The sequence below is a fragment of the Bacillus cereus group sp. N6 genome (genome assembly GCF_016483705.1).
Classification (GTDB): Bacteria; Bacillota; Bacilli; order Bacillales; family Bacillaceae_G; genus Bacillus_A; species Bacillus_A wiedmannii.
Genome location: NZ_JAEHBI010000046.1, coordinates 1 through 42,679 on the forward strand (window position 1 = coordinate 1; position 42,679 = coordinate 42,679).

Here is a 42,679-nt window from a genome sequence, read left to right on the forward strand (position 1 = left end):
TATTTTTTTTCATGTTTTCAAATCGGAAACATGTATTTGGCCTGCTTTTTTGTCTGAAAAAGCTGAGTAGTTACAAATTTTATTTTGACGAAAATGTCAGATGAAGGGAGAGCATATAACGACGTGTTAAAAGAAGCCCAACAACTTGGATTTGCAGAAGCAGATCCAACATCAGATGTGGAAGGTTTAGATGCAGCGAGAAAAATGACGATTTTGGCGACCCTTGGTTTTTCTACAAATGTAGAGCTTGGAGATGTGAAGGTAAAAGGGATTACTTCTATTACAGAAGAAGATATTGAATACAGTAAGAGTTTAGGATACACGATTAAATTAATCGGTCTTGCGAAGCGAGATGGTGAAAAATTAGAGGTGACAGTTGAACCGACACTACTTCCAAATACACATCCTCTGGCGGCCGTACAAAACGAATATAACGCTGTATATGTGTATGGTGAAGCGGTCGGAGAAACGATGTTTTATGGGCCAGGTGCAGGAAGTTTACCGACAGCAACAGCTGTTGTTTCAGATTTAGTAGCTGTAATGCAAAATATTCGATTAGGTGTAAACGGAAATAGTGCGGTATCCCCGCAGTATAAAAAAGTATTAAAAGAGCCAGACGAAATTGTTGTGAAGAAATTTTTAAGACTTCATGTAAAAGATGAAATTGGTGTATTTGCAAAAATTACTTCATTATTCTCTGAGCGTGGCGTTAGCTTTGAAAAGATTATTCAAATGCCGCTTGAAGAGAAAGGGAAGGCTGAAATTGTAATTGTGACGCATCGTGCGTCTCTTGCTGATTATGATTATATTCTACATACGTTGCAAGGGTATGAAGAAATAGATTGTTTGAAAGCAAACTATCGAATTGAAGGGGATGCTAAGTAGTATCTCTTCTTATAAAACAGAAAGAGCCTGTTAAGCAGCTTGCTTAATAGGCTCTTTTCTATTTAAAATCTTCGTACCAATTTGAATAAATGCTTGGATAATCCAGCCTGTTGTAAAGGATAAGATGATTGTTCCAAAATAGATAGGTCCATCTAATAGGAAGCTTAATGTTAAAAATAAAAACGCTAACGAAATTTCTGTTCTTCTAAATGTCCATTTCTTTTTCTCAGCAACCGTTAAAACGAAAGCTTCTTGAGGTGCTGCGCAAAGGTTTGTAGAGACGTAAAGACCAATCCCAGCTCCAACGAATAGATTTCCGCAAATAAGTGTTATATATTTTGGAAGAGAACGGATAGCGTCCATAATAGTTGGAATGGAACCAATCCAATCAACAAAAAGGGAAATAAGAACCATCGTTACAATTGTACCAATTGTTATTTGTTTTTTATTCCAAAAGAGTACGATAAGAGTAAATGCAAAGTTAATCATGAAAATCCAAAAACCGATACTTATCCCGAAATTTTGATATAGTGCAATAAAGAAGGAATCATAAGGGCTAAGTCCAAAGGAAGTAATTGTCGTCATCATATTAATACCGATGGCGAGAGTGAGTAGACCGCCAATGAAAAATATATATTCTAATTTGAATCGAAGCATAGTTGTATATCCTTTCAAAATGTATTTGCTAGGAAAGGATATATTGTGGAAAGCTTACCAGGTCAAGGGAGAATTTTTGCAGGGAAGGGGAAAATGAGATGACGAATATAAGGAAGATTGCTGAGCTTGCTGGGGTATCTGTTTCAACTGTTTCACGTGTACTAAATAATCATCCATATGTGAATGAACAGAAACGAAAAGAAATTTTAGCAATTATAGAAGAATTAAATTATACGCAAAATGTGAATGCAATTCATTTAGTGAAAGGAAAAACGAATGTAATTGGCGTTTTATTACCGCACGTAAATGATCAATATTATAGCGCTATTATCGAGGGAATATCAAAGGAAACAGCAAAGAATAATTATAATATGATGCTTTGTCAGACGAATTATAGTGAGGAAAGGGAATTAGAAATTTTAAATATGTTAAAAATGAAAAAACTTGATGGGGTTATTATATGTTCGCGGGCGAATAGTAAGGAAAAGCTTGAAGAATATACGAAATTCGGCCCTATTGTTATGTGCGAAGAAATCGACTCGAATTTCATTTCGAGTGTGCATATTGATTACTATAAAGTGTTTTCGCGCGGAATGAAAAGCTTAATAGATGCGGGCCATACAAGTATTGGGTATTGCATTGGAAGAAGTAATAGCATTAATAGTCAGAGAAGAAAACAAGCATATGAAGATTCGCTTCAACAGATTGCTGTAACACCGATAGAGGCTTGGAAGTTTAAAGGCTGTTTTACAGTGGAAGATGGGCGTAATGTGATTAGGGAATGGACACGTATGTCAGTAAAACCAACAGCGTTTCTTGTATCTTGCAACCATATTGCCGCGGGGATGGTAACGGAAGCGAAAAAACAAGGCATTCGTATTCCGGAAGATATTACGATTATCGGTTGTGATGATCAAGATGTGGCAGATATTTTAGGCATTACGACGATTTCGTATTGTAGTAAAAATGTTGGTGTGAAGGCATTTGAATTATTATATGAAAAGATTAATGATGAGCAAATCGATATAAGGCACGTAGAGTTATTGCCAGAATTAGTACATAGGGAAACAACATAATAGATAAGGTTTGAAAATCGCTTTTCAAAATTGCGTTTGGTATAATTATGGACAATCTATGAGGGCTAAAAGGGGTTTTGATATGAGATCAAAAGTAGTAAAAGTAATTCTACTCATTACAATTGCATCTTTCTGTTTATTTGCATATGGCTTTGTTTCAGGTGTAAATGATGTATTAAATCCGAAAGCTTCAAATTTAATTAAAAAGACCGATGTAGTGGCAAAAGAGAAAAAGAAAACGGGAACGTTACAAATCGTTAGTTTAGGTGATTCATTAACACGCGGTGTTGGTGATAAAGAAGGAATTGGCTATGTTGGACGGATGAAAGAAGATTTACAAAAAGATTATAAGCAAAAGGTTGCATTAACAAACTTAGCTGTTAGTGGTGCAAAAATGCCCGACCTATTAAAACAAATTGAGAGTAGTGGCGCTCAATATTCAATTAAGCAAGCAGATGTAATCGTTTTAACAATTGGAGGAAATGATTTATTTCCAGGGTGGGAATCGCTTGAAAAGATAGATTTAGAAACATATCGTCCTGATACAGCGACGTTCCAAAATGAAGCGAAGAAAATAATAGAAGAAATTCGTAAGTTAAATACAGATAGCCCTATTTTTTGGCTTGGTTTATACAATCCTTTTGAAGATGTAGAAGATTTAAAAGGTTCTTCAAACATCGTTGTAGACTGGAATGCATCTTTAGAAAAATTAGCGATAAATAATAAAAATGTGTATATTACACCGACATTTGATTTATTCCAAAACCGTGGGAAAGATTTATTATACTCCGACCATTTCCATCCGAATGAAATAGGATATACATATATGGCGGACCGATTAGTTCAAAATGTTGCGAGTAAATTAAAACTAGAACAAGGAGGGGTAAAATGACGACGATACTTTCCGTACGTGACGTGAAGAAGGTAATTGGAAAGAAGACAATTGTAGAGAATATTTCCTTCGATGTAAAACAAGGGGAAGTGTTCGGCTTCCTAGGGCCGAATGGTGCCGGAAAAACAACTACAATTCGAATGTTAGTTGGATTGATTAAAGAAACAGAAGGCACGATTTCTATCGGCGGTTATTCTATTAAGGAAAATTTCAGAGAAGCGATGCGTCAAATTGGGAGTATCGTTGAAAACCCAGAACTGTATACCTATTTAACGGGATGGGAAAATTTAAAACAATTTGCCCGTATGTTAGGTGGTATATCAGATGAACGTATTATTGAAATTGCTCAAATGGTTCATTTAGATGAAAGAATTCACGATAAGGTAAAAACATACTCACTCGGTATGAAACAGCGTCTTGGTATTGCGCAAGCGCTTCTTGGAAATCCAAAATTGCTCATATTAGATGAGCCAACAAATGGTTTAGACCCAGCTGGGATTAGAGAACTTAGGGAATTTATACATAAGCTTGTGAAAGAAGAAAATATGAGTGTGTTTATTTCAAGTCATTTGCTAAGTGAAGTGCAAATGATATGTGATCGCGTTGCTATTATTCATAAAGGAAAGATGATAACAGTTGCCAAGGTTGAAGAGTTAATTAAAACAGCAAGTGATCGTGTAGAATGGATTGTTACACCGATTTCTAAGGCGAAAAATATGCTAGAAGATGCTGAGGAAGTAAGAGAAGTGAGTATAGAAGGTGATCGATTACTATGCCGCATGAATATCGCATCTATAAGTAATTGGAATAAACATTTTGTAGAAAACGGGATAGATGTACATAGCGTTAAGGAGCTTGTATTTACGCTAGAAGATTTATTTATTGAACTCACAAGGGGTGAGCAGCATGCGTGAATTTGCGAATCTAGTCTTAAATGAATCGGAAAAAATTTATCGTAAGAAACGTATTTTTGTTGTCATGCTTATTTTAGCAATCTTGATCCCACTTTTCGTGTATGCGCAGTATCGTGAAGTAGAAACGACACAAAAAAGGCTCGGTACGACGGATTGGAAAGTTTCATTACAACAACAAATTGTTGATTCTCAAAACCGCTTGAACAATTCTAGACTACCAGAAGAATGGCGTGATTGGCTAAAGGTAAGAGTGGAGCAGCAACAATATTATTTAGATCATGATATTAACCCGATGGCACCGGGCGCACCCACTTTTGTAAGGGCGTTTATTGAGCAAGGAATTACATTGTTTATTCCGCTTCTCGTAATGATTGTCGCTATCGATATTGTTTCAGGAGAGCGAAGTGATGGAACGATGAAGATGCTACTTACACGGCCGATTCGGCGCTGGAAAATACTTCTTAGTAAGTACGTGACGATGTTATTTTTCATTTCACTCATACTGCTTCTTGTCGGTTTGTTTGCTTACATATTATCTGGGCTTGTATTTGGATACTCGGGATGGAATTTGCCTGTTTTAACTGGGTTTGTTATTGATAAGGAAACGTTAAATACGAATTTTGTACACCTTATTCCGCAGTGGCAATACGTCTTGATGGCGTATGGGTTAGCTTGGTTTGTTGCTATCGTTGTCGGAACTATATCATTTATGGTTTCTGTTTTAATTCGAAATACACCAGCCGGTATGGGCGTTATGTTAGCCGCATTAATCGCAGGTGGCATTTTAAGCTCGTTTGCAACATCTTGGGAGGGTGCGAAATATATTTTTAGTGTGAATTTATCATTAACAGACTATCTATCAGGAAAATTACCTGCATTACAAGGCTTATCGATGGGGTTCTCTTTAATGAATTTAACGGTTTGGGCAGTTATATCCCTTATTATTTCGTTTGTAGTATTTACAAAACAGGATATGGTGAATTAATTGGACGGGAAGTGAAAGCATGAAAAATGTTTTAAAAAATGATTGGGAGCCATTATTGGTACCAGAATTTGAGAAAGAATATTATCGTAAGCTGGCTGATTTTTTGAAAGAAGAGTACAGTACACATGTTGTTTATCCAAGGATAGAAGATATTTTTAGCGCTCTAGAGTATACAAGTTATGAAAATACAAAGGTCGTTATTTTAGGGCAAGATCCATATCATGGACCGGATCAAGCACATGGTTTAAGCTTTTCAGTACAGCCCGGCATTAAAACGCCACCGTCATTGCTAAATATGTATAAAGAACTTCGAGATGAATATGGTTATGAAATCCCGAATAACGGTTATTTAGTAAAGTGGGCAGAGCAAGGGGTTTTATTATTAAATACGGTATTAACAGTTCGACAAGGTGAAGCAAATTCTCATAAGGGAAAAGGTTGGGAGTATTTCACAGATCGTGTAATTGAGCTATTAAATGAACGTGAAAAACCGGTTATTTTCATATTGTGGGGACGTCATGCACAGGCGAAGAAAAAGTTAATTACGAATACGAAGCATCATATTATCGAGTCTGTACATCCGAGCCCATTATCGGCAAGACGTGGTTTCTTTGGTAGTAAGCCATACTCTAAAGTAAATACGATTTTAGCTAATATGGGCGAGAGAGAAATTGATTGGGAAATTCCAAATTTGTAAATAAAAAAGGTAGTTAACAGTCGTTAACTACCTTTTTGCTATTATTGTTGTTCGTTCTTTAATTTTGCATCTAGTACAAAAGTACCGAATGGGATAACTGATGAAACAAATGCCCCAAGTGCCCATGCAATTGATTTGCGGTGTACGATTGTTACTTGAATTACCGCAAAGATAAATAGAATAAATAAAACACCATGAGCCATACCTGTAATTTTAACGGCTGTTGCAAATCCTGCAAAATATTTTAATGGCATTGCTACAAATAATAGTAATAGGAAAGAAATCCCCTCAATTAAGCCGATTGCTCTTAATCGTCCGATTGGTGTAGATAACATGAAGTAGCCTCCTTTAATGTATGCTTGTATATAGTAAATTTGTATTCTTTTTCAAAATAAAATAGTCTGTTTTGTTCCATTATATACAAAAAGAAAGTTTACACTACGAGAATAGTGCAAAGTTCAAAAAATAGTCACAAAAGCATGAGAATTTAAATAAAAACCTATTTGAAGTGTTTGACTTCAAATAGGTTTTATGAGTGAAAATATTAAACAAGTGCTTCTCTTTTTAGTACGAACTTCTCTACAACTTTTGCAACGCCATCGTTCATATTTGTATCTGTTACATAGTTTGCAATTTCTTTAATATCATCTGGTGCATTGCCCATTGCAACACCAAGACCGGCGAATTCGATCATTGCCTGATCGTTATAGCTATCGCCCATTGCGATAACTTCTTCGCGCTTAATGCCAAGTTTTTGAATCAGTTGGTTTAAGCTTGTTCCTTTTGTAACACCAGCTTCAGTAAATTCTAAGAAGAATGGTTTAGAACGCATAACGCTTAATTGGCCTTCTAGTTGTTTTTGTAGTTTCTTTTCTACTATAACAAGTCGTTCAGCTTCTTTATTCATTAATACTTTTACTACAGGCTCTTTAACAGCAGCTTTAAAGTCATCTACTACAACAATTGGCATACCAGTAATATCGCCCTCAATTTCAGTATAAGGATTATTTTCTTCTGTTACGATATCATCGCCAATATAAGTATGAATCCATACATCTTCAGTCTTACTAATTTCAAATAGGTTGTGAACGATTTCAGGAGATAGCGTACTACTAAAGATTTCTTCGCTTGTTTTACAGTTAATAATTTTTGCGCCATTAAAAGATAGAATGAAACTACCGTATTCTTCTAAACGAAGTTCTTTCGCTACATTGCGCATACCAAATGTTGGACGTCCAGAAGCAAGTACAACTTTTACACCTTGCTCTTGTGCAGTCATTAGAGCCTCTTTCGTACGAGGTGAAATGGTATGGTCGTCACGTAATAAAGTATCATCTAAGTCTAAAACAATCATTTTATAAGTCATATTGAAAATTCCTCTCTTTGTTGAAATAGAAATAAAGTTTTATGAAGATATTGGGGAATATATAGTAAGACATCGAACTTCTTTATGTGAAGCTAGGAGAAGTTCTGTATTTTTAGTATAAATTATCACGAGCACGTTGCCCATGATAATTTATACTGCTAATGCCCGATCGGTGAGAGCTAATCATTATTAAAGATGAATAGCTCTCATTGATTAAAGTTGCACTTTATCATTATCGTAACAACTCTAAAGATAGAGTGCAATAATGGAAGTTTTCCAATTTAAGATGGTTGTTTTTCTGTAGAACGAGAAAATAGTATTTCGAGTAAAATTGCCATTACAGATCCAAGAACAAGACCGTTACTTAAAAACGATGCTAGAAACGGCGGGAGTGTAGAAAATGCTCCTGCTGGAACAAACATAACTCCGACTCCTGTAAAGATTGAAAGACCTGCTACTTTAAATAACCGTTCTTTATCTTGTACTGTTTCGTATTCGCGAAAGGCAAGGCCAATCATGCTTGCAAATACAGGGTAAATGGCAGCATATCCGACTGCGACAGGTATCGCCGCAAAGAATGAAGTAATCTTTGGGAATATACTAACGAAAATAATAAAGCTTGACCCTAACATAAATGGGAGTCGTTTATAAATATTAGTCGTTGCAATAAATCCTGCTGATCCAGAAATCGCGACAGGTCCAATAGCTGAAAAAAGGCCTCCTAGCAATTGATTTATTCCTGTTATAATACCGGCTTGTTTGAAACGATCTGGTGCTGCATTCTTTTCATACTTAGAGACAATCCTTTGCACAACGCGAATACTTGCTAACATATTTGTTAGAAGTAATAGTGTAACGAAAACTACCGTAATTGCCATGTTCCATTCAATACGAGGCATTCCGAAAACAAATAGAGACGGAAAACGGATTATATCTGTCACAGGCGTTACTGGATTTGATAATCCGAAGCATGCGAATAATATCCAGCCGCAGACGATACTGAAAAGAACGGAATATTGTCCAATAATAGGTAGCTTCATGATGAAAAAGGATAGTAAAATAACAATGAGTGAAAGAATAAATACGTCAGCTTGTACCTCTGTATGTTGTCCGTCAAGACCGAACATTCCCTTTAAGAAGGACCCGCTAAGTTGCGCGACGAGAAGAAATAAATATGTTCCAATTACTGTCGGTGTAAAATAGCGCACTAGTTTATCGATGAGTCCAAAAACACTAAGAATAATACAAATGATACCACTTAATAGGAAGGCGTACTGAAGTACTTTAAGCGTTTCGTTGCTGGATCCAAATAATACGACACCTAAACTTGCATAAAGAGAGAAAATGCCCCACCAAAGGCCTGCAGGACCTTCTTGAATAGGAAGTTTATGCCCAAATATAGCTTGCAGTAGGCCGGCAAAGCCAAGAACAAATAATGTTCTTTGTACGAATGCAATAGCTTCAGCGCCATCGAGACCATAATTAGTTGCGACGCTAATTGGTACAATAAGGCTCCCAGCTAAAATAAATAGCGCCCATTGTAAGGCGGAAAGAAATGTTTTCATTATATCAACCTCTTTCATAGATTCCGTATCTAGTATATATGTATTTCATTTCCACTGGCAAAGATTGTAGATAGAGAAAAGAGTTGAAACACGATATGAATGCACGGAAGCAATTATGGATAGCAGTTATATGTATGACCTTTGTTGTAATTCTAGGAACGTTAGGATTTATGGCGATTGAAGAGATTAGTTTGTTTCAAGCATTTTGGATGACGATGATTACTGTATTAACTGTTGGGTACGGAGATGCTGTTCCTGTAACACAGGCAGGAAAAGTTTTTGCGCTTCTTATCATACCGGTTGGAGTCGGTATTGTTACGTATGCAATTGGTGTAGTGGCAGCTATGATTATTGAAGGGAATTTATTTCATGCAGTACGGAGGAAGAAGATGGATAAACAAATAGCACAGTTACAAAATCATATTATCGTATGTGGTTGTGGTAGAGTGGGGCTTCAAGTTGTACATGAATTGCAAGAAAAGAAAATTCCATTTGTCGTCGTGGATAAAGATGAAAGTATATTAGAGAAGGAAAGACTTTTGTATGTACACGGAGATGCAACGGAAGACCAAGTTTTACATCATGCGGGAATTTCAAAGGCAGCCGGTTTAGTTGCTATCGTAGCAAATGATGCTGAAAATGTATTTATTACATTAACGGCAAGAGGGCTAAACGATGCAATTAAAATTGCGGCAAGGGCGGAAAAACCGGAAACTGAAGACAAATTAAAGCGTGCTGGGGCAAATAAGGTGATTAATCCATCTAGCATGGCAGGAATTCATATTGCAAAAGGTATTGCGAATCCGCTAACAGTTCATTATATTGATACAGTACTATATGGCGTGGAACAGTCATTTGTAATTGAAGAAATTGCAGTCGGCAAAGGTTCTATTTTAGCTAGTAAATCGTTACTAGAGAGTGATGTGAGAAATCAATTTGATGTAACAATTTTAGCGATTTTGAGAAATGGGGATGTTATACATAATCCAACGGGGCAGGAAAAACTACGAGAACATGATATGATAATAGTGTTTGGTTCAGTAGAGAAGCTAGGACAATTTGAGAAAGAACTACAAAGTAAGAGGTGACAAGGAATGCAAATATCGAGCGATAAGATTTTAAATAAAATGGCGAATGAAATTGCAAAGGCAAAAAGCAGTGAAGAGCAACAATCAAAAGCGCATTTATTAGTTGTGCGAGCGTTATGTGATTTATTATTAGATGAACAAGCTGAGCCTTCTATGTATAGAGAACCTGAGATTCCATCACAAGTAATTGGATCTCAGCCTATGACGACAGTTCAACCAGTTATGCCGGTTTCTGGAGAACCTGTTTATATAAAAGAAGAAGGCGCAAACGGTAATTCTTTATTTGATTTTTAGAAGATAAATCGTTTGGCTTATATGAAAAAATTGCTTATGATAAAGGTAAAAAAAGGGGAATTAAGATGAAAATTTTCTTTTTACTAGGTTGTATTGCGGCAGGGCTATCTGTTGCGTTAGGGGCTTTTGGAGCACACGGTTTAGAAAATAAAGTTTCTGCAAAAATGTTAGAAGTTTGGAAAACAGGCGTTACATATCAAATGTTTCATGCCGGTGGACTATTCGTAGTTGCTTTATTGATGGATAAAATTCAATCATCACTTTTAACTACTGCTGGCTGGCTTATGGTAGCTGGGATTATTATGTTTTCAGGTAGTTTGTATGCATTAAGTACGACAGGTATTAAGTTCTTTGGCCCAATTACACCTCTTGGTGGTGTAGCGTTTATCGTGGCATGGATCTTAGTCGGAACTGCAGTTGTAAAAGGCTTATAAAAAAACAAAAGCTGGCATATGCCAGCTTTTTTTATGGTCTTGGAGCATAAGTTGCTTGTTGACTAGGTAAATACATAATTTCTTCTGGGAATTCTACATAATCTAAGTAAATCATTAGTAGTAAAAAACGTTTCCCCGATTGCGGTTCACTAATAACGATGTGATCACGTCCAGCTGCCTCAATAATACCTGTATAAGATTGTGTACCGAGTGAACTACCACGCTCATAAGTCATTACTACGGTGGCTTGCTTGCCTTTGTTCAAGCGAAGAATATTTTCAATATACGACTGTTCTAATGGTAACATGCCTTGAGAGACGGCATATTGAGCTTGCGCAGCTTGTTGTTGCATCGCTTGCTGTTGTTGCTGTTGCTGTGGGGTCATTTGTTGCTGTTGTGCATAAGTTCCAGATGGTTGATAAAAACCTGTTCCATAATACGGGTTTTGTTGCTGTGCCATTCAAAAATCCCTCCTCGTTTTCATTCCTTAATATACGCTAGGGCAATCCCCGGCAGATGGTTGGAAGAAGCAGTGCTTTTTAAAACGTCCAGAGTTTTGTTGGTCATACCAAGTTGGTGGGCAAGGACCTTCAGGTCTAAAAAACCATAAGGCGAAATTTGCAGGCCAAAAACGTTGTCCTTGAATCGTTCGCCTTGCTAATGCGATATCTTGTTCTCTTGCACGCTGATAAAAATACCCTTTTTGCGTTGCCTCAAAACCGCCAGGATTTTGATAAACCATTTGACGTAAATTACGTATTTTTTTAAAATCTAAACAATTTCCGCGGACACGATTTACCCCTACGTTTCCGACCATTAACATTCCTTGTTGTCCTTCTCCTTCGGCTTCAGCACGCATCAGTCTAGCTAATAACTTTACATCTTCTTCGTTATAAGCAATAACACCCATTATGTGTCACCTCTCTTTTTGGAATACCTTGTGGAAAGAGGTTTATTTCTAGATGAAGTGTGTAACGATTACTAGTTCATACGTATGAGAAAAAGGACTCAGATATGACAACCAAACGAAGTTTTACATGGAGAGAGGAAAATAAAAAAAGCTAGCGTGAGCTAGCTTTCCATCATTAAAATACTTTAGACCATAAGTTTGAGAAGAAATCTCCGATAGAGCGCATTGTTAATACGAACCAATTTGCCTTTTCAACTTCTTCTGTCGTTTTTACAGTAACTTTCATACTTTTACTACCGTCTAAGAAACCATATTTATCAGTTGATTCTAAAGTAATTGAGCCTACTTTGGCATCTTTCTTAATAGGAGCAACTAAATGTCCATCTTCAGCAAGAGATTTATCTACTTCAGTCCCAATTTTATAAGGATCTTTGCTACCTTTTTTCGCAATTACTGTTATTTCTTTTTCCGGTGTAACAGTCACTTGATCTTCTTTCCCTTTTACTACAGAGATTGTATTATTTTTATCAACTTTTAACTTTTGTTTTTCGAAGTTATTAAACCCGTATTCGATTAATTCACGAGATTCTGTGAAGCGCTCGTCCATTGATTTTGTTTTAATAATAACTGAAATAAGACGTACATCACCACGTTTAGCAGTAATAGTGAATCCATATCCAGCGGTATCAGAACTACCAGTTTTTAAACCATCTGTTCCTTCATAAGAGAAAGCAGCACCTGGTAACATCCAGTTCCAGTTTTCCATACGAATTGGTTTCGGATGATTATCTGGGAAGTTTCTAAATCTTTGTTTTGTATCCTCTAGCATTTCTGGATACTTTGTAATCATTGCTTTTGAAAGCATACCCATATCGCGAGCTGACATGGAATTTTCTCCATTCGGATCCGTTCCCTCAGGGTGTTTTCCTTTTAAGTCAGCGTTATTTAACCCAGTAGCGTTTACAAATTTATATTTCTTTAACCCTAGTTTTTTTGCATGTTCATTTGCAAGATTCAAGAAATTCTTCTCACTTCCTGCAAGAAGTTCTGCTAAGGCAATACTAGATCCGTTTGCAGAGAAGATAACGATAGAATGATATAATTCTCTTACAGTATATTGACGTCCCTTTTCAAACGGAACGTTAGAGAATTCATTATTACGTGAAACTTCATAAGCATAATCAGAAATGTTTACCTTTGTATCCCAAGTAATTTTTCCTTCTTTAATTGCTTCTAATACGGCATAAACAACAATTAATTTTGACATACTAGCAATAGCTAGTAATTCATCTGGATTTTGTTCATGCAGTATTTTTCCTGTATCTGCATCAAATAAAAGTGCAGCTGCCGCCTCAATGTGTATTTTTTCTTCGGCATGGGATGTTGTTACTCCTAAGGAAGAAATTGACAATAAAAACGCTAGTAAAATAGACAAGATTTTCTTCATATAGATTATCACCTTCGCATCGTTATTAGCATGTAGCTCGTACCATTTTAGCATAAATTTGGATATAGAAAGGTTACAATTTTGTAAGGAAATTGAAAAGAATTTGTCGATTTTTGTTCGAATTTGCAGAGAAAGGAAGTATTTTGAGGAGAAATATAGAGGGTAATAAAAAAAGGAACGAAATTCGTTCCTTTTTTACGATTTGCCCCGCTATTTGCCGGGCAGTAAGATCCTCACCTAAAAATTAAGCGAAAGCAAAGAAGTTAGATGGGCGATCAACTGCTTGTAAAAGCCCGATTGGTGAAGGCTAATAATTAGTGGGGATGAACAAAACCCCCACTGATTAAAGTTTCACTCTATATGTGTAAAAACTTCTCTACCTTTTCGTCTGGTAAAATGTTTCCAACGAAAAATGTTCCGAATTCACCATAACGAGCACTTACTTCATCGAAGCGCATTTCATATATAAGTTTTTTAAATTGAAGAACATCGTCAGCGAATAATGTTACGCCCCACTCAAAATCGTCGAATCCAACTGATCCTGAAATAACTTGGCGTACTTTACCTGCGTACTGGCGACCGATTTTACTATGACTGTACATCATTTTTTTACGTTCTTCCATAGGAAGCATGTACCAGTTGTCATCACCTTGGCGACGCTTATCCATTGGGTAGAAGCAAATGTGATTTGCTTTTGGTAGTTCTGGATATAAGCGAGCTAAGATTTGTGGGTTTTGATATGGATCTTCATCAGCTGGAAGGTAGTTGCTTAGTTCAACAACAGATACGTAAGAGTATGCAGGAACCATATATTCAGCTAATGTTGTTTTATTCAATTCTGTCTCAATTTCATTTAACTCTTCCATTGTTGGGCGTAAAATCATAAGCATAATATCAGCTTTTTGGCCAACAACAGTATACATTGCATGACTACCTTTTTTCGCAGTAGATACTTCGTTCCATTTTTCAACGACATTTAAAAATTCAGACACAGCTTGTCCGCGTTCGTCGCTAGATAATGTTTTCCAGGCAGCCCAATCAATAGAACGTAAATCATGTAAACAATACCAGCCATCTAACGTTGTTGTTGCTTCACTCATTCTATTCACCTCAGTTAATGATAGTTTTACACGTTAACTATAGCATATATAGTTTTAAAATCATCTATATAAAACCTTAGCGCATAAAATTGTCACATTTAAATTTACTTGAAAATAGGAGAAGATAAGGCTTAAAGGGGATTTATTTCTAGGCTGAATTTTATGAAAATATAATCATTTTAATTTTATCTATTTTTTGGGAGCTATAAGTTTAAAATATAGAGGAAAAGCAGTATTCTTAAAGATAGAGTTTTTTAACATATGTAGGAGGGTTTATTCGTGAGCAACTTATTTACAACAGTAAAAGAAAAAGTTCAAGGAAAAGGCATTTCTATCGTACTTCCTGAAGGAACTGATGAAAGAATTTTAGGCGCTGCAGAGCGTTTAGCAAAAGAAGAGTTAGTACAACCAATTTTAGTTGGTAATAAAGAAGAAATTAGCGCAAAAGCTGCTAGCATGAATTTAACATTAGCAGGCGTTGATATTTATGACCCAGCTACATACGAAGAAATGGATGCAATGGTAGCATCTTTCGTTGAACGCCGTAAAGGTAAAGCAACTGAAGAAGACGCTCGCAAAATCCTTAAAGACGAAAACTACTTCGGTACAATGCTTGTATACATGGGTAAAGCACACGGTTTAGTAAGTGGTGCAGCTCACTCTACAGCTGATACAGTTCGTCCAGCACTTCAAATCATTAAAACAAAACCAGGCGTTACAAAAACTTCTGGCGTATTTATCATGGTACGTGAAGAAGAGAAATATGTATTCGCTGATTGTGCAATTAACATTGCACCAAACAGCCAAGATTTAGCTGAAATTGGTATCGAGAGTGCGAAAACTGCTGAACTATTCGGTATTGATCCACGCGTTGCTATGTTAAGCTTCTCTACAAAAGGTTCTGCGAAATCTCCAGAAACAGAAAAAGTTGTAGAAGCAACTCGTATTGCAAAAGAAATGGCTCCTGAATTAACTTTAGATGGAGAATTCCAATTCGATGCTGCATTCGTACCGTCTGTAGCTGAGAAAAAAGCTCCAGGTTCTACAATTAAAGGTGATGCTAACGTATTCGTATTCCCAAGCTTAGAAGCTGGTAATATTGGCTACAAAATCGCTCAACGTTTAGGTAACTTCGAAGCAGTAGGACCAATCTTACAAGGTTTAAATATGCCTGTAAATGATCTATCTCGCGGATGTAACGAAGAAGAAGTGTACAAGTTAGCTTTAATTACAGCAGCTCAAGCACTTTAATTCTATAATGAATCGAAATAAAGACCGTCGCTATTATAGCGACGGTCTTTATTTTTCTAAGCCAAGTGCTTTATTGTTACGATCAATAATACGTTGTAAATTCGTCTCATATAAAGGTATTTCATCTATTGTTAATTGAGATGGTGTTAACTTTGGAGCGAATTGCTGCAGTGTTTTTAAAAGGCGCATCATTAAATCTTGTACTGTAATAGTTTCGCCAAGTAATTCTGAAAGTGAAGCCATCGTACTCGGTACAATTTCAGGATACGTAAAGCGTGTTTCTTCTCCTTGAATGGCTAGGTTGTAGAAATCACGAACGAGTGCGGCACGCTCAGAGCCACTTCCTGTAGCGCAGAGATAAATTTGGACAGCGACACCACCGCGAATACGGCGCTGTGAAATGCCAGCAAATTTTTGATTGCGAATACTTAAGTCATAGCTACCAGGACAGTAAGAACCAACAATTTCTTTTGCCTCGATTGTAACATCGTAATCGTTTAACATTTCCTTAATTAAATGCCACATTGTATCGTATCCAAGATCAATATCGATACCTTTTTCTGTCTCTTGGAATAAAAGTGATACGTTTAAAACACCTTCATCAAGTACGACTGCAAGTCCACCGGAATTACGAACGATAACATTGAAGTTGTTTTCTTGTAAAAAGGAAATACCTTCTTCCAAGTGTGGTAGGCGTGAATCTTGAATGCCAAGAACAATTGTATTGTAATGAACCCAAGAACGCATTGTTGCAGCTGATTGACCATTTCCAATGCTTGTGCACAGTGTGTCATCCATTGCGAATGACTGCAATGCATGGAATGTTGGTCCCAAACTAGACTGATCTACAATACGCCACTCTGGCTGAGATAAAATGGAACGGGAATTGCTCATATAACTAACCCCTTATCTTTAAAATGACAATCTCTATTATAGCAAAAAATGAAGAAGGGGGTTTTCTCGCATATAAAGGGAAAGTTTAAAGATGAAAGACTAAAAAAGGATGCATTACATGCATCCTTTCTATTCTGCAATTTTTTCTAAATTACCGTTTCGATCCATTCGGAAAGATGTTTGAGAACGTTCTTCGTCATCCATGACTGCCAACTTACGAGCTCGGTTCATAATATTCATAAGTGTTTCGTAATCTTCTTGTACAGTATGAGATTGTTTTTCTAATTTTTCTAGTTTCTTTTCTAGTTCTTCATTTCGAAGGATTTGTGCTCTAATCTCTTGTTTCAATCTCGTATTCTCGTTTTCAAGAGCTGTCACTTTTATATTTGAAGATCCGACTGTTTGTAAAAAATAAATAACATCTTGCATTGTCATAGAGCTTTTTGTAGCAGGAACGGTAGTTTCTTTATATGGAATAGCTTCTTTATATTGTACAATTGATTCCTCTTGTACGAATTCTTCATAATCAGTTATCGAATCTGAAGCTGGTGGTGTATAAAGTAAACGTTTTTTCGCTTGTTCACCGCTTGCAGCGCGCATTTTATCTTTACGATGTTTTTTTGCTAGTTGAAGAGCTTGTTCATAACTATAGCGAACAACAGCATTCCAACGGAAACCACAGGCAGCCGATGTACGATTTAATTGATCACCCACTTCTTCAAATGCATTTAATTGAGTACTTCCTTCTCGAACGTGACGAAGTACAGTTTCAGCAAGTAATAAATCATCCTCATCCGTCCAAGCATCTTGTCTTACTTTCATAGATTCAACTCCCTTTCTTTTTATGAACTTCCTATTTTTATAATGGGCAAAAAAATGAGCTTTTATACAAAGCTTTTAAAAATATGGTAGATTTCGATGAAAGGTATAAATTTTGCCAAGAATGACGTAAGCTTCTGTAGGAGAACATATAAATATGTAGCATTATATGAAGAAAGAGCTTTAAAGGGAAACTTGCAACGAGCTTCAAAGAGCGGTAAAATACCATTTAGTGTTTATTTTTAAATGTACTTGAGAAAAGTTTAAAATAGAGGAAGTGTTATATAATGGGGAACGAATTTCGTGTGTGTGATGATTGTCAGGCAACGAACGTTAAAACGTTGATTCCAAAGTTAAAAAAAGTAGATTCATGTGCAACGATTGAAGTTGCATGTCAGTCTTACTGTGGTCCTGGTCGTAAAAAATCATTCGCATTTGTAAATAATCGTCCAGTCGCGGCTCCAACAGAAGATGAATTAATTGTAAAAATTGAAGCAAAGTTAAATAAGTAAGAAAAAGAAGAGTGAACAGATTACTCTTCTTTTTTTATGTCCATACGAGGAATGAGTTATTCTACGAAAATACAATTGAGTAGATTAACATTCAATGAAGGAGGGGCATCATCTATTCATTCAAATTTCAATTTATATAAATTTATATTTCAAAATAATGGTTGACAGTCTTTTGAAGCGATAGGTAGAATAGAAAGTGTGTGATTCTGATAATCATTATCAAGAAAAGGTCGATTAACCTAATTTTTTATTACTATTTGAGAATAAATTTCATTTCATTAAATATATGTTGTTGGTTAGGATGGTTGAGGTATGGAAGCGAGCGCAAGGAGTATAGAACAGCAAGATGTGAATGTTAAAGAGATTAAGAGCAGGCCGCTCGTTGCTTCTATTATTTTAGTAGCAGGTACAGTTTTGTTAGCTTTAAGCATGGCAGTTTCTATTTCGTTTGGTGCTGCAGATATTAGTTTAAAGACTGTATGGCAAGCTGTGTTTCAGTTTGACGGTTCTATTACGCATCATAACGTAATTCAAGAACTTCGCATGCCTAGAGCAATAGGGGGCGTAGTTGCAGGTGCCTTTTTAGCAGTATCAGGGGCAATTATGCAAGGTATGACGCGAAATCCACTTGCTTCACCATCGTTAATGGGAATTACAGATGGAGCTGTATTTGGAATTGCAATTATGTATGCATTCTTCCCTAATTCACCTTATTTAATGTTCGTTATCGCATCTTTTATTGGGGCTGCGTTTGGAGCGAGCATTGTATATGGAATTGGGTCTTCTTCACCAGGTGGATTAACACCTGTGAAGTTAGCTTTAGCGGGTGCAGCAATTAGTGCTTTATTAGGGGCCATTTCATCTGGAATTGCGCTATATTTCAACCTTGCCCAAGAGGTGAGTATGTGGAATGCAGGCGGAGTTGCGGGAGTGAAATGGGAAAGTATTAATATGTTAGTACCAATTGGCCTTGTTTGTCTCTTTATTGCAATTATGATGTCGAGGTATATTACAATTTTAAGCTTCGGTGAAGAAATTGCGATTGGACTTGGTCAAAATACGACATTAATTAAATTTATCGGAACAGTACTTGTTCTTGTGTTAACAGGTTCTGCGGTTTCTATGGCAGGATCGGTTGGATTTGTTGGTCTTGTAATCCCGCACATGACTCGTTTCCTTGTAGGCTCAGACTATAGATGGGTTATTCCATGTTCTGCGGTCTTAGGTGGGCTGTTAATTGAATGTGCAGATATGTTATCTCGCGTTATTAATCCGCCGTTTGAAACGCCAATTGGAGCAATTACAGCGCTAATTGGGGTTCCATTCTTCCTCTACTTAGCACGTAACGAAGGGAGAGGGAAAATGTGAGGACAAGTGTCTTAACAAAAAAGAACGTTTCTGTTTTAACAATCTTAGTAGGATTAATCGTTACTGTATTTTTAGTAAGTTTAAATACAGGGACATTTAAAATACCGCCAATGGACGTATTAAAGTCATTGGTTGGACTTGGGGCTGAAGATCAGTCTGTTATTTTATTTGAATTCCGTATGCCGCGTATGGTCATTGCTATATTAGTTGGATCTGCTTTAGCGATGTCAGGTGCGATTTTGCAAGGGTTATCACGTAATCCACTTGCTGATCCAGGTATTATTGGTATTAACGCTGGAGCGGGGTTAACAGTCGTTATCTTCGTTTACTTTTTCTTCGGGAAAGTTGGAACTGGTACATTTTTATCTGTATTTATCCTTCCTTTCTTTGCGTTAGTTGGTGCGATATTAGCAGCGGTTATTATTTATTTACTAGCATGGAAAGACGGCGTTTCATCAACGAGATTAATACTTGTCGGTATTGCTGTTGCAGCCGGGTTTGGTGCTGTTAGTTTAATTTTTTCTATGAAGATGACATCTAACGATTTCCGTTTTGCTACGATTTGGTTAGCAGGAAGTCTATGGGGCACAGATTGGAAATTCGTACTAAGTGTACTTCCATGGATGGTTATTTTCTTGCCACTTGCTATTAGTAAGGCTCATATATTAAACGTAATGAACCTAGGCGACTCCACAGCAGTTGGCCTTGGTGTAAATGTAGAAAAAGAAAGACGTAAATTATTATTTATTGCAGTTTGTTTAGCTGGTGCATCTGTCGCTGTTGCCGGAGGAATTGGTTTTATCGGTTTAATGGCTCCGCATTTAGCTAGACGCCTTGTCGGTGGTAAACATCAAATTATGCTGCCTACCGCTGCACTAATAGGGACGTTTTTACTCTTATTCGCAGACGTAATTTCAAGAAGTGTGTTAACAACTTCAGAAATACCGGTCGGTCTTGTTATTTCTGTAATTGGTGCACCATATTTCATATACTTACTTATGAGGACAAAATAAAGGGAGGCTTTTTGTATGGCAACTTTAGCAGTTGATGCGGTATCTGTTGGCTATAATGAAGGGTTAATTATTGATGGATTAACAGTTGAAATTCCGGAAGGGAAAATTACAACAATTATTGGACCAAATGGTTGTGGGAAGTCCACATTATTAAAAACAGCTTCTCGTATTTTGAAGGCGAAAAAAGGTACTGTTTATCTTGACGGAAAAGCAATCGAGAAACAGCCAACGAAAGAAATCGCAAAGAAAATGGCGATTTTACCACAGACTGCAGAAGTGCCAACTGGCCTTACTGTGTTTGAACTTGTTTCATATGGACGTTTTCCTCATCAAAAAGGATTTGGAACGTTGAAAGAAGAGGATTATCGTTACATTCATTGGGCACTTGAAGTGACGGGAATGACAGAATTCGCAAATCGTCCAGCAGAGGCGTTATCAGGCGGGCAACGTCAACGCGTATGGATTGCGATGGCTCTTGCACAAGGGACAGAATTACTCGTATTAGATGAACCGACAACGTACTTAGATATGGCTCATCAATTAGAAGTATTAAACTTATTGAAAAAGTTAAACGAAGAAGAAGGTAGAACGATTGTTATGGTTATCCATGACTTAAACCATGCTTCTCGTTTCTCAGATCATATGATTGCATTAAAAGCAGGTAGGTTAATGAAGCAAGGAACACCAGACGAAGTGATGACGAGTGAAACACTTCGCAGTGTATTTGAGATTGAAGCTCAAATCGTTCCGTGTCCAGTAAACTGTAAACCAATTTGTTTAACATATGATTTAGCGATGATTAGTAATCAATTGCGTAAAAAAGCATAAGTAGATCCCCCTCGTAAAGAGGGGGGCTTCTAATGGACGTTGAGCTTCTTATTAGTAAATAGGAAGTTGAACACCCGTTAGAACGGGGCATAAGCAACAATTAATCAATATATATTTATTAATTGTTAATCTTGTTTCTTATAGTTCACTGTAACTTATAAGAGAAATACAGCTAGAAGGAGTGGGAACATGAAGAATTTTAAAATGGCGTTATTAGCAATGGTATTAGTCGTTACTTCTGTACTATTTGCAGCGTGTTCTAACAAAGAAGAGAAGAAAGCAGATGCGAAGGATGCGAAGACTGAAGAGCGCACTGTACAACACGCAAAAGGGGAAATTAAAATTCCTGCAAATCCAAAGAAAATTGCTGACCTTAGTGGTTCAACAGAAGAATTATTAATCTTTGGTATGAAACCAATTATTACTGCTAATACATCTCAAGAAAAGATTGATGCACATATTGAAAAGAAATTAAAAGACGTAAAACCAGTTGGTTCTGCTTGGGGCGATAAAATTAACATCGAAGCAGTAGCTGCTGCAAAACCAGACTTAATTCTTGTAAACAATCGTCAAGAAAAGATTTATGATCAATTATCTAAAATTGCACCAACAGTTATGTTAAAAACTCCATTAGACCAATGGCGTCCGAAATTCGAAGAAGTAGGTCAAATCTTCGGTAAAGAGAAAGAAACGAAAGAATGGTTCAAACAGTATGATGAAAAAGCAAGCAAATTACATGACAAAATCGTTGCGAAAACTGGCGATGCTAAATTTATGAAAATGGCTGCATATCCAAATGCTTTCCGCGTATACGGTGACTACGGTTACGGTAGCGTAATCTTTAATGATTTAAAATTACCAGCAGTTAAAGGTACACCAACGGATAAACCACTAGTACAAGTACAAAAAGAAGCTTTAATCGATTACAACCCGGATTACTTATTCGTATTTACAACTGGTGACGGTTCTCAACGTCTAAAAGAATTCCAAGAAGAATCAATTTGGAAAAACATGAACGCTGTTAAAAACAACCACGTATTTACAATTAAAAACGAAGACGTAAACAAAGGTTACTTCCCTCTAGGTAAAGAAATGATCTTAGATGAAGTTGCTGAATTCGTTTTAGGGAAATAATGTATAAACAGAAATCACTTTTACTTCGGTAAAAGTGATTTTTTCTTTATATAAGGGCAATTAATATAGTCTTTCATTTCTTTCTGTTTCCTATTTCGTTTATAATATATAGTAAGAATGCAGTAAAGAAAGGGGGATGTCGGAAGGTGGTATATTTAAACGACAAACTCAGCGAAACAAAAGTGTTTAAAGACCCGGTACATAAATATGTGCACGTACGCGATCGTGTTATTTGGGATTTAATCGGAACGAAAGAATTTCAACGCTTGCGCCGTATTAAGCAGCTTGGAACGACATTTTTTACATTTCACGGTGCAGAGCATAGTCGCTTTACTCATTCGTTAGGTGTATATGAAATTATTCGTCGTATGATTGATGATGTGTTTGATGGCAGACCGAACTGGAATGCTGAAGATAGATTGTTATGTTTATGTGCGTCATTACTTCATGATGTCGGTCACGGTCCATTTTCTCACTCGTTTGAAAAAGTATTTTCATTAGATCATGAGAAATTTACGCAAAAGATTATCGTTGGAGATACGGAAATTAATCGCATATTAAGTCGTGTGGATAAAGACTTTCCGCAAAAGGTAGCCGATGTAATCGCCAAAACATCTACGAATAAATTAGCGATTAGCATGATTTCCAGTCAAATTGATGCAGATCGTATGGACTATTTATTAAGAGATGCGTATTTCACTGGCGTAAAGTATGGAAACTTTGATATGGAACGTATACTACGTGTCATGCGTCCATATGGGAATCAAGTAGTCATTAAAAATAGTGGTATGCATGCTGTTGAGCATTATATTATGAGTCGTTATCAAATGTATTGGCAAGTATATTTCCATCCGGTAACGCGCAGTGCCGAAGTTATTTTAACGAAGATTTTACACCGTGCAAAATCATTGCATGAGAAGTATTATACATTTAAAAATCATCCGGTTCATTTCTATTCTTTATTTGAAGAAGAAGTTACAGTAGAGGATTATTTAAAGTTAGACGAGAACGTTATGTATTATTACTTCCAAGTATGGCAAGACGAAGAAGATCCAATTTTAAGTGATTTATGCCGTCGTTTTATGAATCGAAACCTATTTAAATATGTAGAGTTTACAGATAAGCACGGTTTAGATAATTGGATGGAATTAAGTAGCTTATTTAAAAAGATTGGACTTGATCCAGAATACTATTTAGTAGTTGATTCAACGTCAGACTTACCGTATGACTTTTACCGTGCTGGTGAAGAAGAAGAACGTCTGCCAATCTTACTTCTTATGCCAAATGGAGAGCTTAGAGAGCTTTCGCGTGAATCGGATATTGTTGAGGCAATTACTGGTAAGAAGAGAAGGGATCAAAAACTATTCTATCCGCATGATTTAATCTATGAAGATGGAAGAAAAGGAAAATATAAAGAGAGAATCATCGAATTACTAGAAGGAAAAAAATAAGAAGCAGCTAAGAGCTGCTTCTTATGAAAGAACTTGAAATTATTTGTCGCTTAAGCGTTTTCCGCCAACTGCATAATGGTTTTTAGACATTTCTTCGATGAAAACAACGATGTTTTCTTCAGGAGCACCAGTTGTTTCGCTTACTGCTGCTGTTACTTTCTCAGCAAGAGCTTTCTTTTGTTCCTCTGTGCGTCCTTCTAGCATTTTCACTGTTACGTATGGCATATATAATCGCTCCTTTTATGTAAGTTACACTCTTATTATAGCGGATTATGGGGAAGAACAATCGAAAAAACAAATAATTTCTTTTTTTGACATATTGAAGAGGAGATGAATCATGGATCAGTTATTTAGATACCCATTGCAACAAATTCCGTTGGTAGCAATGGCCATTATTATTGCGTTATCAGTGCATGAATTTGCGCATGCATATGTTGCATATAAATTTGGAGACGATACAGCAAAGAAGCAAGGCCGTTTAACATTATCACCGATGGCGCACTTAGATCCTATTGGGATGATCGCTGTATTAATTCTTGGTTTTGGTTGGGCAAGACCTGTTCCTGTTAACCCATATAACTTTAAAAGGCCGCGTCTTGCAGGGATATTAGTTTCAATTGCAGGCCCAATTAGTAACTTAATTTTAAGTGCAATTGGTTTAATTATTTGGTATAGCCTATTAACATTTGGTGTATTAGATTCAATTCCATTTGCAGTAGCAGATACATTGGCTCAATTCTTCCGAATTTTTATTATGCTTAATATCGTATTACTTGTATTTAACTTATTGCCAATTCCGCCACTTGATGGGTATCGAGTTGTGGAAGATCTAGCACCAACAAATATTCGTGCGAAAATGACACAGTATGAAAAGTATGGAGCAATAGCGTTATTAATTCTTGTTATTACACCGCTTAGCAATTATACAATTCAACCTATTTTTAATGTTGTCATTCCATATGTATTTGTATTTTTAGACAGTATCATTGCGCCTATTTTTGGCCTTTTATAATCATTAAGTGAGGAGGAGTTTACATATGACAGAGAAAAAGAAAAAAATCGGTTTTAATATCGTGAAAAATGATTCAACAGATGGACATGGTGGTTTTGGTGTTGGAGCATTAAGTCTAGAAAACATTTCACCTGTATTTGTCGATGTACTAGAGAAAACAGCATTTGTTGATATCGGTGCAATGCATGCACGTAGTACAGTCGAAAAAGGTATTAAGTTTTTAACAAATAAAGATGAAGTTCCAAACGGAAAACCATTTTGGCTTGTGTGGGTAACGATTGAAAGAACGGCGACAGGTGCTTATTATGCAGGTGTAACAGCTTGTGAAATGACAGTTGACCGTGAAATTCGCCGCGGATATAAATCACTTCCAGAGCACGTAAACAAAATGGATAAATCAATGAAGCGTTACATTATGGTTGACCATATGGATGAATCATCTAAAAAAGTACTTGGTACATTCTTGAAAGAACATAATGAAGCGATTTGGAACGAATCTAGTGAAGAATTGCGCCGTGCATTATTAAGTGAATAAAAAATAGCTGACGGATGCCCGTCAGCTATTTTTTTTACCAAGGAAGATATTTTTTCCACCAACTTGTTTTCTTCTTTTCTTCAGTTGTCTTTTCAAATTCCTCTTTGTCATCGACATGATCCATACAATATTCAGTTGGTTCTGTACCTTTTGCGAAATACATTTTAACTGAAATGGGACAATTTTTTGTAGCGATTTTTCCGTTTTCAGGGTTAATATCGACTGCAACGACGTCACTTGGTTGTTTAAACTCTTTTTGAGGTTGTCCATCTAAGCCTTTTTCCATCGTATCGGTCCATATTTTTTTCGCATATCCTTGTTCTGCTACGTTTGAAATCGATTTAGGTTGATCGTATCCAACCCATACACCCGTTACGATTTGCGGGGTAAATCCAATCATCCAACTATCTGTTTCAGTAGAACCGGATTTTCCGGCATATGTTCTTGATAGTTTAGATAACATCGATTGACCAGTTACAGCAGCATAGCTGCTCAGTTTTTTATTAAACATGCCCGTCATCATTTCTTCCATTACAAACGCTTTGCTTTTATCGAGAACTTGTTTACTCTCCAAATGAGCATCGTATAGCATGTTTCCTTCCTGGTCCATAATGCGGCGAATAAACATCGGTTTTACTTCTTTTCCGCCGTTTGCGAACATGCTATAAGCGTTAACCATTTCAATTGGTTTTACAGGAGATGTACCGAGAGCGAGAGACGGAACATCTTTTAATGCGGTAGTAATACCGAATTGCTTCGCTGTTTTTGTAAGAATGTCTTCGCCTAAAAATAAATTGGTCTTCACGGCATATACGTTATCAGAGACCGCAAGAGCTTGCGCCATTGTTACAAAATCGTCTGCATAATAGTCTTTATAGTTTTTCGGGTTATACTTTGAAACACCGTCACCTAAAGTGAACACAGTGTATTCGCTTTTTAAGCGCGTAGCAGGGGTGAATCCTCGTTCTAATGCCGCGTAATACAGGAATGGCTTAAACGTAGATCCAGGCTGTCGAGCGGCCTGTGTAGCCCTGTTAAATTGACTCGTATTATAATCAGTTCCACCAACAAGGGCAGCTACTTCACCTGTTTTTGGATTCATAGAGACGAGCGCAGTTTGTATGTTTGTTGTGTCAGGTATGTGATCTTTTACAGCTTGCTCTGCAACAGATTGTAATTTAGGGTCTAGTGTTGTATAAATACGCAGGCCACCCTTTTGTAAGGCTTGTTCATCTAATCCGATATCACGAAGAAGAGAAGCTTGTACAGCATCTTGGAAATAAGGTGCAATCTCTGCCACTTTTTTTGTATCTAATGAGGCAAAAGTTAGTGGCTCTTTTTTTGCTGACGTTGCTTGTTTCTTCGTAATGTAACCTTGTTCTACCATTTCGTCTAATATGAGAGATTGTCGTCCTTTCGCACGATCCTCTTTTAAAAAGGGAGAGTAGACACTAGGTCCTTTCGGGATACCTGCGAGCATACTAGCTTCCGCTAATGTTAATTCTTTTGCTGTTTTATCGAAATATAGACGAGACGCAGCTTCGATTCCGTAAGCACCATGCCCGTAATAAATTGTATTTAAATATCCTTCTAAAATATGATTTTTATTATAGTTCACTTCAAGGCGAATTGTGTACATCGCTTCTAATAGTTTACGTTTCCACGTTTTATCATGATCTAAGTATAGGTTACGAGCATACTGTTGTGTAATCGTACTAGCACCTTGGACCTTTGCCATCGCTTTTAAATCGGCAACAATAGCACCAGCAATACGTTTCATATCAAAGCCATGATGTTTGTAAAATCGTTGATCTTCGATAGAAAGTGTCGCCTCTTTTACATAAGGAGAAATTTCATTGAGAGATACATTGTAACGTTTTTGCATTTCATTACTTTGTCCGATAACAGTGTCATCATTAGCGTAAAAGACACTTGTTTGTGGGACAGCAACAGGAGGAGGTCCCATAATTTTTGCAACTATAATAATAACAAAAAAGGAAAAAACAAAAAAAAGAACAGAAGAAAACATTACGGTGAAGAAAAGACGTTTATATTTTTTAAGTTTCGGATTCATAGTTTGATCCATCTTTTTCAGCCCCTCAATACTAATACAAACATTATTGTATTAGTATTGAGGGTTTTCGGTTATTTTAAACAATGAAATTTCGAAAACAAAAAGCTCCTTCAATTAAGAAAGGAGCTCAAAGGCACGTGCTGGCCAATCGGTAATAATGACATCTACGCCATAGTCAATCATAGTTTGTAAATCTTTGTATTCGTTAATCGTATAAGGGCGGAAAACGTACCCTTGATCTTGTGCAAATTGAATAAATTCCTTTGTTAGTAATTGAAAGTTTGGATGTAAACCAGTTGCTTCTCTATTTTTTGCTTCAGCGATAGGATCAGCAAGTGGTGTATCATATAAAATTGCTCTTGGGATTTCAGGAGCTATTTCTGCTAATAATGAAACAGAGTCGTGGTTAAATGATGAGAATATAATTTGATTAGATAGATGGTATTCACGAACGAGAGCAACAGCTTTTTCTTCAATAGTTGGATAGTGGATAACATCTGTTTTTAACTCAATATTGAGCTGTAAATTTGTCGTAGATAACCAAATGAATACTTCACGTAACGTTGGGATTTTTGCTTCATGGAAAGAAGGGTCTTTATGGCTACCAGCATCTAAAGCTTGTAATTCCGCTACCGTTTTTTCAGAAACAAGACCTATGCCATTTGTTGTGCGATCTACTGTTTCATCGTGAATCACGACAAGTTCACCATCTTTTGATAGGTGGACATCAAGCTCAATTCCGTGGGCACCAATGCGTTCTGCTTCTTGGAAGGCAATCATCGTATTTTCTGGATGTGTTCCTTTTACCCCGCGGTGGGCGAAAATAAGTGGTTTATTCATACGGAAATCTCCTTATCGTTTCTTTTCTTTCATTATGAAACTGCTTTTGGAAAAATACAATTGAATAGGATAAACATTTACAAAAGTCTAACAGTTGCACAAAAGTTAACGTTAACGTAAAATGTAATAATTGAGTGAAGGGAGGAATAAACATGTATAAAATTGATGAAGTCACAAAGCAAGTTGGTTTAACAAAACGTACACTTCGTTATTATGAGGAAATTGGTTTAATTCATCCCCCTGAACGTAGTGAGGGGAACATTCGCCTGTATACGGACGAGGACATCGCCAGAATTAAAAGGATTGTAGAAGCGAAAGAAGTGTTAGGGATTACACTTCAAGAAATGCAACATTTTTTATCGTTAAAAGAAAGAATGGAGCAAAGAAGAAATAGTGAGAATCCTCGTGACCGCGAAGTGATTCAAGAAATTAAAGAGATGCTTGAAAAACAAGTGCAAACGCTAGACGAGAAAATGGATCAAATGCAGCGTGTAAAGGCGGAACTCGAAGATAGCCTACATCGTGCAGCGACATTTTTAGAGAGTACAAAAGGAGAATGATCAAAATGGAGAGCAAACAAAAATTAGGGAGATTGATTACAGTGGTGGCTACCTTCCTTGCTTTTTCGGGTATAGGGGTAGTCGACCCAATCTTACCAAGTATTGCTGAGCAAATTGGTGCATCGCATTGGCAAGTAGAGATGTTATTTACAGCATATATTTTAACGATGGCAATTATGATGTTACCAGCTGGAATATTCGCATCAAGATTTGGTGATAAACGAATGATGACGATCGGTCTTGCGATTGTAACTGTATTTGCGTTTATATGCGGTATATCGCAAACGATTGCCCAATTATCTATTTTCCGCGCGGGGTGGGGATTAGGAAATGCGATGTTCTTCGCAACGGCGATGACATTATTGATTGCATTAAGTAAAGAAGTTCATGAAGCAGTAGGACTATATGAAGCAGCTATCGGTTTAGGGATGGCAGGCGGACCGTTATTAGGCGGGATATTAGGTGGACATTCTTGGCGTTACCCATTTTTTGCGACGAGTATTTTAATTTTCTTAGCATTTATTTTAGTTTTCTTTTTTGTAAAAGAACCGGAGCGAAAAGTGAAACGTAAGGCGGCAGGCGTAGGAGAATTACTTAACCTGGTGAAATATAAACCGTTTATGCAAGGTGCGATTTCAGGAATGTTATACTACTACGGATTTTTCGTTGTGCTAGCATACTCACCACTTATTATGCATTTATCTGCTATTCAATTAGGTTTTGTATTTTGCGGATGGGGATTAGCGTTAGCTTACGGTTCTGCAATTTTGGCCCATAAGCTAGAAGGGAAATATGAACCGAAAGCATTGTTGAAAGGTAGTTTACTCGTATTTGCGCTTTTCTTAATCGCACTATTCTTCGTGAAAGTTATGTGGTTACAAATTGTATTAATTGTTCTATCGGGATTAGCATCTGGATTAAATAATGCATTATTTACAAGTTATGTAATGGATATTTCACCTTATGAAAGATCTGTTACATCAGGTGTTTATAACTTCGTTCGTTGGTTAGGTGGCGCAATTGCTCCAATCTTATCAGGAATCATCGGCCACACTGTTTCACCGCAAAGTCCGTTTTTAGTCGGTGGAATTGTTGTGTTAGTCGGTTGTGTAATGATTTTAATTCCGGTTCGAAAGCCGGTAGAAGTAGAGACAAAAGCCCTTTCCTAAGAAAGGGTTTTCTTTCCTATTACAGGGCAATCCCTTTTCGTACATATGTTAGAACCCTCTGACTAAAATATATTTTCGGTATTTTTGTACTTTTAACTATACTTTTTGGATGTTTTGTTTTATTTTTGTTAGGGGACATTAATGATGTCCCTATTATAAATTTGCATTGAAAGGCGTGATTGTACGATGGAACTATGGTTCACTGAAAAACAAACAAAACATTTTGGGATTACGGCGCGTATTAACCGCACATTACATACGGAGCAAACAGAATTCCAAAAACTTGATATGGTTGAAACGGAAGAGTTCGGAAACATGCTTATTTTAGATGGCATGGTTATGACAACAGAAAAAGATGAGTTCGTTTATCATGAAATGGTAGCGCACGTACCTTTATTTACACATCCAAACCCTGAAAACGTATTAGTTGTAGGTGGTGGCGATGGCGGTGTTATTCGTGAAGTGTTAAAACACCCAAGCGTAAAGAAAGCAACTCTTGTTGAAATCGATGGAAAAGTAATTGAGTACTCTAAACAATACTTACCATCAATTGCAGGCGCACTAGATAATGAGCGTGTAGAAGTAAAAGTAGGAGACGGTTTCCTACACATTGCAGAAAGCGAAAATGAATATGACGTAATTATGGTAGATTCTACTGAGCCAGTAGGACCAGCAGTAAATCTATTTACAAAAGGCTTCTACGCTGGAATCTCTAAAGCGTTAAAAGAAGATGGTATTTTCGTTGCACAAACGGACAACCCTTGGTTCACACCAGAACTAATTACAACTGTGTTTAAAGACGTAAAGGAGATTTTCCCAATTACTCGTTTATACACAGCGAACATTCCAACTTACCCAAGTGGTCTTTGGACGTTCACAATTGGATCTAAAAAACATGATCCATTAGAAGTGAGTGAAGAGCGTTTCCACGAAATCGAAACGAAATACTACACAAAAGAATTACACAATGCAGCATTCGCATTACCGAAATTTGTTGGCGATTTAATTAAGTAAGAGCGTTAAATTGAAATAAATAAAGTGTAAGTGACTCATTTAAGGTGTTTGTCTAGAAGGCTTGAACATGCTAGTTACTTACACTGCTACAAATGAAGTAGTCTTCTTGTAAGAAAAAGAAGGCACAGGTAAATCGAGAAAGAGGAGTTATAGGCTCCAAATTTGAGAAATAATGAAAGGTTGGGATACCTTAAGTTCCACACAAGGAGGAAAAGAGTATGCGTTTTGATGAAGCTTATTCAGGTAAAGTATTTATTAAAAGTCATCCAAGTTTTGAAGAGTCAGAGGCAGTTATTTACGGGATGCCAATGGATTGGACAGTAAGCTACCGTCCAGGTTCTCGTTTTGGCCCTGCACGTATTCGTGAAGTGTCAATCGGTCTTGAAGAATATAGCCCATATTTAGATCGTGAACTAGAAGAGGTAAAATATTTTGATGCGGGTGATATTCCATTACCATTTGGAAATCCACAGCGTAGCATAGACATGATTGAAGAGTATGTATCAAAACTTTTAGATGCCGATAAGTTTCCACTAGGTCTCGGCGGTGAGCACTTAGTGTCTTGGCCAATTTTTAAGGCAATGGCAAAAAAATATCCGGATTTAGCAATCATCCATATGGATGCTCATACTGATTTACGTGAATCGTATGAAGGGGAGCCTTTATCCCACTCTACACCTATTCGTAAAGTGTGCGATTTAATTGGTCCGGAAAACGTATATTCTTTCGGTATTCGTTCTGGAATGAAGGAAGAATTCGAATGGGCAAAAGAAGTAGGTATGAATTTATATAAATTTGACGTATTAGAACCGTTAAAAGAAGTATTACCGAAACTTGCAGGACGCCCAGTTTATGTCACAATCGACATTGACGTATTAGACCCAGCTCACGCTCCAGGAACAGGAACGTTAGAAGCTGGAGGTATCACATCTAAAGAATTATTAGATTCCATCGTGGCAATTGCAAATTCAAATATAAATGTAGTTGGAGCAGACTTAGTAGAAGTAGCTCCTGTCTACGACCATAGTGATCAAACACCAGTCGCAGCAAGCAAATTCGTGCGGGAAATGCTGCTCGGTTGGGTGAAATAAAAGTGAAGCCGACTGTTTAGACCCGGTGACTAAGGTTCTTTCCTGCAAAAGGTGCTTTTTACCTTTTGGCAGGGAAGGTTCTTAGACGCAAGGGTCTAAGAGGCGTAACTGGATAGAAATAAAAGCGGAAGTGGCTCGTTTAGAATGTGAGGGGGATGGAGCTTCAGACGTAGAGGCGCTTTTTGCCTCGAAGGAAGAAACGAAGCCACCGATCATTCTAGCCGCTATAGCTGGATAAAATAAGAGCCTCCTATATGAATAGGGAGCTCTTATTTTGTCGTTATGTGTCGGTAAGTCGATATATTAAAAAAATCGCTGATATAATTTCATTTACCGTTACACGACAAGAAAAAGAGCTACTCTCAAACAATGAGAATAGCTCTTTTCTTATGCAACTTTTTCTTCCGAAGTAATGCCGCGAATTTCATCAGCAGAACGAATTGGATATTTGCGGAATACGATTGATCCGATGTATCCAACAATAGTGGTAACGATTCCACACAGTACGGCAGCAATTGTTACTTTTACAACGTCATTAAATCCGAATAAGACAAGAAGTCCTGGGATTGGTGATGCTGTTCCTGGTGCATTATTAACGAGCTGGAACAGAGATGTAATAATACCAGCGAGTGCACCGCCAACGAAGTTTGTCGCATAAATTGGAATTGGATTTGCTGAAACAACATCGGCTTGTGTTAAAGGCTCGATTGCTACAGCGATTGTGTCTTTCTTTGAGCAAATTTTTAGTCGCTTAAAGAAAATAAAGTTCATCGGGGCTGAGGCTGCTACGGCAAGACTACCAATTGCCATTGGTAAACCTGTTAATCCAAGCATTGCAGTTAGTGCCATAGAACTTAATGGAGAAGTAGAAATAACTGTTATTAATCCACCAAGCATAATACCCATAATGATAGGACTTTCTGTAGTTGCAACTGAAATCATAGAACCGATTTTACCGAGCGTTGCATTCACGAGCGGATCCATAAGCATGGCCATTCCGCGTGAGATTGGTGCGGCAATAAATAAAATTGCTAAAAACTCTACACCAGCCGGTAATTTCTTTTCGAGAAATTTCACGACGAAAGCGCAAACGTATCCAGCGAAAAATCCTGGTAAAATACCGAATCCGCTAGTAGCAATACCAATTAAAACAGCATATACGGGTGAAACACCGATTGCTAGTGCGACTAAAATTGCCGCTGCGACACCGCTCATACTACCAGAAGCTTCTCCTACTGATTGTAAAAAGTGATTATGAAACATCTCTCCACCGATATAACGGTGAAATGCTTCAATAAGAAAACTTGCGATTGCTGCATTAGCTAAAGCACCCATTGCTTTCATTCCGTAAGGAGCACGGTAACTAAAAAGTGTAAATAGACAAAGTACAACAAGTAATAGTGCTAAACCTTGCAAGATAGCCATTTGAAAACTGTCTCCTTTGATTTTTGTAATAAAAATTTGTATCATTCAATAATAATATAAAAGTTCATGAAACGGAAAAATTTTTTATTGGGAAATTGCTATAAGTTGAAAAACCCTTACAATAATGTAAGGAAAGTGTAAGACTTTTCAATAGAGTATGGTATGCCTTTTTCCGTATAATACAGGTATAGACATAAGATTAGTGAGAAAGAAGTGCAAACAGGAGGCGCATGTATGAAATTGGTAATTAAAGTTTTAGCTGTATTCGCCATTATTTTAGGTGGAACAGCGTACTATTTAAACACGAAAACAGAAGGTGTGCATGCTTTTGTAGACAACTTCTTTTCAAATAAAGAAATACAAGATTATTATGCGGTTATAAATAAAGGTGAGAAAAAAGACGGTGAATACTTGTATACATTTAAAGGGTATACAGAAGACGGAAAGTTACAAGTTGTGAAAAGAATGATGAACCGTGAATTGCATACGGGGGCGTTTATAAAAATTTATGCAAAAGGTATGCAAGGAAAAGGATGGGCTGAAATCCCAAAAGAATCAATTCCGCAAAAAGCGTTGGAAAAAATAGAAAAACCGTAAAAGGAGCGAATCGTTCGCTCCTTTTTTAGTGCGTTAAAATGGTAATAGCTGAATTCTCTTTATTAGAAATGATTTTTGCACGTCCACCAATTGGGAAAGTGAAAATCGGGGTTGTATGCCCGAAACTTGCGTTTGCAATGATAGGTATATGTGTAAGTTCAGGCTTTGAAGCAATCATTTCTTGAATGTCTTCTATCGTACATTCTGCACCTTTTTGCATCTTTCCTATAACGATGCCTTTTACATGTTCAAAGTCAGGTTGCTGCATAAGAGAATGTAAATAACGATCAAAAGTGTTAAGGGTAGCTTTTCCAGTTAAACTATCCTCCTCAAGAAATAATATTTTCCCCTGTAAGTTTGGCATATATGGTGTACCTTGTAGTAAATTCAATGTGCTCATATTACCACCGATAATCTCTCCAGTTGCTTCTCCTTCATGAATCGAAATATAACCTTCATTTGTAATGAATTCTCGATTTTCCTGATCTATATACCAAGAATCATCGCTCCACGTTTCAGATGGCAGGACTTCAATAGGCTTATTAGAAGTTAAGCATTGTAAAAAGTAATTAGTCGTATATTCGAGACCTTTCTTCATTCCAAATGAAGAGAAATGGGGTCCTGAATATGTAATAAGTCCTGTTTTTGTGTAAATTGCATTATTTAAAGCGGTAATATCAGAATAGCCACAGAAAAATTTCGAGTTTTTTCGAATTAAATCATAATCCAGATGTTTCAATAAACCATTAGAGTTGTATCCGCCAAGTGTTGTCAAAATGGCTTTTACATTAGGGTCTCTAAATGCCTCGTGAAGGTCTTGAACGCGTGAAGAAATAGAAGAGGAAGCAAATTGATCTATCTCATCAGCATATGTTGAGAATGTAACTTGAAAGCCCATGTCAGTTAATCTTTTTACGGCAAGCTTTCTGTTTTCAGTTGAGACAATACTTAAGCTGCAAGATGGTGAAATAACTCTAATTTCATCACCCTTTTTTAATTTTGTCGGTAGCACATAACTCACCTCTTTAAATGAAAGAATATTTAGATTTTAAAAATATTTTATCATATGAAATAAAGTGAAAGTGAATTATTTTTTGAAATGGAGTTTTCCTGATTTTTCAGCAGACAGACAGAGGTTTTTTTTGATATGATAGGAAAAGTGATTTATTATAAGTAGTATTTAATATCTATAACATTTGAAAGGTGTGCAAGACGTGGAGAAACAACTTGCAGGCTTGCCGGTACACGTTCATTTCGTAACAGAAATCCGTGAAGGGGCGAGGAAGGAAACCGTTGCTTTTGAAGCAAATGGTCAATACTATGTAAAAGGTCAAGGTACATATGTAACATTCCAAGAGCCGAACGAACAGGGCGAAGTGAAAACAATTATTAAAATTCAAGATGAACAAGTTCTCATTATGCGTTCAGGTGCTGTTTCAATGCGTCAAACGCATGTGAAAGGTGAATGGACAACTGGTACGTATACGAGTGAACTTGGTACGTTTGCATTGCAAACGAAAACTGATAACGTTCTTTTTAAATGGTCGGATGAAAAGAAAAAAGGACAACTCTTCTTAACGTACGCATTGCTTCTAAGTGAACAAGAAGCTGGCAGATATACAATTACACTTAATTTGAAGGAGGCAAAATAATGAATTCTTTAGAACAAGTAAAAGGATTAATTAAAGAAGAAATTCAAGCTGCTGTATTAAAGGCAGAATTAGCGACAGAAGAACAGATTCCAAACGTTGTATTAGAATCTCCAAAAGATAAAACAAATGGTGACTTCTCTACAAATATGGCAATGCAACTTGCACGCGTTGCGAAAAAAGCACCTCGTATGATTGCAGAAGAATTAGTTGCAAACTTCGATAAAGCAAAAGCTTCTATTGAAAAAATTGAAATCGCAGGACCTGGCTTCATTAACTTCTACATGGATAATAGCTACTTAACAGACTTAATCCCAACAATCGTTAACGCTGGCGAAGCTTACGGTGAAACGAATACTGGTAAAGGTGAAAAAGTACAAATTGAGTTCGTATCTGCGAACCCAACAGGTGATCTTCACTTAGGACATGCACGTGGTGCGGCAGTAGGTGACACTTTATGTAACGTATTAGCAAAAGCAGGATACGATGTATCTCGTGAGTACTACATTAATGACGCTGGTAACCAAATTCATAACTTAGCTCTTTCTGTTGAAGCTCGTTACATGCAAGCTTTAGGCCTAGAGAAAGAAATGCCAGAAGACGGATACCATGGTGCGGACATCATTGGAATCGGTAAGCGTTTAGCTGAAGAGTTTGGCGATCGTTATGCAAAAGCTGATGCTGAAGAAAGCTATGAGTTCTATCGTTCATACGGTTTAAAATATGAGTTAGCAAAACTTCAAAAAGACTTAGAAAGCTTCCGTGTTAAGTTCGATGTATGGTTCTCAGAAACATCATTATACAAAAACGGAAAAATCGATGCTGCACTTGCAGTATTAAAAGAGCGTGACGAGATCTTTGAAGAAGGCGGTGCAACTTGGTTCCGTTCTATGACTTACGGTGACGACAAAAACCGTGTATTAATTAAAAACGACGGTTCTTACACATACTTAACGCCAGATATCGCTTACCATCGTGATAAATTAGAGCGTGGTTTCGATAAGTTAATCAACATTTGGGGTGCTGACCACCACGGTTACATTCCTCGTATGAAAGCGGCTATTCAAGCACTTGGTTACGATAAAGAAACACTTGAAGTAGAAATCATCCAAATGGTACAACTGTACCAAAATGGTGAAAAAATGAAGATGAGTAAGCGTACAGGTAAAGCAGTTACACTTCGTGAGCTTATGGAAGAAGTAGGCGTGGACGCAATGCGTTACTTCTTCGCAATGCGTAGCGGTGATTCTCATTTAGACTTCGATATGGACTTAGCTGTATCAAAATCTAATGAAAACCCAGTATACTATGCACAGTATGCTCATGCTCGCGTATGCAGTATTCTTCGTCAAGGTGAAGAGTTAGGATTAGCTGCAGGCGGAGACGTGAATTACAAGCTTGTTACTTCGGAGAAAGAAGTAGAGTTACTGAAAAAACTTGGTGAATTCCCAGCTGTAGTTGCGGATGCAGCGCAAAAACGTCTGCCACACCGCATTACAAGCTATGCATTTGAATTAGCAGCAGCATTACACAGCTTCTACAATGCAGAAAAAGTATTAAACCAAGACAACTTAGAATTAAGTAAAGCTCGCTATGAGTTAATGAAAGCAGTACGCACTACACTTCAAAATGCATTAGCAATCGTAGGAGTATCTGCACCAGAAAAAATGTAATAAAGAAAAGCGGAGCCGACTGTTTAGCCCCGAAGGCTAAGGTTCTTTCCCACAGAAGATGCTTTTTATCTTCTTGTGGGGAAGGTTCTTAGACAGAAGGGGCTAGGAGGCAGAGCTGGACAATAAAGAAAAGCAGAAGCGGCTCGTTCAGAATAGGAGGAAGGCGCGAAGCCACCGAGTATTCTAACCGATTTTTCGTTTTCAGTAAAAGGCAATCACACGATGTTGTGATTGCCTTTTTGTATGGAGATAATAAAAAAATAAAATTTTATCAAATAAAAGGAGAATTTGCGTCGTCTTATATAAATGACAGGAGGTTTAAGATGGAAGAAAAGGTAGAAGAATTAATTGATATATATAAGCAGCAAATATATTCCTTATGCCATAAATTAGCGAAAACGAAAGAAGATGCAGAAGATATTTTTCAAGAGACTTGGATAAAAGTTTTTTCCTCTAGGCACCAGCTTTCTAGCGTGGAAAATTATAAAAAATGGATTACTACAATTTGTGTTCGTGCGTTTTATGACTTTTATCGTAAGAAGAAAAGGTGGAAAGATCGCGTATTGGATTTGTTTCATAAAGAGGATGGTGGAGAAATCGATTTCGCAGATGAAGTGAATATATCAGAAGAATTTATTCAAAAAGTGGAATCGGAAATGATACGTGAAGTTATACAGCTATTGAATGAAAAATATAAAACCGTGCTCGTACTCTACTATTATGAACAATACTCTTATAAAGAAATGAGCGAAATATTAAATATACCGATTGGTACGGTGAAATACCGCCTTAATTATGCGAAGAAGCAAATGCGGGAACATTTGGAGGGGTTTGTTTATGACGGAAGATAAGTTTGATCAGAAGATAAGAGGCAGCTTAGCTGAAGACACGATTCCAAGCGGAGAGCTGATAAATAAAACGAAACAGAGCGTACGAAATGCTCGGAAATTAGAGAAAAGATGGGTTGTTTGTATTCATGCTATTTGGATTATTTTATTAACAGTTGTTATGGAGCAGTTTGTCACTCATTTGAATCATAAAGTCCCTATGTTGATAGCAAGTGTGATTATGATGCATCTATACGTTCCTATATATGTTGTCATACAGTCATTTTTAAAGAAGGAGTATAAATTACATGATAGAGTTCGCTAATCCATTTGTAGTATTTGAGATAGCTGGGATTACAATGCTTTTGACTTTTATAGCACTTTTAGTATGTGTAGCATCATGGGTGTATACAGATGCGAAAACGCGTGGAATAAGTAAGTGGTGGAGTGTTATAGCGATTGTATTACCATTTTTTATTGGAGTTTTGTTATATATGATACGAAGAAGTAACAAGAAAATAGAAGGAGAACATACGATGAAGGCTATGAAAAAACAAAAGATAACATTAGTTGTCATATTTGCAAGTACGATGTTTGTATTACTGAGCGGCTTTGCTTTCGTTCAAACGTTAGATGATATGTGGAGAGCTGGTGATATATATTTAGAAAATGAGAAGCAAGGGGAGACCGGTTACGAGGCAAAATTCTCATCATGGGATATTACTGGGAAAGATATTGAACTTGAGTATGAAAAAGATACAGAAGTAACATTTTCTTATGAGACAGATGCAAAACGTGGGAATTTATGCTTTAGCTTGTATGAAAGGCAAGGAGAAGGTATAAGAGAGTTAAAAGAGATCTGTGAATCGAAAAAAGGTACTTTCAAAGCTACATTAAAGGCAAATGAAAGGTATGTATTTAATATAAGTGGTGTAATGGTGAAAGATGGTTTTGTAAAAGTGAATTGGGAAATAAAATAAAGGGCCTTGAGAAAGGCCCTTTATTTTATTGGATTGTATACGTAACAGAAAAGCTAACAGGACTATAGTAAACGAAAGGTGCGTGAAATTGAACATACATATTTCCATCTGTTTTTGCAGTGAAAATTCGGCCGTAACCATCAGAATAGCGCCCGATAAGGTTATGATTTGAGTCATAAACACTGTAACTAGGAGTTTTACTGTTAGGTTGAATTGTTAGTTCCTGTCCTTTTTGAAGGAAAATAGGTTCTTGTTCAGAACTACTTCCAGTTTGCAAAGAATAAAATTTTGTAAAGCTTTGTTCTTGAGTGGCAGCAGCGACCTTTGTTTCAGGAATAAAAGCGGTAGCGCCAGTAATTCCTGCTAAAGTTAAAGCACTGGCTAAAATAATTTTTTTCATAGTAGAAAAAGCCTCCTTATTAGTTGTAATCATTTTTGTTACAATTAATATTGTATAGGATAATGAGCAGGAGGAAATATGCTTTTATGCATATAAATATTTTCTCAATAAAAGACCACCGATAAAAATCAGTGGTCTTTTAAATGATTAAGCAGCTTTCTGTTCAGTTTGAGCAACAGATTTTTGAAGTGTATTATAAACTCCTGTCCCGATAACTTCTAATGCCATTTTCATACGTTCAGGCGAAATGTTTTCTAACACATTATCTTGAGGTGTATGGTATACCTTCTCAATATGATAGATTAATGGATTCCAACTATCGACACCCATCCAAATAAATAGGGCGGCAGGAATACCAACTTCAGCAAATGGCACGTGATCACTGGAGCCGAATTTCCCTTGCAGTACGAGGTCATTATTTAATTGTTTACCTGCTTGTAAGGCTGCGTCTGTTACAAGGTTTGGAGAACCGTTAGGCGTCATAGCATATAAATTCTTTGCTTTATCGTAATTTGTTGCAACCATGTCTGCGTTAAAGACACCTAAAATTCGATCGCGTTCTTTTTGGGATAGACTATTAACGTAATAATCGGAGCCAAGTAAGCCAGTCTCTTCAGAACCAAAAGCAATAAAACGAATTTCTTTATCAGTTTCTACATTTTGAAAAGTACGAGCTAATTCTAATACTAATCCTGTACCAGAAGCATTATCGTTTGCTCCAGGTGCTCCAACGACACTATCATAGTGCGAACTTACAACGACGGCTTTTTCATTACCTGTGCTGTTTTTTGGTTTCTTTTTAGCGATGACATTAAGTGATGTTAAGTTAGATTCATGTCTCGCTTTTAGAGAAAGAAGAGTGGTCCCTTTTTTAGCGATTTCCTCTTTAAATGCATTTCCTTGTGCATAAGCAAGACCAAAGACAGGGATAGACTGCTTTTTCGTTAGGCGGGGATTGAAGGTTTGTCCATAATTTCCGCGTCCGCCAATTAAACTGTATAAAAGGACACCTTTTGCTCCTTTGCTAACAGCATTTTCAACTTGTTTATTATAGTCTGCAACTGTTGTTCCTCTTTCAAATAGAACAATTTTTCCGTTTACTTCATTTGGGATATCCTCTAATTTTGTTCCACCTTGAACAAAGATAAGAGGAGCTGTAACAGCTTCTGTAGAAATTAGTGCGTTAGGGGCAGCGCCGGCTTGCCAATTACGTTTTGTGGATAATGGTGATTCAATAAATCCAACGTATTGATCCGGTACTTGAAATGGTTGATATTCTACTTCATAGCCCATTGATTTAAGCTGCATACCAACGTAGCGAGAAGCCCATTCTTCTGATTTTGTCCCACCAGGGCGAGGACCAATTGTTTCGGATAAGAAACGGATGTGTTCGATAGCGCGGCTTGCATCAACTTGTTTTGTGATAGGTGAAGTCTGTGTGATTTCTGACGTGGAATCAGCTTTGGCTTGTCCAATTGGAGCTAAGCTAACAGCGAGTGATACAGCAAGCAAAGAGCTTACTATTTTTTGTTTCAAAGATTTTTTCATTTTTTCCTCTCCTATTCTTCTATTCTCTCTGACTGACAAAAGAAGACGGATAACGACTTTATTTTACCGTCATTTTCATTATTTTTCAATATTCTGACATTGAGAAATAAAAAAACGCTATATGCATATTTGCATATTTTTGATGGAGATATGTATGCTATCATTTTAAATGAAGGTTCGCTTTCTGCTTGGAAAGCTCCTACATTGCATGAATCTAGTGTACCCAAACTTTAGATTATGTAGAGAAAAGAATCCTATAGGATTTCTTTTCTCATGTTTGAATCATGTGATGATAAATATGTTTCCGCATTTCATACTTATTATCAGTGATATATGTAAGGCATCCATATGAAAATACGAGGCTGTTCAAAGGTTTTCCGTACTTTTGGGCAGCCTCACCCCGTTAAAAGGACGATACTCTATGTATCGTCCTTTTTTGGCATAAAAAAACACCTAATCAAATGTTCACTTGATTAGGTGTGAAAAACTATTAATAATATTTTTTTCGTTTTGTAGCTAAAATACTTAACAAACCAGCTAGTAGAAGTACGATGCCTACTGTTTGAGTAGGATCATTTTTGTGACCTGTATTTGGAAGTTCTTTACCCTTATTTCGGTCATCTTGCTGTTTGTTTATTTGTGTGTCAGGGTTTTCTTTTTCTAGTTCTTCAGAAGTTCCTTTACCATGTGTGTCAGGATTTCCTTTTTCTAGTTCTTCAGAAGTTTCTTTCCCCGTTTCCTCTTCTTTATTAGGAGGAGTAATTGGTTTATCATCTCCACCGGATGAAGAATCGATTTTTTTATTTGAAACTGTAATTTGTAGTGGTGCAGCTTGAGCTTTTTCAATTGTAAAGTTTATTGGTGATGCATCTAATTGATAGCCTTTAGGAGCCTTTGTTTCCACTAATTGATAATTACCAGGTTTCAAATCATTTACGATTAATTTACCATGCCCGTCTGTTTGTAAACCTTCTCGTACTACTTTTCCGTCGTGATCTAAAATATTGAAAATGGCACCTTCAAGTGTTCCATGGTGATCAATATCAATTTTAGTTAACTCCATTGAACCTGTTGTTAAACTATTTAAAGCTGTAACAGAAGTAACTTGAGATTGTCCTTTCGTAATTGTGAAAGGAATTGGCTTAGCACTTAAATCGTATCCAATAGGAGCCTTCGTTTCAACGAACTGATAGTCTCCCGGACGTAAATCAGAAACAGAAATTTTGCCATCTTTATCAGTAGTTAAATCAGTGCGAACATCAAGTCCGTTATGATCAACAATTTTAAAGATAGCTCCTTCAAGAGTAGAGTTGTCAACGTCGTCAAGCTTAATTAATTCGACTGAACCTTTAGTTAAGCTGTTAGTAGCAGTAACAGAAGCTTTAGCTGTTTGACTCTTTTCAACAGTAAACTTGATAGGATTTTGATTTAAGTCGTAATGCTTAGGAGCCTTCGTTTCAACGAACTGATAGTCTCCTGGACGTAAATCAGAAACAGAAATTTTGCCGTCTTTATCAGTAGTTAAATCAGTGCGAACATCAGGTCCGTTATGATCAACAATTTTAAAGATAGCTCCTTCAAGAGAAGTACCGTCGACGTCGTCGACTTTAGTTAATTCAACAGCGCCCTTAGTTAAGCTGTTAGTAGCAGTAACAGAAGCTTTAGCTGTTTGACTCTTTTCAACAGTAAACTTGATAGGATTTTG

General features: G+C 36.9%; 45 protein-coding genes and 1 pseudogene. 28 read left to right on the top strand and 18 right to left on the bottom strand.

Annotated elements, in window-relative coordinates:
* Positions 1–72: 72 nt before the first annotated feature.
* A pseudogene (locus JDS99_RS24235) lies at positions 73–885 on the top strand (homoserine dehydrogenase); the annotation flags it as partial.
* Between the two features lie 30 nt (positions 886–915).
* Here JDS99_RS24235 and JDS99_RS24240 read toward each other — a convergent pair.
* Entirely contained in the window at positions 916–1,542 is a 627-nt protein-coding gene (locus tag JDS99_RS24240; RefSeq protein WP_088065058.1) for a YczE/YyaS/YitT family protein, read from the bottom strand.
* A gap of 98 nt (positions 1,543–1,640) precedes the next feature.
* Between JDS99_RS24240 and JDS99_RS24245 the strand changes: the two genes are divergently transcribed.
* The 5 genes from JDS99_RS24245 to JDS99_RS24265 are packed head-to-tail and all read left to right on the top strand — an operon-like array spanning position 1,641 to position 6,106.
* Entirely contained in the window at positions 1,641–2,618 is a 978-nt protein-coding gene (locus tag JDS99_RS24245) for a LacI family DNA-binding transcriptional regulator (protein WP_088065057.1), read from the top strand.
* A gap of 10 nt (positions 2,619–2,628) precedes the next feature.
* Entirely contained in the window at positions 2,629–3,510 is an 882-nt protein-coding gene (locus JDS99_RS24250; RefSeq protein WP_176551453.1) for an SGNH/GDSL hydrolase family protein, read from the top strand.
* Positions 3,507–4,424 carry an ABC transporter ATP-binding protein gene (locus tag JDS99_RS24255; protein ID WP_088608211.1) on the top strand — a complete coding sequence of 306 codons (918 nt, stop codon included), beginning with the start codon at positions 3,507–3,509 and terminating at the stop codon, positions 4,422–4,424. The genes JDS99_RS24250 and JDS99_RS24255 overlap by 4 nt, the downstream gene beginning before the upstream one ends.
* Complete coding sequence (locus JDS99_RS24260; RefSeq protein WP_097906811.1) at positions 4,417–5,409, top strand: ABC transporter permease subunit; 993 nt, start codon at positions 4,417–4,419, stop codon at positions 5,407–5,409. Before JDS99_RS24255 ends, JDS99_RS24260 begins: the two co-directional genes overlap by 8 nt.
* Before the next feature lie 19 nt (positions 5,410–5,428).
* Positions 5,429–6,106, top strand: a complete 678-nt coding sequence (locus tag JDS99_RS24265; RefSeq protein WP_199695833.1) for a uracil-DNA glycosylase — start codon at positions 5,429–5,431, stop codon at positions 6,104–6,106.
* A gap of 41 nt (positions 6,107–6,147) precedes the next feature.
* Here JDS99_RS24265 and JDS99_RS24270 read toward each other — a convergent pair whose 3' ends face one another.
* From JDS99_RS24270 to JDS99_RS24280, 3 genes are all read right to left on the bottom strand, one after another.
* Positions 6,148–6,441 carry a DUF3817 domain-containing protein gene (locus tag JDS99_RS24270; RefSeq protein ID WP_000953389.1) on the bottom strand — a complete coding sequence of 98 codons (294 nt, stop codon included), beginning with the start codon at positions 6,439–6,441 and terminating at the stop codon, positions 6,148–6,150.
* A gap of 209 nt (positions 6,442–6,650) precedes the next feature.
* Positions 6,651–7,472, bottom strand: a complete 822-nt coding sequence (locus JDS99_RS24275; RefSeq protein WP_199695834.1) for a Cof-type HAD-IIB family hydrolase — start codon at positions 7,470–7,472, stop codon at positions 6,651–6,653.
* A gap of 281 nt (positions 7,473–7,753) precedes the next feature.
* Positions 7,754–9,037 carry a purine/pyrimidine permease gene (locus tag JDS99_RS24280; protein ID WP_046955487.1) on the bottom strand — a complete coding sequence of 428 codons (1,284 nt, stop codon included), beginning with the start codon at positions 9,035–9,037 and terminating at the stop codon, positions 7,754–7,756.
* A gap of 95 nt (positions 9,038–9,132) precedes the next feature.
* Here JDS99_RS24280 and JDS99_RS24285 point away from each other — a divergent pair, with 95 nt between their 5' ends.
* The 3 genes from JDS99_RS24285 to JDS99_RS24295 all read left to right on the top strand — a co-directional run bounded on the left by JDS99_RS24285 (position 9,133) and on the right by JDS99_RS24295 (position 10,853).
* Positions 9,133–10,125, top strand: a complete 993-nt coding sequence (locus tag JDS99_RS24285; protein ID WP_199695835.1) for a potassium channel family protein — start codon at positions 9,133–9,135, stop codon at positions 10,123–10,125.
* 6 nt (positions 10,126–10,131) lie between these two features.
* Positions 10,132–10,419, top strand: a complete 288-nt coding sequence (locus JDS99_RS24290) for a YwdI family protein (RefSeq protein WP_199695836.1) — start codon at positions 10,132–10,134, stop codon at positions 10,417–10,419.
* A 65-nt stretch (positions 10,420–10,484) separates the two neighbouring features.
* The gene (locus JDS99_RS24295; RefSeq protein ID WP_000688322.1) at positions 10,485–10,853 is read left to right on the top strand and encodes a DUF423 domain-containing protein; all 369 of its coding nucleotides are present in this window, start codon (positions 10,485–10,487) and stop codon (positions 10,851–10,853) included.
* Positions 10,854–10,884: 31 nt separating this feature from the next.
* Here JDS99_RS24295 and gerQ read toward each other — a convergent pair whose 3' ends face one another.
* From gerQ to hemQ, 4 genes are all read right to left on the bottom strand, one after another.
* On the bottom strand, positions 10,885–11,313 hold the full coding sequence (gene gerQ / locus JDS99_RS24300) for a spore coat protein GerQ (RefSeq protein ID WP_000068635.1): 429 nt from the start codon (positions 11,311–11,313) through the stop codon (positions 10,885–10,887).
* 27 nt (positions 11,314–11,340) lie between these two features.
* Entirely contained in the window at positions 11,341–11,763 is a 423-nt protein-coding gene (gene cwlJ, locus JDS99_RS24305; RefSeq protein ID WP_000538157.1) for a cell wall hydrolase CwlJ, read from the bottom strand.
* A gap of 175 nt (positions 11,764–11,938) precedes the next feature.
* Positions 11,939–13,210 (bottom strand): serine hydrolase, encoded by a 1,272-nt coding sequence (locus tag JDS99_RS24310; RefSeq protein ID WP_199695838.1) that lies wholly within the window; start codon positions 13,208–13,210, stop codon positions 11,939–11,941.
* Between the two features lie 356 nt (positions 13,211–13,566).
* Positions 13,567–14,310 (bottom strand): hydrogen peroxide-dependent heme synthase, encoded by a 744-nt coding sequence (hemQ, locus tag JDS99_RS24315; RefSeq protein WP_001287602.1) that lies wholly within the window; start codon positions 14,308–14,310, stop codon positions 13,567–13,569.
* A gap of 279 nt (positions 14,311–14,589) precedes the next feature.
* Between hemQ and pta the strand changes: the two genes are divergently transcribed.
* Complete coding sequence (pta, locus tag JDS99_RS24320) at positions 14,590–15,561, top strand: phosphate acetyltransferase (protein ID WP_000067226.1); 972 nt, start codon at positions 14,590–14,592, stop codon at positions 15,559–15,561.
* A gap of 48 nt (positions 15,562–15,609) precedes the next feature.
* Here pta and lipL read toward each other — a convergent pair whose 3' ends face one another.
* Together lipL and JDS99_RS24330 are read right to left on the bottom strand one after the other, a co-directional pair.
* Positions 15,610–16,455 carry an octanoyl-[GcvH]:protein N-octanoyltransferase gene (gene lipL, locus JDS99_RS24325; RefSeq protein ID WP_098082157.1) on the bottom strand — a complete coding sequence of 282 codons (846 nt, stop codon included), beginning with the start codon at positions 16,453–16,455 and terminating at the stop codon, positions 15,610–15,612.
* A 129-nt stretch (positions 16,456–16,584) separates the two neighbouring features.
* Positions 16,585–17,277, bottom strand: a complete 693-nt coding sequence (locus JDS99_RS24330) for an RsfA family transcriptional regulator (RefSeq protein ID WP_087981931.1) — start codon at positions 17,275–17,277, stop codon at positions 16,585–16,587.
* A 284-nt stretch (positions 17,278–17,561) separates the two neighbouring features.
* Here JDS99_RS24330 and JDS99_RS24335 point away from each other — a divergent pair, with 284 nt between their 5' ends.
* The 6 genes from JDS99_RS24335 (at position 17,562) to JDS99_RS24360 (ending at position 23,580) form a co-directional block, all read left to right on the top strand.
* Entirely contained in the window at positions 17,562–17,786 is a 225-nt protein-coding gene (locus JDS99_RS24335; RefSeq protein WP_000526075.1) for a YuzB family protein, read from the top strand.
* 312 nt (positions 17,787–18,098) lie between these two features.
* The gene (locus JDS99_RS24340; protein ID WP_000388283.1) at positions 18,099–19,154 is read left to right on the top strand and encodes a FecCD family ABC transporter permease; all 1,056 of its coding nucleotides are present in this window, start codon (positions 18,099–18,101) and stop codon (positions 19,152–19,154) included.
* Complete coding sequence (locus JDS99_RS24345; protein WP_001260777.1) at positions 19,151–20,167, top strand: FecCD family ABC transporter permease; 1,017 nt, start codon at positions 19,151–19,153, stop codon at positions 20,165–20,167. Before JDS99_RS24340 ends, JDS99_RS24345 begins: the two co-directional genes overlap by 4 nt.
* Positions 20,168–20,182: 15 nt before the next feature.
* Entirely contained in the window at positions 20,183–20,995 is an 813-nt protein-coding gene (locus JDS99_RS24350) for an ABC transporter ATP-binding protein (RefSeq protein ID WP_199695840.1), read from the top strand.
* Between the two features lie 189 nt (positions 20,996–21,184).
* Positions 21,185–22,129 carry an ABC transporter substrate-binding protein gene (locus tag JDS99_RS24355; protein ID WP_087983731.1) on the top strand — a complete coding sequence of 315 codons (945 nt, stop codon included), beginning with the start codon at positions 21,185–21,187 and terminating at the stop codon, positions 22,127–22,129.
* 146 nt (positions 22,130–22,275) lie between these two features.
* Positions 22,276–23,580 (top strand): HD domain-containing protein, encoded by a 1,305-nt coding sequence (locus JDS99_RS24360; protein ID WP_000262747.1) that lies wholly within the window; start codon positions 22,276–22,278, stop codon positions 23,578–23,580.
* Positions 23,581–23,619: 39 nt separating this feature from the next.
* Here JDS99_RS24360 and JDS99_RS24365 read toward each other — a convergent pair whose 3' ends face one another.
* The gene (locus JDS99_RS24365; RefSeq protein WP_001147171.1) at positions 23,620–23,805 is read right to left on the bottom strand and encodes a 2-hydroxymuconate tautomerase; all 186 of its coding nucleotides are present in this window, start codon (positions 23,803–23,805) and stop codon (positions 23,620–23,622) included.
* Positions 23,806–23,917: 112 nt separating this feature from the next.
* On the opposite strand from JDS99_RS24365, the gene JDS99_RS24370 reads away from it, so the two are divergent.
* Positions 23,918–24,592, top strand: a complete 675-nt coding sequence (locus JDS99_RS24370) for a site-2 protease family protein (RefSeq protein WP_000372469.1) — start codon at positions 23,918–23,920, stop codon at positions 24,590–24,592.
* A 25-nt stretch (positions 24,593–24,617) separates the two neighbouring features.
* Complete coding sequence (locus JDS99_RS24375; protein WP_087983730.1) at positions 24,618–25,127, top strand: YwhD family protein; 510 nt, start codon at positions 24,618–24,620, stop codon at positions 25,125–25,127.
* Positions 25,128–25,161: 34 nt separating this feature from the next.
* Here the strand turns inward: JDS99_RS24375 and JDS99_RS24380 are convergent, their stop codons facing one another.
* Together JDS99_RS24380 and JDS99_RS24385 are read right to left on the bottom strand one after the other, a co-directional pair.
* Positions 25,162–27,213, bottom strand: coding sequence for a transglycosylase domain-containing protein (locus JDS99_RS24380; protein ID WP_199695842.1), 2,052 nt, complete (start codon positions 27,211–27,213; stop codon positions 25,162–25,164).
* Between the two features lie 102 nt (positions 27,214–27,315).
* Positions 27,316–28,041, bottom strand: a complete 726-nt coding sequence (locus JDS99_RS24385; RefSeq protein ID WP_088065048.1) for a glycerophosphodiester phosphodiesterase — start codon at positions 28,039–28,041, stop codon at positions 27,316–27,318.
* 152 nt (positions 28,042–28,193) lie between these two features.
* Between JDS99_RS24385 and JDS99_RS24390 the strand changes: the two genes are divergently transcribed.
* The 4 genes from JDS99_RS24390 to speB all read left to right on the top strand — a co-directional run bounded on the left by JDS99_RS24390 (position 28,194) and on the right by speB (position 31,875).
* Positions 28,194–28,601, top strand: a complete 408-nt coding sequence (locus JDS99_RS24390) for a MerR family transcriptional regulator (RefSeq protein WP_088065047.1) — start codon at positions 28,194–28,196, stop codon at positions 28,599–28,601.
* 5 nt (positions 28,602–28,606) lie between these two features.
* The gene (locus tag JDS99_RS24395; protein WP_060487953.1) at positions 28,607–29,770 is read left to right on the top strand and encodes an MFS transporter; all 1,164 of its coding nucleotides are present in this window, start codon (positions 28,607–28,609) and stop codon (positions 29,768–29,770) included.
* 186 nt (positions 29,771–29,956) lie between these two features.
* Positions 29,957–30,784: a polyamine aminopropyltransferase gene (gene speE / locus JDS99_RS24400; protein ID WP_000424696.1), complete on the top strand. Its 828-nt coding sequence runs from the start codon at positions 29,957–29,959 to the stop codon at positions 30,782–30,784.
* A 218-nt stretch (positions 30,785–31,002) separates the two neighbouring features.
* On the top strand, positions 31,003–31,875 hold the full coding sequence (speB, locus tag JDS99_RS24405) for an agmatinase (protein ID WP_001209823.1): 873 nt from the start codon (positions 31,003–31,005) through the stop codon (positions 31,873–31,875).
* 387 nt (positions 31,876–32,262) lie between these two features.
* On the opposite strand, the gene JDS99_RS24410 is transcribed toward speB, so the two are convergent.
* Complete coding sequence (locus tag JDS99_RS24410; protein ID WP_199695844.1) at positions 32,263–33,300, bottom strand: PTS sugar transporter subunit IIC; 1,038 nt, start codon at positions 33,298–33,300, stop codon at positions 32,263–32,265.
* Positions 33,301–33,534: 234 nt separating this feature from the next.
* On the opposite strand from JDS99_RS24410, the gene JDS99_RS24415 reads away from it, so the two are divergent.
* On the top strand, positions 33,535–33,897 hold the full coding sequence (locus tag JDS99_RS24415) for a YxeA family protein (protein ID WP_000779928.1): 363 nt from the start codon (positions 33,535–33,537) through the stop codon (positions 33,895–33,897).
* Positions 33,898–33,922: 25 nt separating this feature from the next.
* Here JDS99_RS24415 and JDS99_RS24420 read toward each other — a convergent pair whose 3' ends face one another.
* Complete coding sequence (locus JDS99_RS24420) at positions 33,923–34,909, bottom strand: S66 family peptidase (protein ID WP_199695846.1); 987 nt, start codon at positions 34,907–34,909, stop codon at positions 33,923–33,925.
* A gap of 202 nt (positions 34,910–35,111) precedes the next feature.
* Between JDS99_RS24420 and JDS99_RS24425 the strand changes: the two genes are divergently transcribed.
* The 5 genes from JDS99_RS24425 to JDS99_RS24445 all read left to right on the top strand — a co-directional run bounded on the left by JDS99_RS24425 (position 35,112) and on the right by JDS99_RS24445 (position 39,026).
* On the top strand, positions 35,112–35,549 hold the full coding sequence (locus tag JDS99_RS24425) for a YwiB family protein (protein WP_000414868.1): 438 nt from the start codon (positions 35,112–35,114) through the stop codon (positions 35,547–35,549).
* The gene (gene argS / locus JDS99_RS24430) at positions 35,549–37,219 is read left to right on the top strand and encodes an arginine--tRNA ligase (RefSeq protein ID WP_001086442.1); all 1,671 of its coding nucleotides are present in this window, start codon (positions 35,549–35,551) and stop codon (positions 37,217–37,219) included. The genes JDS99_RS24425 and argS overlap by 1 nt, the downstream gene beginning before the upstream one ends.
* Positions 37,220–37,542: 323 nt before the next feature.
* Positions 37,543–38,070: an RNA polymerase sigma factor gene (locus tag JDS99_RS24435; protein ID WP_199695848.1), complete on the top strand. Its 528-nt coding sequence runs from the start codon at positions 37,543–37,545 to the stop codon at positions 38,068–38,070.
* The gene (locus JDS99_RS24440) at positions 38,057–38,371 is read left to right on the top strand and encodes an anti-sigma factor (RefSeq protein ID WP_098649056.1); all 315 of its coding nucleotides are present in this window, start codon (positions 38,057–38,059) and stop codon (positions 38,369–38,371) included. Before JDS99_RS24435 ends, JDS99_RS24440 begins: the two co-directional genes overlap by 14 nt.
* Positions 38,355–39,026, top strand: coding sequence for an ABA4-like family protein (locus tag JDS99_RS24445; protein WP_199695849.1), 672 nt, complete (start codon positions 38,355–38,357; stop codon positions 39,024–39,026). The genes JDS99_RS24440 and JDS99_RS24445 overlap by 17 nt, the downstream gene beginning before the upstream one ends.
* Before the next feature lie 25 nt (positions 39,027–39,051).
* Here JDS99_RS24445 and JDS99_RS24450 read toward each other — a convergent pair whose 3' ends face one another.
* The 3 genes from JDS99_RS24450 to JDS99_RS24460 form a co-directional block, all read right to left on the bottom strand.
* Positions 39,052–39,426, bottom strand: coding sequence for a hypothetical protein (locus JDS99_RS24450; protein WP_088065042.1), 375 nt, complete (start codon positions 39,424–39,426; stop codon positions 39,052–39,054).
* Between the two features lie 147 nt (positions 39,427–39,573).
* A complete protein-coding gene (locus tag JDS99_RS24455; protein WP_060487959.1) occupies positions 39,574–40,974 on the bottom strand; it encodes a M28 family metallopeptidase in 1,401 nt (466 codons plus the stop codon).
* Positions 40,975–41,464: 490 nt separating this feature from the next.
* On the bottom strand, positions 41,465–42,679 hold a 1,215-nt coding region (locus JDS99_RS24460), incomplete at its 5' end, for an MSCRAMM family protein (protein WP_199695851.1).

Excerpts from the sequence above, each read along its gene's own strand:
- JDS99_RS24240 (WP_088065058.1), bottom strand. The coding sequence starts at position 1,542 with ATGCTTCGATTCAAATTAGAATATATATTTTTCATTGGCGGTCTACTC.
- JDS99_RS24245 (WP_088065057.1), top strand. The coding sequence starts at position 1,641 with ATGACGAATATAAGGAAGATTGCTGAGCTTGCTGGGGTATCTGTTTCA.
- JDS99_RS24255 (WP_088608211.1), top strand. The coding sequence starts at position 3,507 with ATGACGACGATACTTTCCGTACGTGACGTGAAGAAGGTAATTGGAAAG.
- JDS99_RS24260 (WP_097906811.1), top strand. The coding sequence starts at position 4,417 with ATGCGTGAATTTGCGAATCTAGTCTTAAATGAATCGGAAAAAATTTAT.
- JDS99_RS24265 (WP_199695833.1), top strand. The coding sequence starts at position 5,429 with ATGAAAAATGTTTTAAAAAATGATTGGGAGCCATTATTGGTACCAGAA.
- JDS99_RS24270 (WP_000953389.1), bottom strand. The coding sequence starts at position 6,441 with ATGTTATCTACACCAATCGGACGATTAAGAGCAATCGGCTTAATTGAG.
- JDS99_RS24275 (WP_199695834.1), bottom strand. The coding sequence starts at position 7,472 with ATGACTTATAAAATGATTGTTTTAGACTTAGATGATACTTTATTACGT.
- JDS99_RS24280 (WP_046955487.1), bottom strand. The coding sequence starts at position 9,037 with ATGAAAACATTTCTTTCCGCCTTACAATGGGCGCTATTTATTTTAGCT.
- JDS99_RS24285 (WP_199695835.1), top strand. The coding sequence starts at position 9,133 with ATGAATGCACGGAAGCAATTATGGATAGCAGTTATATGTATGACCTTT.
- JDS99_RS24290 (WP_199695836.1), top strand. The coding sequence starts at position 10,132 with ATGCAAATATCGAGCGATAAGATTTTAAATAAAATGGCGAATGAAATT.
- JDS99_RS24295 (WP_000688322.1), top strand. The coding sequence starts at position 10,485 with ATGAAAATTTTCTTTTTACTAGGTTGTATTGCGGCAGGGCTATCTGTT.
- gerQ (WP_000068635.1), bottom strand. The coding sequence starts at position 11,313 with ATGGCACAGCAACAAAACCCGTATTATGGAACAGGTTTTTATCAACCA.
- cwlJ (WP_000538157.1), bottom strand. The coding sequence starts at position 11,763 with ATGGGTGTTATTGCTTATAACGAAGAAGATGTAAAGTTATTAGCTAGA.
- JDS99_RS24310 (WP_199695838.1), bottom strand. The coding sequence starts at position 13,210 with ATGAAGAAAATCTTGTCTATTTTACTAGCGTTTTTATTGTCAATTTCT.
- hemQ (WP_001287602.1), bottom strand. The coding sequence starts at position 14,310 with ATGAGTGAAGCAACAACAACGTTAGATGGCTGGTATTGTTTACATGAT.
- lipL (WP_098082157.1), bottom strand. The coding sequence starts at position 16,455 with ATGAGCAATTCCCGTTCCATTTTATCTCAGCCAGAGTGGCGTATTGTA.
- JDS99_RS24330 (WP_087981931.1), bottom strand. The coding sequence starts at position 17,277 with ATGAAAGTAAGACAAGATGCTTGGACGGATGAGGATGATTTATTACTT.
- JDS99_RS24335 (WP_000526075.1), top strand. The coding sequence starts at position 17,562 with ATGGGGAACGAATTTCGTGTGTGTGATGATTGTCAGGCAACGAACGTT.
- JDS99_RS24340 (WP_000388283.1), top strand. The coding sequence starts at position 18,099 with ATGGAAGCGAGCGCAAGGAGTATAGAACAGCAAGATGTGAATGTTAAA.
- JDS99_RS24350 (WP_199695840.1), top strand. The coding sequence starts at position 20,183 with ATGGCAACTTTAGCAGTTGATGCGGTATCTGTTGGCTATAATGAAGGG.
- JDS99_RS24355 (WP_087983731.1), top strand. The coding sequence starts at position 21,185 with ATGAAGAATTTTAAAATGGCGTTATTAGCAATGGTATTAGTCGTTACT.
- JDS99_RS24365 (WP_001147171.1), bottom strand. The coding sequence starts at position 23,805 with ATGCCATACGTAACAGTGAAAATGCTAGAAGGACGCACAGAGGAACAA.
- JDS99_RS24370 (WP_000372469.1), top strand. The coding sequence starts at position 23,918 with ATGGATCAGTTATTTAGATACCCATTGCAACAAATTCCGTTGGTAGCA.
- JDS99_RS24375 (WP_087983730.1), top strand. The coding sequence starts at position 24,618 with ATGACAGAGAAAAAGAAAAAAATCGGTTTTAATATCGTGAAAAATGAT.
- JDS99_RS24380 (WP_199695842.1), bottom strand. The coding sequence starts at position 27,213 with ATGGATCAAACTATGAATCCGAAACTTAAAAAATATAAACGTCTTTTC.
- JDS99_RS24385 (WP_088065048.1), bottom strand. The coding sequence starts at position 28,041 with ATGAATAAACCACTTATTTTCGCCCACCGCGGGGTAAAAGGAACACAT.
- JDS99_RS24390 (WP_088065047.1), top strand. The coding sequence starts at position 28,194 with ATGTATAAAATTGATGAAGTCACAAAGCAAGTTGGTTTAACAAAACGT.
- JDS99_RS24395 (WP_060487953.1), top strand. The coding sequence starts at position 28,607 with ATGGAGAGCAAACAAAAATTAGGGAGATTGATTACAGTGGTGGCTACC.
- speE (WP_000424696.1), top strand. The coding sequence starts at position 29,957 with ATGGAACTATGGTTCACTGAAAAACAAACAAAACATTTTGGGATTACG.
- speB (WP_001209823.1), top strand. The coding sequence starts at position 31,003 with ATGCGTTTTGATGAAGCTTATTCAGGTAAAGTATTTATTAAAAGTCAT.
- JDS99_RS24410 (WP_199695844.1), bottom strand. The coding sequence starts at position 33,300 with ATGGCTATCTTGCAAGGTTTAGCACTATTACTTGTTGTACTTTGTCTA.
- JDS99_RS24415 (WP_000779928.1), top strand. The coding sequence starts at position 33,535 with ATGAAATTGGTAATTAAAGTTTTAGCTGTATTCGCCATTATTTTAGGT.
- argS (WP_001086442.1), top strand. The coding sequence starts at position 35,549 with ATGAATTCTTTAGAACAAGTAAAAGGATTAATTAAAGAAGAAATTCAA.
- JDS99_RS24435 (WP_199695848.1), top strand. The coding sequence starts at position 37,543 with ATGGAAGAAAAGGTAGAAGAATTAATTGATATATATAAGCAGCAAATA.
- JDS99_RS24440 (WP_098649056.1), top strand. The coding sequence starts at position 38,057 with ATGACGGAAGATAAGTTTGATCAGAAGATAAGAGGCAGCTTAGCTGAA.
- JDS99_RS24445 (WP_199695849.1), top strand. The coding sequence starts at position 38,355 with ATGATAGAGTTCGCTAATCCATTTGTAGTATTTGAGATAGCTGGGATT.
- JDS99_RS24450 (WP_088065042.1), bottom strand. The coding sequence starts at position 39,426 with ATGAAAAAAATTATTTTAGCCAGTGCTTTAACTTTAGCAGGAATTACT.
- JDS99_RS24455 (WP_060487959.1), bottom strand. The coding sequence starts at position 40,974 with ATGAAAAAATCTTTGAAACAAAAAATAGTAAGCTCTTTGCTTGCTGTA.